The organism is Kitasatospora sp. NPDC059160 (assembly GCF_042755465.1).
In the GTDB taxonomy this organism is placed as follows: domain Bacteria; phylum Actinomycetota; class Actinomycetes; order Streptomycetales; family Streptomycetaceae; genus Kitasatospora.
The window spans coordinates 1-56457 of record NZ_JBHZCN010000024.1 but is presented as its reverse complement, the minus strand read 5'-3'; the positions used below and the strand labels follow the sequence as shown (position 1 = coordinate 56457).

General features: G+C 73.9%; 46 protein-coding genes and 2 pseudogenes (1 of these 48 only partly in view). 25 read left to right on the top strand and 23 right to left on the bottom strand.

The annotated features are described in order from the left end of the window. On the bottom strand, positions 1–361 hold the 5' portion of the coding sequence (locus ACFXOZ_RS12920) for a hypothetical protein (RefSeq protein WP_380589928.1). It extends 617 nt beyond the left edge of the window; 361 of the gene's 978 nt are visible here — the first part of the coding sequence; its start codon is at positions 359–361; its stop codon lies off the left edge, out of view. 550 nt (positions 362–911) lie between these two features. Here ACFXOZ_RS12920 and ACFXOZ_RS12915 point away from each other — a divergent pair. Beyond that, positions 912–1288: pseudogene (locus ACFXOZ_RS12915) on the top strand (GntR family transcriptional regulator); the annotation flags it as partial. Between the two features lie 219 nt (positions 1289–1507). On the opposite strand, the gene ACFXOZ_RS12910 reads toward ACFXOZ_RS12915, so the two are convergent. Continuing rightward, positions 1508–2935, bottom strand: a complete 1428-nt coding sequence (locus ACFXOZ_RS12910; RefSeq protein WP_380589925.1) for a serine/threonine-protein kinase — start codon at positions 2933–2935, stop codon at positions 1508–1510. A 538-nt stretch (positions 2936–3473) separates the two neighbouring features. Between ACFXOZ_RS12910 and ACFXOZ_RS12905 the strand changes: the two genes are divergently transcribed. Both ACFXOZ_RS12905 and ACFXOZ_RS12900 read left to right on the top strand, forming a co-directional pair. Beyond that, positions 3474–4643: an exonuclease SbcCD subunit D gene (locus ACFXOZ_RS12905; RefSeq protein ID WP_380521068.1), complete on the top strand. Its 1170-nt coding sequence runs from the start codon at positions 3474–3476 to the stop codon at positions 4641–4643. Further along, entirely contained in the window at positions 4640–7684 is a 3045-nt protein-coding gene (locus tag ACFXOZ_RS12900; protein ID WP_380589922.1) for an AAA family ATPase, read from the top strand. The genes ACFXOZ_RS12905 and ACFXOZ_RS12900 overlap by 4 nt, the downstream gene beginning before the upstream one ends. Positions 7685–7795: 111 nt before the next feature. Here the strand turns inward: ACFXOZ_RS12900 and ACFXOZ_RS12895 are convergent, their stop codons facing one another. Further along, complete coding sequence (locus ACFXOZ_RS12895; RefSeq protein WP_380589919.1) at positions 7796–8029, bottom strand: hypothetical protein; 234 nt, start codon at positions 8027–8029, stop codon at positions 7796–7798. A 70-nt stretch (positions 8030–8099) separates the two neighbouring features. On the opposite strand from ACFXOZ_RS12895, the gene ACFXOZ_RS12890 reads away from it, so the two are divergent. Continuing rightward, positions 8100–8705 (top strand): DUF1990 family protein, encoded by a 606-nt coding sequence (locus tag ACFXOZ_RS12890; protein WP_380521063.1) that lies wholly within the window; start codon positions 8100–8102, stop codon positions 8703–8705. Between the two features lie 85 nt (positions 8706–8790). On the opposite strand, the gene ACFXOZ_RS12885 is transcribed toward ACFXOZ_RS12890, so the two are convergent. Beyond that, entirely contained in the window at positions 8791–9246 is a 456-nt protein-coding gene (locus ACFXOZ_RS12885; protein WP_380521061.1) for a YjbQ family protein, read from the bottom strand. A 204-nt stretch (positions 9247–9450) separates the two neighbouring features. Then, complete coding sequence (locus ACFXOZ_RS12880) at positions 9451–9720, bottom strand: hypothetical protein (protein WP_375891376.1); 270 nt, start codon at positions 9718–9720, stop codon at positions 9451–9453. Positions 9721–10528: 808 nt separating this feature from the next. Here ACFXOZ_RS12880 and ACFXOZ_RS12875 point away from each other — a divergent pair. After that, positions 10529–12760: a CDP-glycerol glycerophosphotransferase family protein gene (locus ACFXOZ_RS12875; RefSeq protein WP_380589916.1), complete on the top strand. Its 2232-nt coding sequence runs from the start codon at positions 10529–10531 to the stop codon at positions 12758–12760. A 92-nt stretch (positions 12761–12852) separates the two neighbouring features. Here the strand turns inward: ACFXOZ_RS12875 and ACFXOZ_RS12870 are convergent, their stop codons facing one another. Next, the gene (locus ACFXOZ_RS12870) at positions 12853–13065 is read right to left on the bottom strand and encodes an EF-hand domain-containing protein (RefSeq protein ID WP_375891373.1); all 213 of its coding nucleotides are present in this window, start codon (positions 13063–13065) and stop codon (positions 12853–12855) included. A gap of 176 nt (positions 13066–13241) precedes the next feature. On the opposite strand from ACFXOZ_RS12870, the gene ACFXOZ_RS12865 reads away from it, so the two are divergent. Further along, positions 13242–13910: a lysophospholipid acyltransferase family protein gene (locus ACFXOZ_RS12865; protein ID WP_375891371.1), complete on the top strand. Its 669-nt coding sequence runs from the start codon at positions 13242–13244 to the stop codon at positions 13908–13910. Positions 13911–14022: 112 nt separating this feature from the next. On the opposite strand, the gene ACFXOZ_RS12860 is transcribed toward ACFXOZ_RS12865, so the two are convergent. Together ACFXOZ_RS12860 and ACFXOZ_RS12855 are read right to left on the bottom strand one after the other, a co-directional pair. Continuing rightward, positions 14023–15855, bottom strand: coding sequence for an ABC transporter ATP-binding protein (locus ACFXOZ_RS12860; protein ID WP_375891370.1), 1833 nt, complete (start codon positions 15853–15855; stop codon positions 14023–14025). 219 nt (positions 15856–16074) lie between these two features. After that, positions 16075–16848 (bottom strand): SDR family NAD(P)-dependent oxidoreductase, encoded by a 774-nt coding sequence (locus ACFXOZ_RS12855; protein WP_380404085.1) that lies wholly within the window; start codon positions 16846–16848, stop codon positions 16075–16077. Positions 16849–17002: 154 nt separating this feature from the next. Here ACFXOZ_RS12855 and ACFXOZ_RS12850 point away from each other — a divergent pair, with 154 nt between their 5' ends. The 4 genes from ACFXOZ_RS12850 to ACFXOZ_RS12835 all read left to right on the top strand — a co-directional run bounded on the left by ACFXOZ_RS12850 (position 17003) and on the right by ACFXOZ_RS12835 (position 19992). Continuing rightward, positions 17003–17203 (top strand): hypothetical protein, encoded by a 201-nt coding sequence (locus tag ACFXOZ_RS12850; protein ID WP_375891366.1) that lies wholly within the window; start codon positions 17003–17005, stop codon positions 17201–17203. Between the two features lie 91 nt (positions 17204–17294). Beyond that, positions 17295–18029 carry a hypothetical protein gene (locus ACFXOZ_RS12845; protein ID WP_380521052.1) on the top strand — a complete coding sequence of 245 codons (735 nt, stop codon included), beginning with the start codon at positions 17295–17297 and terminating at the stop codon, positions 18027–18029. Beyond that, positions 18026–18958, top strand: a complete 933-nt coding sequence (locus tag ACFXOZ_RS12840; RefSeq protein ID WP_375891362.1) for a DUF6895 family protein — start codon at positions 18026–18028, stop codon at positions 18956–18958. Before ACFXOZ_RS12845 ends, ACFXOZ_RS12840 begins: the two co-directional genes overlap by 4 nt. Next, a complete protein-coding gene (locus tag ACFXOZ_RS12835) occupies positions 18955–19992 on the top strand; it encodes a serine hydrolase domain-containing protein (RefSeq protein WP_380589911.1) in 1038 nt (345 codons plus the stop codon). The genes ACFXOZ_RS12840 and ACFXOZ_RS12835 overlap by 4 nt, the downstream gene beginning before the upstream one ends. Here ACFXOZ_RS12835 and ACFXOZ_RS12830 read toward each other — a convergent pair. Next, positions 19989–20669, bottom strand: a complete 681-nt coding sequence (locus ACFXOZ_RS12830; protein WP_380521046.1) for a LysE family translocator — start codon at positions 20667–20669, stop codon at positions 19989–19991. The two genes, ACFXOZ_RS12835 and ACFXOZ_RS12830, sit on opposite strands and share 4 nt — an antisense overlap. Before the next feature lie 100 nt (positions 20670–20769). Between ACFXOZ_RS12830 and ACFXOZ_RS12825 the strand changes: the two genes are divergently transcribed. Beyond that, positions 20770–22116, top strand: coding sequence for a PLP-dependent aminotransferase family protein (locus ACFXOZ_RS12825; protein ID WP_380589908.1), 1347 nt, complete (start codon positions 20770–20772; stop codon positions 22114–22116). 93 nt (positions 22117–22209) lie between these two features. Here ACFXOZ_RS12825 and ACFXOZ_RS12820 read toward each other — a convergent pair whose 3' ends face one another. The 3 genes from ACFXOZ_RS12820 to ACFXOZ_RS12810 are packed head-to-tail and all read right to left on the bottom strand — an operon-like array spanning position 22210 to position 25732. After that, entirely contained in the window at positions 22210–23121 is a 912-nt protein-coding gene (locus tag ACFXOZ_RS12820) for an SDR family oxidoreductase (protein ID WP_380589905.1), read from the bottom strand. Then, the gene (locus ACFXOZ_RS12815; protein WP_380589902.1) at positions 23118–24149 is read right to left on the bottom strand and encodes an alpha/beta fold hydrolase; all 1032 of its coding nucleotides are present in this window, start codon (positions 24147–24149) and stop codon (positions 23118–23120) included. Before ACFXOZ_RS12815 ends, ACFXOZ_RS12820 begins: the two co-directional genes overlap by 4 nt. Beyond that, on the bottom strand, positions 24146–25732 hold the full coding sequence (locus tag ACFXOZ_RS12810; protein WP_380589899.1) for a flavin-containing monooxygenase: 1587 nt from the start codon (positions 25730–25732) through the stop codon (positions 24146–24148). The genes ACFXOZ_RS12815 and ACFXOZ_RS12810 overlap by 4 nt, the downstream gene beginning before the upstream one ends. A 225-nt stretch (positions 25733–25957) precedes the next feature. On the opposite strand from ACFXOZ_RS12810, the gene ACFXOZ_RS12805 reads away from it, so the two are divergent. Beyond that, positions 25958–26746, top strand: a complete 789-nt coding sequence (locus ACFXOZ_RS12805; protein WP_380589896.1) for a MerR family transcriptional regulator — start codon at positions 25958–25960, stop codon at positions 26744–26746. A gap of 58 nt (positions 26747–26804) precedes the next feature. Continuing rightward, complete coding sequence (locus tag ACFXOZ_RS12800) at positions 26805–27800, top strand: ABC transporter substrate-binding protein (RefSeq protein ID WP_380589893.1); 996 nt, start codon at positions 26805–26807, stop codon at positions 27798–27800. Between the two features lie 379 nt (positions 27801–28179). Here ACFXOZ_RS12800 and ACFXOZ_RS12795 read toward each other — a convergent pair whose 3' ends face one another. From ACFXOZ_RS12795 to ACFXOZ_RS12770, 6 genes and pseudogenes are all read right to left on the bottom strand, one after another. Then, positions 28180–29775, bottom strand: a complete 1596-nt coding sequence (locus ACFXOZ_RS12795; protein ID WP_380589995.1) for a M4 family metallopeptidase — start codon at positions 29773–29775, stop codon at positions 28180–28182. Between the two features lie 553 nt (positions 29776–30328). Continuing rightward, positions 30329–30670: a glutaredoxin domain-containing protein gene (locus tag ACFXOZ_RS12790; protein WP_380589890.1), complete on the bottom strand. Its 342-nt coding sequence runs from the start codon at positions 30668–30670 to the stop codon at positions 30329–30331. After that, entirely contained in the window at positions 30667–32748 is a 2082-nt protein-coding gene (locus tag ACFXOZ_RS12785; RefSeq protein WP_380589887.1) for a serine/threonine-protein kinase, read from the bottom strand. The genes ACFXOZ_RS12790 and ACFXOZ_RS12785 overlap by 4 nt, the downstream gene beginning before the upstream one ends. A gap of 112 nt (positions 32749–32860) precedes the next feature. Beyond that, a pseudogene (locus ACFXOZ_RS12780) lies at positions 32861–33511 on the bottom strand (alpha/beta fold hydrolase); the annotation flags it as partial. 63 nt (positions 33512–33574) lie between these two features. Then, complete coding sequence (locus tag ACFXOZ_RS12775; RefSeq protein ID WP_380589884.1) at positions 33575–33895, bottom strand: hypothetical protein; 321 nt, start codon at positions 33893–33895, stop codon at positions 33575–33577. Positions 33896–34012: 117 nt separating this feature from the next. Further along, complete coding sequence (locus ACFXOZ_RS12770; protein ID WP_380589881.1) at positions 34013–34774, bottom strand: dienelactone hydrolase family protein; 762 nt, start codon at positions 34772–34774, stop codon at positions 34013–34015. A 119-nt stretch (positions 34775–34893) separates the two neighbouring features. Between ACFXOZ_RS12770 and ACFXOZ_RS12765 the strand changes: the two genes are divergently transcribed. Next, positions 34894–35208: a DUF6191 domain-containing protein gene (locus tag ACFXOZ_RS12765; RefSeq protein ID WP_380589878.1), complete on the top strand. Its 315-nt coding sequence runs from the start codon at positions 34894–34896 to the stop codon at positions 35206–35208. Between the two features lie 48 nt (positions 35209–35256). Here the strand turns inward: ACFXOZ_RS12765 and ACFXOZ_RS12760 are convergent, their stop codons facing one another. Continuing rightward, complete coding sequence (locus tag ACFXOZ_RS12760) at positions 35257–36231, bottom strand: iron-sulfur protein (RefSeq protein WP_380589875.1); 975 nt, start codon at positions 36229–36231, stop codon at positions 35257–35259. A gap of 232 nt (positions 36232–36463) precedes the next feature. On the opposite strand from ACFXOZ_RS12760, the gene ACFXOZ_RS12755 reads away from it, so the two are divergent. The 10 genes from ACFXOZ_RS12755 (at position 36464) to ACFXOZ_RS12710 (ending at position 48816) form a co-directional block, all read left to right on the top strand. Further along, a complete protein-coding gene (locus ACFXOZ_RS12755) occupies positions 36464–37429 on the top strand; it encodes a FecCD family ABC transporter permease (protein WP_375891472.1) in 966 nt (321 codons plus the stop codon). A gap of 82 nt (positions 37430–37511) precedes the next feature. After that, on the top strand, positions 37512–38546 hold the full coding sequence (locus tag ACFXOZ_RS12750) for a FecCD family ABC transporter permease (RefSeq protein ID WP_380589872.1): 1035 nt from the start codon (positions 37512–37514) through the stop codon (positions 38544–38546). Then, complete coding sequence (locus tag ACFXOZ_RS12745; RefSeq protein ID WP_380589869.1) at positions 38546–39391, top strand: ABC transporter ATP-binding protein; 846 nt, start codon at positions 38546–38548, stop codon at positions 39389–39391. Before ACFXOZ_RS12750 ends, ACFXOZ_RS12745 begins: the two co-directional genes overlap by 1 nt. Positions 39392–39454: 63 nt before the next feature. Next, positions 39455–40456 carry an ABC transporter substrate-binding protein gene (locus tag ACFXOZ_RS12740; RefSeq protein ID WP_375891333.1) on the top strand — a complete coding sequence of 334 codons (1002 nt, stop codon included), beginning with the start codon at positions 39455–39457 and terminating at the stop codon, positions 40454–40456. A gap of 154 nt (positions 40457–40610) precedes the next feature. Beyond that, positions 40611–41810: an acetyl-CoA carboxylase biotin carboxylase subunit family protein gene (locus ACFXOZ_RS12735; RefSeq protein ID WP_380589865.1), complete on the top strand. Its 1200-nt coding sequence runs from the start codon at positions 40611–40613 to the stop codon at positions 41808–41810. After that, the gene (locus tag ACFXOZ_RS12730; RefSeq protein WP_380589862.1) at positions 41807–43591 is read left to right on the top strand and encodes an IucA/IucC family protein; all 1785 of its coding nucleotides are present in this window, start codon (positions 41807–41809) and stop codon (positions 43589–43591) included. Before ACFXOZ_RS12735 ends, ACFXOZ_RS12730 begins: the two co-directional genes overlap by 4 nt. Continuing rightward, the gene (locus ACFXOZ_RS12725) at positions 43588–44802 is read left to right on the top strand and encodes an MFS transporter (protein WP_380589859.1); all 1215 of its coding nucleotides are present in this window, start codon (positions 43588–43590) and stop codon (positions 44800–44802) included. Before ACFXOZ_RS12730 ends, ACFXOZ_RS12725 begins: the two co-directional genes overlap by 4 nt. Then, positions 44799–46577 (top strand): IucA/IucC family protein, encoded by a 1779-nt coding sequence (locus tag ACFXOZ_RS12720; protein ID WP_380589857.1) that lies wholly within the window; start codon positions 44799–44801, stop codon positions 46575–46577. The genes ACFXOZ_RS12725 and ACFXOZ_RS12720 overlap by 4 nt, the downstream gene beginning before the upstream one ends. Further along, on the top strand, positions 46574–47806 hold the full coding sequence (locus ACFXOZ_RS12715) for a type III PLP-dependent enzyme (protein WP_380589854.1): 1233 nt from the start codon (positions 46574–46576) through the stop codon (positions 47804–47806). Before ACFXOZ_RS12720 ends, ACFXOZ_RS12715 begins: the two co-directional genes overlap by 4 nt. Before the next feature lie 212 nt (positions 47807–48018). Further along, on the top strand, positions 48019–48816 hold the full coding sequence (locus tag ACFXOZ_RS12710; protein ID WP_375890758.1) for an inositol monophosphatase family protein: 798 nt from the start codon (positions 48019–48021) through the stop codon (positions 48814–48816). A 132-nt stretch (positions 48817–48948) separates the two neighbouring features. Here the strand turns inward: ACFXOZ_RS12710 and ACFXOZ_RS12705 are convergent, their stop codons facing one another. From ACFXOZ_RS12705 to ACFXOZ_RS12690, 4 genes are all read right to left on the bottom strand, one after another. After that, the gene (locus tag ACFXOZ_RS12705) at positions 48949–50433 is read right to left on the bottom strand and encodes a pyridoxal phosphate-dependent decarboxylase family protein (RefSeq protein ID WP_375890760.1); all 1485 of its coding nucleotides are present in this window, start codon (positions 50431–50433) and stop codon (positions 48949–48951) included. A 32-nt stretch (positions 50434–50465) separates the two neighbouring features. Continuing rightward, positions 50466–51968, bottom strand: a complete 1503-nt coding sequence (locus ACFXOZ_RS12700; RefSeq protein ID WP_380589852.1) for a diaminobutyrate--2-oxoglutarate transaminase — start codon at positions 51966–51968, stop codon at positions 50466–50468. Positions 51969–52181: 213 nt separating this feature from the next. Further along, the gene (locus ACFXOZ_RS12695; protein ID WP_375890561.1) at positions 52182–52925 is read right to left on the bottom strand and encodes a response regulator; all 744 of its coding nucleotides are present in this window, start codon (positions 52923–52925) and stop codon (positions 52182–52184) included. Continuing rightward, the gene (locus ACFXOZ_RS12690) at positions 52922–54679 is read right to left on the bottom strand and encodes an ATP-binding protein (RefSeq protein ID WP_380521001.1); all 1758 of its coding nucleotides are present in this window, start codon (positions 54677–54679) and stop codon (positions 52922–52924) included. Before ACFXOZ_RS12690 ends, ACFXOZ_RS12695 begins: the two co-directional genes overlap by 4 nt. A 208-nt stretch (positions 54680–54887) precedes the next feature. On the opposite strand from ACFXOZ_RS12690, the gene ACFXOZ_RS12685 reads away from it, so the two are divergent. Continuing rightward, positions 54888–56282, top strand: coding sequence for a cation:dicarboxylate symporter family transporter (locus tag ACFXOZ_RS12685; protein WP_375890565.1), 1395 nt, complete (start codon positions 54888–54890; stop codon positions 56280–56282). The last annotated feature ends 175 nt before the right edge of the window (positions 56283–56457 follow it).

Below are 56457 nucleotides of genomic sequence, written 5' to 3'. Positions count from 1 at the left end.
GCACGTCGAGCAGCGCCGCACAGCCGACGGACATCCGCACCCGCGCCCGGTGGTCGTCCAGCAGCACCGGGAGGAGGTCGGCCATCGGCTCCCCCGCGTAGACGAAGGGCTCCCCGGCGAGCTCCGGATCCCCCGCGTACGCGACCCGGGCGGCTGACGCCCGGGGGTCGAGGCCGAGCGCGGCGCAGTAGTCCTCGAAGTCACCCGCCTCCAGGACGCGCAGGTGCACCTCCAGCCCCTGCTGGTACAGGCCCCTGAGCTGCTCCTCCGCCCGCACCAGGTACTCCCGGTGCCCGAGCGCGCCGAACAGCCCGTACTCGGCCAGCACGGCGAAGTCCTCCGCCTCGACGGCCAGCGCCACCGCCACCGGCTGGGGCGGCGCCCCGCGGGCCCGGCCGTCGCGCCGCCCCCGCGCCCCGGCTCCCCCGGCCCCGACGGCCCGCGCACCCGGCGGTCGCCCCGCGCCCGGCGGCGCGGCCCCACCGGGCCCACCCGCCGACGGCCGCCCGAACCCGGGGCCGGCCCCACTCCCGGGCCCGCTCCCGGGCCCGCTCCCGGGCCCGGATGCGTTCCCGGGCCCGGACCCCGGCCTCCGCCCGCCGGACAGCAGCGCCCCCGGCGCCCGCAGCAGCCGCTTCCGCACCACCACGACGCCCAACACCTCGTACACCGACTCCCTCATGGTCATGGTCTCCTCCTGTCCCGTCGGCCTCCGACCCCCGGATCCGCCGACGCCACGGAACATACACAGAGCCACTGACAATCCACCCCGAGTAATCGAACACCGGCGCCCGAGGCTCCCCAGAGGAGCAACATTTGCCCCCAAGGCCATCCACCGCAGCCCGCCAAGGGGCAAACATGAGCCCCTCGTCGACCCCCCGCCCACCGTCCACCCGCCACTCGCCCACCGCCCGCCCTCGGCTCGCCCAGCGGACAACCCCCCGTGGCCACTGAGCAGGCCGGGATTGTCAGCGCAGCGACTGAGGTCGAGCCCGGTGGAAGGCGAGACCAGTCGTGTCACTGCGGCCGAACTGGTGGTTCCCCCGCTGTACGTCCAGGACATCTTCAACCTGGCCCCTGGCGACCAGCTTGTCCGGCGGGAGTACATCGCAGGCCGGGGGAAGACCCGAACCATGCTGGCAGTCGCCTGGTCCCGGCTCACTTCGCCGCCGTGGTCCCCGACCTGCTGTCGACCGCGCCCGGCAAGAACGCGGGGCTCACGGCAAAGGTGCTCGAGGCCTCCGGTCGGACGATCACGCATGCCCGGGACCAGCAAATGAGAGAACCGCCCCGGCCAAGTAGGCCGGGGCGGTTTGCTTTGCTTCGAGCGTTCTGAGGAGCGCGAGGAACGGGTTCCCGGAGGCAACCGGCTCAGGCCGGGGATCGGGCACTGGAGCCGGGGGCGTGGTCTTGGCGGGGCGGTAGGAGTCCATGCGGACGACCGTGGCCGGGCGCCGACATGCGGCAGCAGTTCGGAGGAGTCCCCACCTGGCGCCTCCTCGGCGCGCTAGTTCCCCTCATCTCCGCATGCCTTCAAAACCTCCGACCGCGCCCGGCTCGCCTGACCATCCCCAGCGTCTTGGGCATACCAATTTCTCAATAGGCTGTCTTCATATGTCTCAAGCCGGGATTTTATGTCATAGTCAAGCTCTGGGAGATCTAGAGCATCTTTCGCCTGATTGATGATCTGCTGTCGATTTTGATATGTAGTATAGCCATTCGGCTCATACTTGACGAGCGCGCTCTTCATCCACCCGCAGGCCGTGTTGTTCACTAATTTCGGAAGGCCCCAGGATATTGCGCCAACCATAACTACGGCCCCCATTGCTACGACTACTGCATCGCGGGCCTTCTTTGCCGTGAGACCACCCGATCGTTCGGTTGCACTGCTCGCGCCATCTTGGCCTTCGGAGTTGCTTTGCCGCTGTTCCAGTGGCCCGCGTGTGTTGACAGCGGGCACCGGCGTGGCAGGTGATGGCCTGTTGAGCAGTAATTTCTCAACCTGCTGTTGCCGCTCAAGCTCTATGGCTGCTCTCAAGTAGGCTTGGCTATCCTTCTTCGGCAGCAGGACCTTGTGCTCAGTCTGCGGCCCACCGGGGTTCTCCGAGCGAGAAGGTCCGGCAAGGAAGACCAATGCTGTTGAAATGCCGAGCCGCTGTTCGGGCTTCTTCTCAAGTAGCAGACGGACGACTGTTCTAAGCGGGTCACGGGCCTTCACGAGCGGTGGAGGCTCATCCATCAGCACTGCGGACATGGATGCCATTGACGTCTCCCTCCTGAACGGGGAGATTCCTTCAATGGCTTGGAAGAGCGTGGCTCCGAGGGAGAAGAGGTCGCTGACCGGCATGTCGACCCGTCCCCGGATTCGCTCGGGCGCCATGTACTCCGGGGAGCCAATGACTGTCCCCGACGCAGTCAGCACCGTGTCGTTCTCGTGCCGGGCGATCCCGAAGTCGGTGAGAAGGATTCTTCCGTCGGAGGCCATCATGACGTTGGCCGGTTTGACGTCGCGGTGGAAGATACCGGCGCGGTGAGCGGCGTCAAGGGCTTCCAGGAGTGCCCTGGCAACCTTGAGCGCCGTGTCACGGGGCAACGGGCCACGCTGCCTGACGTATTCGTCCAACGAGCAGCCGTTGACCAGTTGCATCACGATCCACGGGCGGCCGGCATCCACGACGACTTCGTGAACGGTCACGATGTTGGGGTGATCGCGGAGCTTGGCGGCACTTCGGGCCTCACGCGCGGCGCGCTTGAGGCGCTCGTTGTACTCCTCCTCGAACTGCGCGGGTGGGAGCCAGATCTCCTTGATCGCTATGTCTACGTCAAGGTGCTCGTCGTGAGCCTTCCAAACCCGTCCGAAGCCACCCGACCCCAGGCTGGAGACCAGCCGGTACTTCCCCCCGACGAGCTGGCCAGGGCTTGCCTCGTGAGCCATCGTGTCCCCCGGGCTCTCGCACCAACGAGCAGTCGGGTTCGAGCGTACGCAGTGTGTACATGACGGGACCAGACATCGGCGGAACTCGATCGAGATCGAAATGCAGTCGCCCATGCGGCCCTGCACATGGGGATCGTGGCAGGGATCATCGTCCTCTTCGAGCCGGACCAGGCCCAGGCGGAGAGCCCGGCGGGCGAAGAGCGGGCCGTGCTCCTGGTGCACGCCCTCGGGGTACGGTGATGAGCCGTGGACGGCTCACTACCTCCGGCACTTCTTCGCCTCCGGTGCCATCGCGGGTGGGGTGTCCCCCCTGGAGGTCTCCCGTTGGCTCGGGCACTCCACGATCCGGATCACCGCCGACATCTACGGCCGCCTCTCCCCTGATGCGCGAGAGAGACTGAGGACCGTGATGGACGAGGCTCTGTCGGTGGGTCCTGTGATACTCGGTACTGACCAGGCACTGGCCGCGTGACCCGTGCTGACTCGGTGCTGACCCGGAGGACATCAAAGTGGCAAACGTGCAGGTAGGAGCGCTGTAGTGAGACTGCTGCATACCTCCGACTGGCATCTCGGGCGCTCGTTCCACCGGGAGAGCCTGCACGACGCCCAGCGCGCCTTCCTGGACCACCTCGTGGAGGTGGTCCGGTCCGAGGGCGTGGACGCCGTGCTGGTCGCCGGGGACGTGTACGACCGGGCGCTGCCCAGCCTGGACGCGGTCGCGCTGTTCGACGACGTGCTGCACCGGCTGGCGGAGCTCGGGGTCCCGACGGTCTTCATCAGCGGCAACCACGACTCGGCCCGCCGCCTCGGCGTCGGCGCCGGCCTGATCGGGCGCGCCGGGATCCACCTGCGGACGGACCCGGGCGCGTGCGCCGAGCCCGTCCTGCTGGCGGACGAGCACGGCCCGGTGGCGGTGTACGGGCTGCCCTACCTGGAGCCGACGCTGGTCCGCGAGCGCTTCGGCCTGGCCAAGGGCGGGCACGCGGCGGTGCTCGGCGCGGCGATGGAGCAGGTCCGCGCCGACCTGTCGGCCCGCCCGGAGGGGACGCGGGCGGTGGTGCTCGCGCACGCCTTCGTCACCGGCGGAGCACCGAGCGACAGCGAGCGGGACATCGCCGTCGGCGGGGTCGCCGCCGTCCCCGCCTCGGTGTTCGACGGGGTGCACTACGCCGCGCTCGGCCACCTCCACGGCTGCCAGACCCTCGCCCCCCACCTGCGGTACAGCGGCTCCCCGCTCGCCTACTCCTTCTCCGAGGCGCGCCAGCGCAAGACCATGTGGCTGGTCGACCTCGCCGCCGACGGCGCGGTGACGGCCGAGCGGGTCGACTGCCCCCGACCGCGCGCCCTCGCCGCCCTGCGCGGCACCCTCGCCGAGCTGCTCACCGACGAGAGGTACACCGAGGACGAGCAGTCCTGGGTGCAGGCCACGCTCACCGACGCCGCCCGCCCGGGCGAGCCGATGGAGCAGCTGCGCCGCCGCTTCCCGCACACCCTCCAGCTGCTGTTCGACCCCGAGGACGGCGGCACCGAGCCGGCCCGGTCGTACGCCTCCCGGGTCAGCGGCCGGGAGGACCTGGAGATCGCCGAGGGCTTCCTGCGGCACGTCCGCCCCGGGGCCGAGCCGGAGCCGGACGAGCTCGGCTGGCTGCGCGAGGGCTTCGAGCACGTCCGCACGGACGCCGACCGGAAGGCGGACCTGCCCCGATGAGGCTGCACCGGCTCACCGTCACCGCCTTCGGCCCGTTCGCGGGCAGCGAGACGGTGGACTTCGACGCGCTCGCCGCCGGCGGGCTGTTCCTGCTGCGCGGGGCGACGGGCGCGGGCAAGAGCAGCGTGCTGGACGCGGTCTGCTTCGCGCTGTACGGCGAGACGCCCAACGCCCGCCGGGCCAACCGGCTGCGCAGCGACCACGCCGACCCCGGACAGCTGACCCAGGTCGAGCTGGAGCTGACGCTGGGCGGGCGCCGGCTGCGGATCACCCGGCTGCCCGAGCAGCGCCGGCCGAAGAAGGTCGGCACCGGCACCACCGTCGAGCGGCCGCAGACCCTGCTGCGCGCGTGGGCCGCCGACGCGGGCGACGGCGCCCCCGGCTGGCAGCCGGTCAGCAAGTCGCACCAGGAGGCCGGGGAAGAGATCCACCGGCTGATCGGCATGAGCCGGGAACAGTTCTGCCAGGTGGTGCTGCTGCCGCAGGGCGACTTCGCCCGCTTCCTCAAGGGGGACTCCGAGGAGCGCGGCAAGCTGCTGCGCCGCCTCTTCGACACCGAGCGCTACGGACACGTCGAGGCCTGGCTCGCCGACCGGCGCCGCACCCAGGAGACGGCCGTCCAGGCCGGACGCCGACGCCTGCGGGACCTCGCCAGCAAGGCCGAGCAGGCCGCCGGCCCCGGGGCCGAACCCGCCGGGGCGTGGGTGCCGGCCGAGGACGGCGACGCCGACCTCGCCCCCGGGCTGCTCGGCTGGGCCGCGATCCTGCGCGGCGGCGCGGCCGAGCAGCTCACCGTCGCCGAGGCCGCCCTCGCGGGGGCCGAGGCCGCGCACCGGGCCGCCCAGCACGGGCGCGAAGGCGCCGAGGAGCTCGCCGCCCGCCAGCGCCGGCACCGGGAGGCACTGGCCGAGGCCGACCGGCTGGCCGCCTTCGAACCGGCCGCGGCGCGGGACCGGCAGCGGCTCGCGGCCGCCCAGGAGGCGGTCGGCGTGGAATCCGCGCTGCGCCTGCGGGAGAGCGCGGCCGAGGCGCTCGGCCGGGCCCGGGAGACGGAGCAGCGGCGCCGGGAGGCGCTGGCCCGTACCGGGATCGCGGAGCACGTCCCGGCCGGGGCCGGGGCCGGTGCCGCCGAGCTGGCCGACGCGGAACTGCGGCTGCGCGCCGAGGTGGTCCGGCTGGAGACGGCCCGGGCGGAGGAGCGGCGTTGCGCCGAACTCGGCCGCGAGCAGCTCGCCCTGGCCGCGGAGCGGCGCGGCGCCGAGGAGCGGGCCGAGGAGGCCGAGGACTGGCTGGCCGAGTTCGACGGCGAGCTGGGCCGCCTGGAGGAGCAGCAGGAACGGGCCCGGACGGCGGGCGTCCGGGTCGAGCAACTGGACGGCCGGCGCGCCGAGTCGACCACCCGCCTGGCCGCGGCCCGGGAGCGGGACGGCCTGCGGGTGGAGATCGCGGCGGCCGAGCCGAGGGTCGCCGAGCTGCGCACGGCCGCGCTGGACGCCCGTGAGTTCGGCCTGGACCTGCGGGACCGCCGACTGGCCGGCATGGCCGCCGAGTTGGCCGAGCAGCTCCGCTCGGGCGAGGCCTGCCGGGTCTGCGGCTCGGCCGAGCACCCGGCGCCCGCCGAGGCCGCCGACGGCGGCCGGGTGAGCGCCGAGGACGAGGAGCGGGCCGGTCGGGCGCAGGCCGCCGCCGAGCGGGCCTGGGGCGAGGCCGACCAGGCGCTGACCGCGCTGCGGGTGCGCGAGGCGACGGCCGCCGGTGCGGCCGGCCCCGAGGCAGCGGAGGTGCTCGCGCGCTCGCTCGCCGAGCTGGAGCGGGAGCACCGCGCCGCGCTGCACGAGGCGGAGGCGCTCGGCCGGGTCGGCCGGGAGATCGCCCGGCTGTCGCAGGACCGCACCCGTCGGCTGGACGAGCTGAACGAGGCCAAGGAGCGCGCCGCCGTCCTCACCGACCGGCTGCAGGCCCTGGCGGACGACCAGCGGGCGCTGAGCGCCAGGGTGTCGGCCGCGCGCGGCGCGGCCGCCTCGGTCGCCGACCGGGCCGCGACGCTGGGCCGGCTCGCCGAGGCGGTCGCCGCGGTGGCCGGGGCCGCGCGGGCGGCGTCGGAGGCGCGGGAGCGGCTCGACGCGGCCGAGGAGGAACTCGGCAAGGCCGCCGCGGCGGCGGGCTTCCCGGATGCCGGGGCCGCGCTCGCCGTCCTACTGCCCCGGGAGGAGCGGGAGCGGCTGGAGGCCCGGCTGGAGCGGCACCGCGCGGAGTCCGCCGCCGTCCGGCACGAGTTGGCGCTGCCCGAACTGGCCGAGGCCGCCGCCCGTCCGCCGGTCGACCTGCCCGCCGCCGCGGCCGCGCTGAGCGCCGCCACCGACCGCCTCGGCCGGGCGCACGCCGCCCGGTCGGCCGCCCGGGAGCGCTGCGCGGCACTCGCCGAGATCGGGGACCGGCTGGGCGAGCTGGCCGCCGAGCTGGCCCCGACCCTGGAGCGGTACGGGCGGATCAACCGGCTGGCCGCGCTGGCCGCCGGCACCTCCACCGAGAACCGGCTGCGGATGCGGCTGGAGTCGTACGTGCTCGCGGCCCGGCTGGAGCAGGTCGCGGCGGCGGCCAGCGACCGGCTGGTCCGGATGTCCGGCGGCCGCTACACCCTGGTCCACAGTGACGACCGCGGCACCGGCAACAAGCGCTCCGGACTGGCCCTGCGGGTCGTCGACGCCTGGACGGGCACCGAGCGGGACACCGCCACCCTCTCCGGCGGCGAGAGCTTCTTCGCCTCGCTCTCCCTCGCCCTCGGCCTGGCCGACGTGGTCACCGACGAGGCCGGCGGGATGCCGCTGGACACGCTCTTCATCGACGAGGGCTTCGGCACCTTGGACGAACAGTCCCTGGAGGAGGTGATGGACGTCCTCGACGGCCTGCGCGAGCGGGACCGCGCCGTCGGCATCGTCAGCCACGTCGCCGACCTGCGCAGCCGCATCCCGGCCCAGCTCCTGGTCCGCAAGGGCCGCCACGGCTCCACCCTCGCCCTGGCCGGCCGGGAGGACGCCTGACGCCCACCCCGCCCTACACGCCCAAAACGCCCGCCCCGCCCTACACGCCCAAAACGCCCGCCCCGCCCGACACGCCCAAAACGCCCGCCCCGCCCGACACGCCCAGCCCGCTCAGCCCGAACAGGCGATCCGCTGGGCCTGCTGCCAGGCACAGGTCGGGCACAGGGTGCTGCCCGGCTGGTCGGCGGGCAGCACCGTCGGCTCACCGCACAGCACGCAGTCGGCCCGCGGTCCCTCCGCCCCCGGGTCCTCCCGCAGCGCCGCCTCCGTCGCCCCCACCGGCACCGGCCCACAGGCCGCCGCGTCCCCGCCCACCACGGCGCCGTCCGTCCTGCTCTCACTCATGCCGCCTTCCTACTCCCCGCCCCCACCCCGCCGCAAGGCGGGCCTGCGGCCCGGGGCTAGCGTGGCCGGCATGGTTGGCACAAGCGGCACAGTCGGCACGGTCGGCACGGTTCGTGGGTCCGGGGGTCTGCGGCGGCAGTTGCGGGAGGCCCGGGCGGGCGGGCCGACGTACGCGGAGGTGGGGGCGACCCGGGGTGGGCCGTTGCCGGAGGGGTACGCGCACCTGCGCCGACGGGTGCACCTGGGGCGGGGGCCGGAGGTGCTGGAGCGGGCCGGGCGGTACGTGCTCGGGTGGGGCAGCCAGCTGGGGACCGGGTTCGCGGTGTACCCGGGCGGGCCGGTCCGGGACGGGGCCACCGTGCTGCTGCGGCTGAGCCTGCCGGGCAGCCGGTGGCCGAGGCTGGTGATCCCCTGCCGGGTGGTGTGGACGGTGGCCGGGCCGGACCGGATCGGGTTCGCGTACGGGACGCTGCCGGGGCATCCGGAGTGCGGGGAGGAGTCGTTCCTGGTGTCGATGGACGCCGACGGCGAGGTGTGGTTCGAGGTGGCCGCGTTCTCCCGGCTGTCCGCCTGGTACGCCCGGCTGGGCCGGCCGGTCGCTCTGCTCTGCCAGTACCTGGCGATCGAGCGCTACCTCGCGGCCGTGGCCGGCCACGTCGCGAGGCTCGACCCGTAGCTCAGCGGGTCGTCCGGCCCGTGGTCCCACCCGTAGCTCAGCGCGTAGTCCGGCCCGCAGCCCGGCTCGCAGACCGGCCCGTCACTCAGCCGAGGAAGGACAGCCGCACGGTGCGGCGCGGGTTGTCGCCGTTGGTGTCGATCAGCACCACGGACTGCCAGACGCCGAGGGCCAGTTGGCCGCCGAGCACCGGAAGGGTGGCGTGCGGGGCGACCAGGCCGGGCACCACGTGGTCCCGTCCGTGGCCGGGGCTGCCGTGCCGGTGGCGCCAGCGGTCGTCCGCGGGGAGCAGCGCGCGCAGGGTGGCGAGGAAGTCGTCGTCGCTGCCCGAGCCGGTCTCCAGGACGGCGATCCCGGCGGTGGCGTGCGGGACGAAGACGTTGAGCAGCCCGTCCCGCCCGGCGGCCCGCTCGTCGAGGAACGCGGCGCAGCGGTCGGTGATGTCCAGCGCGACCTCGCGGTTGCCGGTGGTGATCTCCAGGGTGGTGGTCTGGAAGGACCCGGTCGCCCCGGCTGACGTGGAGTGGTTGTTGTCCGCCATGGCGCCATCCTGGCCCAGGTCGACCGGTCGGGCGTACTGCCTCGCCGACTGCCCACGCGGGGGCGGCGGCCTCGCGTAGGGTGAAAGGTTCAGACCAATTTGGCGGTCCCGTCTCCGGATACGCCGACGACCCGACGGGCCGGTGGTCCGTCGGGTCGTTCGTGAGCCGGTCCCGGGCCGAGGCCGCGGGCCTGCTCCAGGGTCTCAGCCGCGCCCGCCGAAGAGGCTGCGGCGCAGCCGGCGCAGCGGCGCCAGCAGCGAGACCCGGGTGTGGCGACGGCGGGCCGCCGCCGGGGTGTCGGCGCCGCGCGGCGTCAGCTCCCTTATCAACCCGAGCGCCTCGGCGGTGTCCACCGCCGGGAGCGCGGGCGCGCCGAGCACGGCCAGGTGTCGCTCGATCCGGCGGCCGGTCGCGCCGACACCGCACTGGACCGCCGGCACACGGGGCCGAGTCCGCACTTGCATGTGTTCCATCAGTTTTCCCACCCCTACGAGGCGCCAGGGCCGTGAGGCGAAGACTATCCGTGAGGGACGGCCTTCGCGCAACCGTCCTCGGTGTTGTGCCACCGTACCGTGCGGCGTCAACTGACGATGCACCAGGGGCAGCTCGGGCGGTCACGACTAGGCATCAATGATGGTGCACGACCCGCCATTCGTCACCAGGGCCAGGAGGCGCGGCCCCGGCGTCCGTCCGCGCGGTGCACGCCGCGCGCAGGCGGGTGCGGGCGGGCCCGAGCCGGCGTACGACAGGCACTCCCGCGGCGCCGACTGCGACCTCGACTGCGGCGTCGACGAATCGCCCCCATATAGGGGACAGTCGCGAGGTCGACAAAACGATCACCAGCGGGTGGTCGACCGCACGCAAGCCGATTCATGAAGTGAACACATACGAGGGATTGACTCGCGTCGATCCTCCAAGCAGTATCTGAGGCACGCACCGGTGCCCGCACCGCACGCAGGTGCGTGTTCGAGTCGTGAAGCGACTCGATCGAACTCCGGCTCCTGCGGGCCACTGCCCGGTCACCTCGACGCTGCGGTGACCAGGCCCGTACGGTGCCCGGACCGGCGGCCGGCCGTAGAGGGTCGGCCCGGCCGCCACCAGACTGCCGGTGCCACCCCGTTCCGGGGCCAGGCACCGGCGGTCCCGGACCGGTGATCACCCCCGCTCCGACCCCCGGCGCCGGCCTCCGCGCCACCTGGTCCCGCCCGACCACCGCCCCCGTCCCGTCCCGGGCGGACGTCCCCGCAGGTCGCACCGCGTGGATCGGTAGACTCGGCCAGCGTGTCCCTCCTCCTCAGCATCGTGCTCCCGGTCCACGGCGTGGAGCGGTACCTGCCGCGCTGCCTCGACTCGATCCTCGGCGAGACCCCCGCCGCCGAGACCCGCTTCGAGGTCATCGCGGTCGACGACCTCTCCCCCGACGGCTCCGGCGCGATCCTGGACGCCTACGCCGCCCGCGACCCCCGGCTGCGCGTGATGCACCTCACCGAGAACCAGGGCCTCGGCGGCGCCCGGACCGCCGCCCTGCCGCAGGCGCGCGGCGAGTACGTCTGGTTCGTGGACAGCGACGACTGGCTGCCCGAGCGGACGGTCGGCGTGATCCTGGACGAGCTGACGCAGGAGCGCCGCCGCGAGGCGCCCGCCGACGTCCTGCTCACCGACTTCACCCACGTCTACCCGGACGGCGGGAGCGAGCCCAACCCCTGGCGGCACGTGCTGGTCGGCTCCCCGCTGGTCGAGGGCTGCACGGTGGCCGAGCACCCGGCGCTGTTCCAGACCGTGATGTCGGTGTGGAACAAGGTGTTCCGCCGCGCGTTCCTGGAGGGCCTCGGGGTCTCCTTCGGTCGCGGCTACTACGAGGACATCTCGGTCACCTACCCCGCGCTGCTGGCCGCCGGGCGGCTGCGCTACCTCGACCGCCCCTGCTACAACTACCGGCGCGGCCGGGACGGCGCGATCACCGCCACCGCCTCCCCCAAGCACGCCGACGTGTTCGCCCAGTACGACGCCATCTTCGCCTTCCTGGACCGGTGCGAGCGCCCGGACGGCCCCGGACGGCCCGTCCCGCCGGCGCTGCGCACCCTGGTCTTCGACCGGACCGTCCGGCAGGCGCTGAACGTCTACGACACCCCCGGACTGGTCCCGGTCGACCGGCGCCGGGACTACTTCCACCGGGTCGCCGCGCACTTCGAGCGCCACCGCCCGGCCGACTACCGCTTCCCCGGCGGGGTGCGCGGCGTGCAGTACCGGCTGGCCTCGCGCGGCGCCCGGATCGCGTACGCCGAGCTGCGCCGCACCGGCCGGCTGCCGCGCGAACTCAAGCGCGGGGCACGGGCGGTGGCCCCCGCGGTGAAGAAGGGCGTGCGCAGCGGCGCCCGGTTCACGGCGTACAACGCGTTCCGCCGCCTGCCGCTGGACGAGCACCTGGCGGTCTACGCCGCGTACTGGCACCGGGGTTACGCGTGCAGCCCGGCGGCGATCTACGAGAAGGCGAAGGAACTCGCCCCGCAGATCCGCGGCGTGTGGGTGGTGGAGAACCGCCGGCAGGCCGACGCGATGCCGCCCGGCGTCCCGTACGTGATCGTCAACACCCCGGCGTACCTCAAGGCGATGGCGACCGCGAAGTACTTCGTGAACAACGTCAACTTCCCGCGCACGATGGCGAAGCGGCCGGGCACGGTGCACGTCCAGACCCAGCACGGCACCCCGCTCAAGGCGATGGGGATGGACCTGCGGGGCCGCCCCGAGGCCGCCGCCGAGGGGATGGACTTCGACCGGCTCCAGGAGGCCGTCGACCGCTGGGACTTCCTGGTCTCCTCCAACCCGCACACCAGCGAGCACTTCGCCCGGGCCTTCCCGGGCCGCTACGAGATGCTGGACACCGGCTACCCGCGCAACGACCGGCTGGCCAACTCCACCCCGGGGGAGGTCCTGGCCATGCGCGAGCGGCTGGGGCTGCGGCCCGGCACCACGTCGGTGCTGTACGCGCCGACCCACCGCGGCGGCAAGGGCGGCTACGTGCCGCTGCTGGACGTGGCGGAGCTGGCGCGGGCGCTGGGCCCGCGGTTCACGCTGCTGGTGCGCACCCACTACTTCCACGCCGACGGCCCGGGCGACCTGACGGCCGGTGAGGACGCGGCGGAGATCGTGGACGTGTCGGCGCACCCGGTGGTCGAGGACCTCTACCTGGCGGCGGACGCGCTGGTGACGGACTACTCGTCGATGATGTTCGACTACGCGGTGCTGGACCGACCGGTCGTCATATTCGCTCCGGACTGGGAGGAGTACCAGCGCGAACGCGGCGTGTACTTCGACCTGTTCGCGCAGCCGCCGGGCGCGGTCACGGTCGACGCGGCGGGGCTGGCGCGGGCGCTGCGCGCGGGCGACCCGGAGCCGGGTGCGCGCAAGCGGTTCCGGGAGAGGTTCTGCGTCTGGGACGACGGCGGGGCGGCGGAGCGGGTGGTGCGCCGGGTGTTCCCGGTGGCTCCGGCGGCTCCGACGGACAGGCCGTAGGGCGGGCGGCAGGACGGGCGGGAGGACGAACGACGGGGCCTGCGGACGGGGCCGGTGCCGCCGGTACGGCGACCGGCCCCGTCCGTGCGGGCTCAGCGCTGGCGGGCGGCCAGGAACTCCTCGAAGTCCAGGTAGCCCTGGTGACGGGTGTCCATCGCGTGGATCAGCGCCTCGGCCATCGAGATGGTGACGCTGTGGTCGCCCATCTCGTTGGCGGCCAGCGCGTACTCGGCCGGGGTGATCTTGCCGTCGCCGTTCTTGTCGAAACGGTCGAACATCTCCTTGATGGCCGCGACGCTCTCCATCGTTCCTCCTGGGTACTGCAAATTCTTGCTCGGTTCGGACGGCCGTACCCTACCCGGCCGTGGTGTTCGCCACGGTCGGCGGGAGTGGACGGGCTCCCGGGTGGGTGTCGTAGTCTGCGGGTCTGATTGCTGGCCCGGACTCCTCCGGGGCGGTCGTTCGTCCAGGGAGGGAACCCGTGCTCGACCTCGCCACCAGGCTGGTGCTGAAACCCGTTTCACGCGGGATCTGGCGTCCGGCCATCGAGGGCATCGAGAACGTGCCGCGCAAGGGCGGGGTGATCCTGGCCAGCAACCACCTGTCGTTCATCGACAGCGTGGTGATCCCGCTCACCGCCCCGCGCCGGGTCCACTTCCTCGCCAAGGCCGAGTACTTCACCGGCACCGGGCTCAAGGGCCGGCTCTCCAAGGGCTTCTTCGAGTCGATCGGCGCGGTTCCGGTCGAGCGCGGCACCTACCGCTCGGCCCAGGCCTCGCTGGAGTCGGCGCTGGAGATCCTGGAGGACGGCAAGGCCTTCGGCATCTACCCGGAGGGCACCCGGTCGCTGGACGGCCGGCTCTACCGGGGCAAGACGGGGGTCGCCTGGCTCGCGCTGACCGCGGGCGTCCCGGTCGTCCCGGTGGCCCTGGAGGGCCCGGAGCAGATCCTTCCGGTGGGCAAGCGGCTGCCGCGGATCAAGAAGGTGACCGTCCGCTTCGGCGAACCGCTGCACTTCGACGAGTTGCACGGGCAGGCCCGTTCGCTGAAGGCCCGTCGCCAGGTGACCGACGAGGTGATGGCGGCGATCCAGCGGCTCTCCGGCCAGGAGGTCGCGGACGGGTACAACGAGGTGCCGAAGGCGGCCTGAGCGCCGCGTCTCCGGCCTCCTGGCGTTCCGCGCGACCGGTACGAACGCGTGACCGGCGATCCGCGCGGCCGGAACGACCACCCGCGACCGGTGATCCGCGCGACCGGTACGACTACGCGTGACCGAGGGCGGCGTCCGACAGGGACGCCGCCTCCGGCGTCTCCCGGCGCAGCAGCGCCGCGTACCGTCCGTCCCGTTCCACCAGCTCCTCGTGGGTGCCGAGTTCGACCACCCGGCCGCGGTCCAGGACGGCGATCTGGTCGGCGGAGCGGACGGTGGAGAGCCGGTGCGCGATGGTGATGGTGGTCCGGCCGGCGGCCAGGGTGTCCACGGCCTGCTGGACGGCGTGTTCGGTGCGGTTGTCGAGCGCGCTGGTGGCCTCGTCCAGGATCAGCACGGGCGGGTTGCGCAGGATGGTGCGGGCGAGCGCGAGGCGCTGCTTCTCGCCGCCGGAGAAGCGGTAGCCGCGTTCGCCGACCAGGGTGTCGTAGCCGTCCGGGAGGGCGGAGATGGTGTCGTGGATCTGCGCGGCCCGGGCGGCCTCGACCAGTTCGGCGTCGCTGGCGCCCGGCTTGGCGAAGCGCAGGTTCTCGGCGACCGAGGCGTGGAAGAGGTAGGTCTCCTGGGAGACCACGCCGACCGCGCGGGCCAGGGTGTCGAAGGACAGCTCGCGCACGTCCACGCCGTCCAGGGTGACCCGGCCGCCGGTGACGTCGTACAGCCGCGGCACCAGGTAGCTGAGGGTGGTCTTGCCCGAGCCGGTCTCGCCGACGACGGCAAGGGACGTCCCGGCCGGGACCTTGAGCTCGACGCCGTCCAGGGTGGGACGCTCCTGCTCGGGGTCGTACCGGAAGTCGACGGCCTCGAAGCGGACCTCGCCGCGGATGTCGGCCAGGGTGACCGGGTGCGGCGGTTCGGCGATCTCCACCGGCAGGTCGAGGTACTCGAAGATGCGCTGGAAGAGCGCGAGCGAGGTCTGCACGTCCACGCCGGTGGAGAGCAGGCTGACGGTCGGGCGGAACAGGCCCTGCTGGAGGGTGACGAAGGCGACCAGGGTGCCGACCGAGACGATCGGCGCCCCGGCGGCGGAGGTCAGTCCGGCCGCCCAGTAGATCAGCGCGGGCATGGCGGCCATCACGATCATGATGGTGTTCATCCGCCAGCGCCCGGCCATGCTGGAGCGCACCTCCAGGTCGGCGAGCTGGTCGGACTGCTCGGTGAACTCCCGGGCCAGCGAGTCGGAGCGGCCCATGGTGCGGCCGAGCAGGATGCCGCTGACCGACAGTGACTCCTGGACCGCCGAGCTCATCGCGGCCAGCTGCTTCTGCCGCTCGGTGGTGATCTTCTTGCGCTCCTGGCCGACCCGGCGGCTGATCCAGACGAACAGCGGGAGCAGCACCAGCGAGATGACGGTCAGCCGCCAGTCGAGGGCGACCATGGCGACGATCGAGGCGATCACGGCGGTGAGGTTGGAGACCAGGCTGGTCGCGGTGGAGGTCACCGTGGACTGCATGCCGCCGATGTCGTTGGCGATCCGGGACTGCACCTCGCCGGTGCGGGTGCGGGTGAAGAAGGCCAGCGACTGCCGTTGCAGGTGGCCGTAGACGGAGGTGCGCAGGTCGTGCATGACGCGCTGGCCGACGGTGGTGGAGATCAGCGTCTGCAGCACGTTGAAGACGCTGTTCACCACGGCGGTGAGGATCATCCCGAGCGCGAGCAGGCTGAGCAGCCCGGTGCGGCCCTGCGGGATGGCGGTGTCCAGCACGGCCTTGAGCAGGAACGGCGAGACGACGGACACCACGGCGGAGGCGGCGACCAGCAGCCCCACCGTGGTGAGCCGGCCCCGGTAGGGGCGGAAGAGCGCGATGATGCGGCGCCACTGGGCCGGCGGGCGGGGGTCGCCCTCGGCGCGTTCGGGCGGGGTCCAGTTGATGGCGGGCCTCAAGTACGGGCCTCCCTGGGTCGGGCGCGCCGGGGTGCGGGCGCGGACGGGGGTGCGGCGGCCGGACGGACACCAGCATAGCGAGAGTAGCTCATAGTTAGGCAAGCTAATAGTGAGGGTGGCTCTATTCCCTCGCGCCGGATCCACTCCCGCCGGATCCCCTCCCACTGGATTCCCTCGCGCTGGAGCTGTCCCCGCCCGGCCGACCGGCCGCCGCGCGCGTCAGTTCGTCCGGTACGTGCGCGCCGCCTTCGAGGACAGCCCGCCGAGCTTGCCGGACGGCAGCACCCGGGCGAGCGCCACGGCCAGCTTGTAGCGCTTGCCCGGCACGGACACCGAGCGACCGCGGGCGAGGTCACGCATCGCCTCGTCCACCACCCGCTCGGCCGAGAGCCAGGACCAGGCGGGGATGTTGCCCGTGCCCATGCCCGCCCGCTGGTGGAACTCGGTCCGGGTGAAGCCCGGGCAGAGCGCCATCATCCGCACGCCCGTCCCGCCGAGGTCGCGCAGCACGCCCTGGGTGAAGCTGACCACCCAGGCCTTGCTCGCCCCGTACGTGCCGCGCGGCAGGAAGGCCGCCACCGAGGCGACGTTCACGATCGCGCCCCGGCCGCGCTCGCGCATCCCCGGCAGGGCGGCCGTGGTCAGCCGCAGGATCGCCTCGACGTGCACCTTGAGCATGTCCAGCTCGTCCTGGAGCGGGACGGTCCCGAAGGCGCCCTTGTTGCCGAAGCCGGCGTTGTTGACCAGGAGGTCCACCGGGCGGGCGGCGTCCGCGAGCCGGGCCTCGACGGCGGCGATGCCCTCGTCGGTGGCGAGGTCGGCGGTCAGCACCTCCGTCTCCGCGCCGTACTTGAGCTGCAGGTTCGCGCTCGCGCGCTCCAGGCGCTCGGTGTCGCGGGCCACCAGGACGAGGCGGTATCCGCTGCGGGCGAGCCGGCGCGCGAACGCGGCTCCGATGCCGGCGGTCGCGCCGGTGATCAAGGCTGTGGTCATGCCCAGACCGTACCGACTCACCGCAGCCGCGCCCACACCCAGGGCAACGTCCCAGCTCAGCGGGCTGCGGATGCAGGCACCGGATCGTGCTCGTAGTGTCGGACAGGGGCATCGCCCGACCGGGTGATGAAAACCAGACGAGGAGGCACATCTGATGCTTACTCAGTTCCGGACCGAAACCGCTTCGGCGTCACGCAGCGCGACGCTCGCCGAGGCCGAAACACTCGCGAGCCTGATGGTGGAGGACGAGGCCGTCGTGTCCGACGCGCCCACGTACTCGCCCGAGGCCGCCGGTGTCCTGCTGGCGCTGATCCTGCTGTCGCCGAAGCAGCCCAAGGAGAAGCCGACCCGGTGAGCCCCGGGCGGCCCGACCGCCGGGCCGGTTCGCCACGGCGGACCGGCCCACTCCGTACCGGGACCCAGCGCCCGCAAGGGAGGCACCACCGATGCCGTTCGCCGAGACGCCGCTGCGCGACACCTACGCCGCCGCCGTGGAACAGGTGGCGGGCCGGACCCTCGACGCCCTCCGCAACGGAGACGGCGCCGCCGCGATCGTGGACCCGGACACCGCCGCCACGCGCCCGCTGCTGGCTGCGGTACGCGTGCTCGGAGCGGACCTGTTCGCCCCGCAGCTGTTCACCGGAACCGAACCGGACGGCCCCACCGCGGCCCTCCTGTCCGAAGGACGACGCGCCTTCCCGGCACCCGCGCCGGCCTCGCCCGAGGCGGAACTGGTGATCGGGTGGCAGGACTGGGCGGCCGGCCAACTGCTCGCCCGCACGCCGTACGGGACCGCCGGAGCACAACCGGCCCCGCTCCCCGACCCGGCCGCCATGGGCTGGCAGGCCTGGTCGGTGCGGATGGCACAGCTGTCCGCGCTCGCGCTGCCGGGCCTCGACGGTCCGGTGCACGAGACGGCCCGGACGAACACGTCGGCGCTCGCCCGCGGCACCGTCCGCGCCATGCTGCGCCGCGACCTCACCACCGCCGCCCGACTCACCCGCTGGCTCGCCCGGGCCGCCGCCGACGGCCACCCGTCGCGGCTGGAACTCGAACCCGTCCTGGAGCGGATCCGGCTGGCCGGCGACGGCAGCGCCCGCACCGGACTGGAGCTGGAAGCCGCCCGCCGACTGCTCCTGCGCTCCCGGCCGCCGACCGCCGAAGGGAACCGGGTACCGTGACCGACACCCTCGTCCTCGCCACCGCCCAACGGCTCGCCTCCCGCGCGCTGGGCTGGCTGCACACCTCCCACCGCAACGGCCTGGGCCGGATCCCCGACGACATCGTCATCGACCTCGCCGACCCCAACGACGTCTACAAGCCGCTGGGCGAAGTCGCCCTGGCCGCCTCGCTCGTACTGCGCGACGGCGTCACCGGGCCCGCCGACAGCCGGGCCGCGCAGGAACTGCTCGACCACGCCTGGGCGCAGTTGCGCGAGGGCGACCTGCTCTACGAGCGGCAGCTGCGCCACCTGACCATGACCGACCCGCTGGAGACCTACGCCCACTTCGCCCGGGCCGGGTACCGCCACCCCGCGCTGGAGGAACTCCTCGACTCGCTCAGCCGGTTGCGGTCCGTGCACGCCGCCGAGGTCCAGCCCAACCGGCGGCTCGCCGTGGCCAACGCCCGACGGATCGTCGGGCTCGGCCACCGGCCGGACTGGTCCGCCCTGGCCGCCGGCACCTGGCTCGGCGCGACCCCCGAGCCCTGGACCGTCAACTGGATGACCGGCTACCAGGTCACCCACACCGTGTTCCACCTCACCGACTGGGGCGCCCGCCCGGACGGCCTGCCCGCACCGATGCGCGACTACCTGCGCGACTGGCTGCCGGTCTGGCTCGACATCTGGGCGGAGATCGGACAGTGGGACCTGGTGGCCGAACTCCTCGTCGTCGACGCGTGCATCGGCGAACCGGCCACCGGGCGGCAGGGCTGGGAGGCGCTGGCCACCGTCCAACGCGAGGACGGACTGCTCCCCCGCGACACCGACCCCGTCGACGAGGACCCCGAGCGGGCGTTCCGCGACCACGAGCACACCGCCGTCGTCGCGGTGGTCGCCGGGGACATCACGCTCGCCCGGGCGCTCGGCGCGACCACGGCGGCCGGGTGAACCCGGCCCCCGGACTCGACCCGCTGGTCGCCCGGGCGGTGCGGGCGGCCGGGCCGTACGCCACCGCCGTCACCGTCGCCGTCGCACGAGGGGGCGCGGAGGAGATCCGGTGCCACGGACGGCTCGGGCACCGGCCGACCGCGCCGCCGTGCACCCCGGACACCGTCTTCGAACTCGGCTCGGTGACCAAGACCTTCACCGCGCTGCTGCTGGCCGACCTGGCCGTACGCGGTGAACTCGCCCTGGACGACCCGGTGGAGAACCGGCTGCCGCCCCACTGGCGCCCGGCGCGCGTCCGTTCCACCGAACCGATCCGCCTGCTGCACCTGGCCACCCACACCTCCGGCCTGCCCCGCCTACCGCCGGGGCTGCTCGCGAGCGCCGCGCCGGCCTGGTCCAGCAACCCCTACGCCGCGTACGGCGACGAGCAGTTGAGGGACGGACTGGCCCGAACCACCGTACGCGGGACGCCGGGCAGCCGGTACGGGTACTCCAACTACGGGGTCGCGCTCCTCGGCCGGGCCCTGGCCGAGACCGCCGCGATGCCGTACGGGGAGCTGCTCGCCGAACGGATCTGCCGACCGCTGGGGCTGCGCTCCACGGGCTGCTCGCCGGACACACCGGGGCAGGCGGTCGGACACCGGCGCGGGCGGGCGCTGCCGCCCTGGCGGATCCCCGGCCTCCCGGGCGCCGGCGCGGTACGGGCGAGCGGGGCCGACCTGATGCGCTATCTGCGGCTCCATCTCGACGGCTCGGACGGCGAGTTGGGGGCAGCGGCGCGGGACGTCCAGCGCTTGAGACTGCGGCTGCCGCACTCGACCGACCGGCTCGGCCTGGTCTGGATGCACCGGCAGTCGGGCGGGCGGGACCTCTACTTCCACTCCGGCGGCACCCGGGGGTTCACCGCCTTCGTCGGCTTCGCGCCGCAGGGACCGGCCGCCGTCGCCGCGCTGGCCAACACCGCGCCCGCGCTCAACGGACGGTTCGTACAGGCGGGGTACGAGCTGCTGCGGGCCGCCGCCCGGGCTGGCTAGACGGCCACCGCCTTGGCCCGGTCGGCGGCGATGTGCACCGCCAGACCGGCGAGCACCGTGCCCATCACGTACCGCTGGACGCGCAGCCAGGCCGGGCGGCGGCCCAGGAAGCCCGCGATGCCGCCCGCGGTCATCGCGATCAGGCCGTTCACGGTGACCGCGATCACGATCTGGACCAGGCCCAGCACCAGGCTCTGCAGGGCGACGTGGCCGCGCTCGGGCGCCACGAACTGGGGCAGCAGCGAGATGTACACGATGGCGATCTTGGGATTGAGCAGGCAGGTCAGGAAGCCCATCGCGAACAGGCGGCGCGGCGGGTCCGGCGGCAGCTGCTGCGGGGCGAAGACCGCCGCACCGCCGGGCTTGACCGCCTTCCAGGCCAGCCAGAGCAGATAGCCGGCGCCGGCCAGCTTGATCCCGGTGTAGAGGGCGGGGACGACCGAGAAGACCGCGGCCACTCCGGCCGTCACCGCGACCAGGTAGACCAGGAAACCGGTCGCGACGCCCGTCAGCGAGACCAGTCCGGCCCGGCGGCCCTGGGATATCGAGCGGGACACCAGGTAGATCATGTTCGGTCCCGGCGACAGCACCATGCCCAGCGCCACGGCGGCGATGCCGAGCACGGCGTGGCCGTCCACGGCGGATGTCAACGTGTCCCACGCATCCAGCTCGTCCATGCGAGGAGGCTAGGGCGCGGAGCCGCCTCGATGCAATGATGGCTTTGCACTCGGTGCAATGAGCCCCCGGCCTCCCGGGGCGCGAAGGAGTGGGGGACCGATGGACGACTACCGGCTGATCGCGGACGAGGTCGCCGCCGACATCATGACCGGACGGCTACGGCCCGGCGGGCAGCTGCCCACCCAGCGGGCCTTCGCCCGCCGCCGGGGCATCGCCGCCTCGACCGCCGGCCGGGTCTACCGCGAACTCGCCCGGCGCGGGCTGACCGTCGGCGAGGTCGGCCGGGGCACCTTCGTCCGGGCCGGGCGCGGTACGGCGGCCGACGACGGGCGGATCCCGCTCGCCGAACCGGCCGACGCGCCGATCGACCTGGAGCTCAACTACCCCACCGTGCCCGGGCAGTCCGAACTGCTGGCCGCCGCACTGGCGCCGCTGCTGCGGGCGGACGCGCTCGGCGAGGCGCTGCGGCCGGTCGGCGCGGCGGGGACGGCGGCCGCCCGGCGGGCCTTCGCGGACCTGCTGTCGACGGATGCGGGCGGCTGGGGCGCCGACCCCGGGGAGCTGCTGTTCGCGGGCAACGGGCGGCAGGCGGTCGCGGGGGCGCTCGCCGCGCTGGTGCCGCCCGGGCGGCGACTGGGGGTCGAGGCGCTGACCTACCCGGTGGTCAAGGCCGTGGCCGGGCAGCTGGGCATCCGGCTGGTGCCGCTCGCGGTCGACGAGCACGGGCTGCGGCCCGACGCCCTGGCGGCGGCCCACCGCGCGGCGCCGCTCAGCGCGGTGTACGTCCAGCCCCGGCTGCACAACCCGCTCGGCACCAGCCTGCCGCCCGAGCGGGCGGCGGCCCTGGCCGGGGAACTGCGCCGACTGGACCTGCCGGTGGTCGAGGACGCGATCTGGTCCTTCCTACGGCCCGGGTCGGCTCCGCTCGCCGCGCTGGCGCCCGAGCGGACGGTGCTGGTCGACAGCCTCTCCAAGCGGCTCGCCCCCGGACTGACCACCGGGGTCGCGGTCGTCCCGGACGCGCTGCGCGAGCGGGTCGCGGGGGCGCTGCGGGCCGGCGGGTGGACGCCGAACGGCTTCGCACTGGAGGCGGCGGTGCGCTGGATCGGGGACGGGACACCGACCGCGGTGGCGGCGGCGAAGCGGGCGGACGCGACCGCCCGGCAGACGCTGGCCCGGGAGGTGCTCGCCGGACAGCGGCTGCGGGCGGACCGGTGCTCGTACTACCTGTGGTGGGAGCTGCCGGGGGCCTGGCGGGCGGAGACCTTCGTCGCCGCGGCCGCCCGGGCGGGCATCTCGGTCACACCCGCGGCCGCCTTCGCGGTGGACCCGCGGAGCACGCCGTCCGCGGTACGGGTGGGGCTGGCCTCGCCGCCGTTGCCGGTGCTGGGGTGGGCGCTGGGGGTGCTGGCGGGGATCGCGGGGGCGGGTGAGGGTGGCGGGTGACAACTGACAGATGACAGATTTCGAAAGTTGTTATCCGTCATCTGTTATCCGTCATCTGTTATCCGTCATCTGTCAGTTGTCAGCTGTTCGCTGTCAGCCGTCAGTCCCCCGCCCCGTCCGCTCCCTCCGCACCGCGGTGTCAGCCGCGCCGCCGGCCCCGACCGCGCGCAGGCGGGAGGCGGCGGTGGCCGCGAGCTGCGGGGCGAGCTTGGCGACGTCGCGGGAGCCGACCACGGCGATCAGGCTCGGCAGCAGCCAGCGCACCGGCTGCATCCCGCGCAGCCACGCCTGGGCGTACACATGGGCCGAGCGCCGGGCGATCCCGGCGACGATCCGGTCCACGGCCGGCTCCAGCGGGTACGTCTTGTTGGCCGGCCACGGCAGCCGGCTGCGCATCTGCTTGAGCACGGCGTCCTCGTCGGCACCGCGCACCATGTCGGTGTCGGTCCAACTCAGGTACCCCACACCGACCTTGACGCCCTGGTAGGCGACCTCGGCGCGGATCGAGTGGGCGAAGGCCTCCACCCCGGACTTGCTGGCGCAGTAGGCGCTCATCAGCGGTGCGGGCGTGAGCGCGGCGAGCGAGGCGATCTGCAGCAGGTAGCCGCGGCTCTCGGTGAGGACCGGCAGGAAGGCCCGCGCGGTGGCGACGCTGCCGAGCAGATTGACCTCGATCACCCGGCTGAACGCCCGGTGGTCGCTGTCGGCGAGCGGTCCGCCGATCGCGATCCCGGCGTTGGCGACCACGGTGTCGATCCGCCCGTAGTGCTCCTTGATCCGCTCGGCGGTGTCAGCAAGCGCCTCCAGATCGGTGACGTCCACCTCCCACGCCGTGGCTGCGGCGCCGCACTGCGCCGCGACGGCCTTCAACTCCTCGGGTTCCAGCCCCAGTAGCGCGACCTTGGCCCCGCGCCGGGCCAGCTTCCGGGCCAGCGACGCGCCGACTCCACGGGCGGCCCCGGTGACCACCACGACCTGCGCGGACAGCGGCGGAATGGCATTCATGCGACGGTGGTCCTCTCGACGGCGGGATCGACGGCGGGATCGACGGCGGGGTCGACGGCGGGAGCAGGGTCGACGGCAGGAGCGGGGGCGGGGACGGAAGCGGTCCCGGTGGGTGCACCCGCCAGGTGGGCGGAGGCCATCCGGTGGATCTCGGCCGCGACCTCCGCCGGACGCTCCAGCGGCGCCATGTGACCGACCCCGGGCAGCAGCAACAGCCCCTGCGGGTCGGCGAGTTCGGCGACCATCCGGTGGGCGTGCACCGGCGGGGTGAGCCGGTCCGCGGTGCCCGCCACCACGGCGGTGGGGGCGGTGATCCGGCCGAGCCCGGCCCGTACGTCCAGCCGGTCGAGCACTCCGGCCCAGTGGTAGCGGACCGCGGCCGGGCAGGCGTGCACGATCCGGGCCGTCGCCTCGACCTGCCCGGCAGGTGAACCCGGCCCCATGGTCGCGTACTTGAGCGCGGCCCGACTCACTCCCGAGACCGGCCCGAGCGGCATCCGGGAGCGCAGCAGCTGCCGGTGCAGGAAGCGCCGCAGACGCGGGGCGCGCAGGCCGTCCGGCAGGACGGTGAGTTCGGCGACCAGGTCGGCCGGGCCGGTGGAGATCAGGACGTTCGCGGCGGTGCGCTCGGCGACCTCGGGGCGGCCGCCGGCGGCCATGATGGTCATGCCCCCCATGCTGTGCCCGGCCAGCACGGCCCGCTCCCCCGCCGGGACGGTCCGCGCGAGCACGGCGGCCAGGTCCTCGGCGAGTGCCCGGGTGGAGTAGCGGGCCCGGCTGGGCGGGATCTCGCTCTGCCCGTGGCCGCGCTGGTCGTAGGCCACCAGCCGGTAGCGGTCGGAGAGTTCGCGGATCACCGGGGCCCAGAAGGCGGTCGAGCAGGTCCAGCCGTGGGACAGCACCACGGTGGGAGCGCCGGGTTGGCCGTGCACCTCGACGTGCAGTCGGATGCCGTCCGCCGATCGGATGCTCAACTCCTCGACGGGCGTGGGCTGGACGTACTCGGCGGGGAGCTGGACGGTGCTCACGCGGTGGCCTCCTGGGCGGCGGTGGAAGCGGCGGAACGGGTGGTCCTCGGCCCGGTGCGCATGATCAGCTCGTACTCGCCCAGGTCGACCTTGCGGGTGGCGCGGCGGAAGGAGGTCGTGGAACCGGGCCAGAGCACGGTGTTCTTGCCGCTCGGGTCCAGGTACCAGCTGCGGCAGCCGCCGGTGGTCCAGACGGTGCGGTCCATCCGGTGCTGGAGTTCCAGGTTCCACTGCCGCTGGGCCCGGACGGTGGGCTGCATGGCGGCGGCGCCCACCGTGTCGAGCGTGGTCAACGCGTCGATCATGTAGTTCAGTTGGGACTCGATCATGAGGATCATCGAGCTGTTGCCGAGGCCGGTGTTGGGGCCGATCACGAAGAAGAGGTTCGGGAAGCCGTGCACGGCCGAGCCGCGCAGCGCCTCCATCCCGTCCTTCCACTCCTCGGCCAGGCTGGTCCCGTTCGCGCCGAACACCCGGGCTCCGACGGGCATGTCGGTGACGTGGAAGCCGGTGCCGAAGACGATGGCGTCGACCTCGTGCTCGCTGCCGTCGGCGGCCACCAGGGTGGAGCCGCGCAGTTCGCGCAGGCCGGAGGAGACGACCTCGGTGTTGGCCGCGGCGAGCGCCGGGTAGTAGGTGTTGCTGAGCAGGATGCGCTTGCAGCCGATCCGGTAGTCCGGGGTGAGCCTGGCGCGCAGCGCCGGGTCCGCGACGCCCTGGGCGATGTGGCGTTCGGCGAGCTGCTGGACGACGCGCAGCAGCCCGGGGCGGCGCACGAAGGCGTCGACCTGCATCTCGCGGAGCGCGAACAGGGTGCCGCGGCGGATCTTGGCGGTGACCGGCAGCCGGCCGTGCAGCCATTTCTCCAGCTGGCTGATCTCGCGGTCGCGGCGCGGCAGGACCCAGGCGGGGGTGCGCTGGAAGACGGTCAGCTTGCCGACCTTCGGCTGGATCGACGGGATGATCTGGGCGGCGGAGGCGCCGGTGCCGACCATCGCCACCCGCTTGCCGGCCAGGTCGAAGTCGTGGTCCCAGCGGGAGGAGTGGAAGACCTTGCCGGGGAAGGCGCTCAGGCCGGGCAGGTCGGGGATCTGCGGGTCGGCGAGCGGTCCGGCGGCGGAGACGACGGCGTCGGCGGTCCACTGGCCGGCCGCGGTGGTGATCCGCCAGCGGGTCTGCTCGGCCTCCCAACGGGCCTCCAGCACCTCGGCGTTGAAGCGCAGGTGGGGGCGTATCCCGAAGACGGTGGCGACCTTCTCCAGGTAGGCGCGGATGTCGGGCTGGCCGGAGAAGCTGCGCGGCCAGTCGGGGTTGGGCGCGAAGGAGAAGGAGTAGAGGTGCGAGGGCACGTCGCAGGCGCAGCCGGGGTAGCTGTTGTCGCGCCAGGTGCCGCCGACCGAGTCCGCGCGCTCCAGGACGACGAAGTCGGTGATGCCGGCGCGGCGCAGTCGGACGGCCGCGCCGAGGCCGCCGAAGCCGGAGCCGATCACGGCCACCCGCACGTGCGGTACGGCCTCCGTCGCGGCGCCGGGGTCGGGCGCCGGGGTCGCGCCGGGGCGGGGGCGCTTGCTGCTGGATGCCATGCGGCCTCCTCCTGAGGGTGGGGCGGTGGTCTTCACGCTCTTCCGGGGGCGGCGCCCTCGGAAACCTCCGGGGCCGTGCCCCGGAACCCTGCCAATCGCGCCAGTAATCACTGGCATGGTTGGCAGGATAGTCCTTGCTGACACCGGATGGAAGAAGCACGACGGCCCGGATCCACCGGAAGTCCCCGGACTTCCCCCAGGGCCCGCCGCCGACGTGACGGACCTATGCTGATCGCCGTGGACAAGGTCAGAGCTGCTGCGGGCGACAGAAAACGCGAGTACCGGGTGGAGGAACTGGCCGAAGCGGCCGGGATCACCACCCGCACCCTGCGCTTCTACCGTGAGCGCAAGCTGCTCCCACCACCCCGCAAGGAGGGCCGGATCGCCTGGTACGGCGAGGAGCACCTGACCCGGCTGCGGATGATCGGCGAACTGCTCGACCGCGGCCACACCCTGGGCGGGATCGCCGAACTGATCGGCGCCGGCGAGAGCGGGCGGGACGTCGCCGAGCTGATCGGGCTCGAAGCCGCGATCGTCGCCCCCTGGTCGGACGAGACCCCGGTGCGCCTGGAGTGGGAGGAGCTCAAAGCCGCCTTCGGGGACCAGCTCACCGAGGAGAACACCGCCGAATCGATCGCCCAGGGCTACATCACCGTCGAGGAGGACGGGATCACCCACGTCAGCCGCCGGCTGATGGACGCCACCACCGAGCTGGTCGCCGAGGGCGTACCGCTCTCGGCCGTCCTGGACGCCAGCCGGCGCACCCGGGAGCACGTCGACGCCATCGCCGAGATCTTCATCGACGTGGTCAGCGACCACCTGCTCAGCGTGCTCTCCGCCGACACCCCGCTGGCGCCGGGCGAGGCGGCCCGGCTCACCGAACGCATCCTGCGGGTACGGCCGCTCGCCCGCACCGTCGCCGACGCGCAGTTCACCCTCGCGATGGACCGCCGGGTGCGGGCCGAGTACGCCGAACTGCTGCGCCAGCGACGGGAGTACGACTCCGAGGCGTAGCGGGTCGGCTGGGCGGGCAGGGATTTCCGCGCCCCGTCAGTCCGTTGAGGAGCCGCCGATGCCCCGCACCCTCGGCCGTCGAACCCCCGACCGCCGAACTCTCAGTCGCCGCACGGCACTCGGCCTCGCCGCCGGGCTCGCCCCGGGCCTCGCGCTCGCCGCCTGCGGGGCCGACTCCCCCACGCCGGGCGGCGGTCCGACCGGCTCCGGCGGCACCCGTACCGTCCAGCACGCGCGCGGCACGAGCACCGTACCGGACCGGGCCGCGCGGGTGGTGGCCCTGGACACCGACGCCCTCGACTCGGTGGTCACCCTCGGGCTGAGCCCGGTCGGCGCCACCACCGTCAGCGAGGGCGCGCCCTTCCCCGGGTACCTCCCCGCCGAGCGGCTGGCCGGGACGAAGGCGGTCGGCGCGATCGGCCAGCCCAACCTGGAGGCGATCGCGGCGCTGCGGCCGGACCTCATCCTCAGCAACCAGGTCCGCGACGACAAGCGGTACGACCAGCTCTCCAGGATCGCTCCGACCGTACTGTCCAGGACCACCGGCCCGACCTGGAAGGAGAACGTCCAGCTGCACGCTGAGGCGATGGGGCGCGCGACCGAGGCCGAGACGGCGGACGCGGCGTACCGGACCAAGGTCCGGGACCTCGTGACCGCACTGGGCGGGCCGGCCAAGGCAGCGGCCACCCGGGTCGAGATGGCCCGCTTCCTGGCCGGCGCGCCCACCCGGCTCTACCTCGACGACACCTTCGTCGGCTCGCTGTTCAAGGACCTCGGGCTCGGCCGCCCGGCCAACCAGGGCAAGCCGGGGTTCTCACTGGAGATCAGCCCCGAGCAGGTGGACCAGGCGGCGGCCGACGTCATCTTCTACTCGGTGTACGGGGACGCGGCGAAGTCCGACCGGGCCCGGATCACCGAGGGAGCGCTGTGGAAGAACATCGACGCCGTCCGCACCGGCCGGGTGTACCAGGTGGACGACAGCCTCTGGATGCTCGGCATCGGCTACACCGGAGCCGGGCTGATCCTGGACCAGATCCGCAAGGACCTGGCGTGACGGCCGGCGGGTGGGGACGGACGGCCGGCGACTGACAGATCACGGCGAACAGATCACAGCAAACAGATAACAGATGACAGATTTCAACATCTGTTATCTGACATCCGTTATCTGTTCGCTGTCGCCTGTCGCCTGTCGTCTGTCGTCTGTCGCCCGTCAGCCGTCCGACGCACCCGACGCCAGAACCCGAACCCGGGCCCCGCAGCGCCACCCCGCAGCGCCGCCACGCACGCACGACGGCGGGGGCGACGGTGGTCCGCACACCGTCGCCCCCGCCGCCCGACCCGGCCGTTCGGCACCCACAGTCCGACCGGGACCTGCTCGGACGCGCCCCGGGTCGGGCCTGCCCAACTCAGGCCCGACCCGGTTCAGGCCCGAGTCAGTTGACGTTGACCGCGGTCCAGGTGGCCGCGACCGCGTTGTACTCGGCGCTGTTGGCGCCGTACAGGTCCGACGCCGCGCTCAGGGTGGCCACACGGGCGCCCGCGTAGTCGGTCGTCGAGGTGAAGTACGCGGTCAGCGCCTTGTACCAGATCTGCGCGGCCTTGTCCCGGCCGATGCCGGCGAGCGAGGAGCCGTCCGCCGTCGGGCTGTTGTAGTTGAACCCGTTGATCGTCTTCGCGCCGCTGCCCTCGGACAGCAAGTAGAAGAAGTGGTTGGCCACGCCGGACGAGAAGTGCACGTCCAGGTTGCCGACGTTGGCGTCCCAGTAGTCGGCCGAGTTGCCGTCCTGACTCGGCTGGTCCATGTAGCGCAGCGGCTTGCCGTCGCCGTTGATGTTGATGAGCTCGCCGATCTGGTAGTTCGGCGGGTTGGCGGGCAGGTTGGCGTACCACTCCACCATGGTGCCCATGATGTCGGAGGTGGCCTCGTTGAGGCCGCCGGACTCTCCCGAGTAGTTCAGGTTGGCGGTCGCCGCGGTGACGCCGTGGCTCATCTCGTGGCCGGCCACGTCGAGTTCGGTGAGCGGGGCGCTGTTGTTGTTGCCGTCGCCGTACGACATGCAGAAGCAGTCGTCGCTCCAGAACGCGTTGACGTAGTTGGAGCCGTAGTGGACCCGGCTGAGGGCGCCGACGCCGTCGTTGCGGATGCCGTTGCGGCCGAAGGTGTTCTTGTAGAAGTCCCAGGTGGTGGCGGCGCCGAACTGGGCGTCCACGGCGGCGGATTCGCGGCTGTTGTTGGTGCCGTCGCCGAAGCTGTTGCTCGGGTTGGCGAACAGCGACCCGCTGCCCGACTCGCTGTTGCTCATGTCCGTGGTGGACTGGCCGCCGCGGCTGGTGTCCTTGAGCTCGAACTGCGAGCCGTTCTGGTTGGTGTTGAGGGAGACCTGGCCGACGAAGATGCCGTTGCCGGTGCCGGTGGCGGTCTCGATCTTCTCGTGGGTGGAGAGGACCTTGCCGTCGGCCGCGTCGGTGACCAGGATCTGGGCGCTCGGGGTGCCGTCGGCGCGCACGCCCTCGACGGTGGTCCGGTAGGCCAGGCGCGGGTTGCCGTCGGTGGCCCAGACGACCAGCTCGGCCTTGCCGACCTGGTGGACGCCGGTGATCGGGGCCTGGTCGGCGTCGATGGTCTGGCCGATGGTGGCCTTGACCGTGCCGGCGGCCTGGTCGGCGGCCTTGTCCGCGGGGATCTTCGGGGTCAGGCTCGGCAGCGCGATCCGGGCGGAGACGGCCTTGTCGACCGACTTCACGCCACCGTCGGACTTCTGGTGGACGACCAGGTCGCCACCGATCACCGGAAGGCCAGCGTAGGTGCGCTCGAAGCGCAGGTGCTTGGTGCCGTCCTGGTCGACGACGGCGTCCTTGGCCACCAGCTTCTCCTGGCCGCCGAGGCCGAGCACCTGGGCGAGCGGGGTGGACTGACCCTGGGCCACGGCGAGCACGGCCGCGTGCTGGGAGGCGGCCTGCGCCTGCAGCGACGGGGCCGCGGGGGCGGCCTGGGCGGTGGTGGCCACCTGGATGACACCGGTCAGCATGGCCGTGGCCGAGAGCACGGCGACAGCAGCGAGCTTACGCTTCAACGTAAGAGTCCTTCCGGGAAACCGCGTCTGGGCGCGGTCGCACCACGCTCCGGGGGCCGGGGTCGGCACCTGTGGGGCGGAGCGGGCGCTGACGTGCAGGAACCCCGTGCGGTCGAGCGGCTTGCCACCGAGGGGTGGGGGTGGGGGCTACCGCTGGGGGGTGACCAGAAGCATGACAATCCAACAGATGAATTGACAGGTCTGCATCAGTGATTGGCCAGGTCCCGCCAGTTGGTAAAGGGATTCAAAAGGCGGTCAAACCGGGGCAATGCGAGCGGCCTTGCAGGGGGTTCCGATCCGAACCAGGCCCGACCGCCTGCGCCGACAGCGGATCGGTCACCGACCACCGGCCGGGGTGTCAATACCGATGACCGGCCGATCGGCTTTTACATCCTTGTAGAAGTTTCCATACACACCCTTGACGCCCCATTGGCGAGGTCCCGCCATCGAACGCCCTTGCCCGCCGGGGCGACGGCCTGATAGGACCGGCGCCCCGGTGACCGGCCGCCTACGCGCCGTACTCCCGTGCGGCGGCCAGCAGTTGGCGCAACGAGGGGTTCACCATCGGACGGCCGGCCACCCGCACCGTCGGCACGGTCTCGTTGCCGTCCGCGACCGAGCGCACGTAGGCGGCCGCGTCCGGGTCCTTCCAGATGTTGACCCGGGTGAAGCGGCGGCTGTACCGCAGGCGGGTGAAGAGCAGCCCGAACCGCAGCTTCATGCAGTAGGTGCACAAGGGGCGCCAGTAGAGCACCACTTCACCGCTCCCGGCCACCCCGTCCGTCGCCGAACCGTCCGTCGCCGCGCCGCTCGTTGCACCGCTCGCCGCGCCGCTCGTTGCGTCCGTCACTGCAGCCTCCACTCCTGCGCCGTGTTCCCGGGTGTGCACGCGACCATGGTGAGCTCGTTGCCGGGGCCGTTGTCCGTCATGCACGACTGGTTCTGGTAGTCGCCCAGCGTGTACGAGCCCGGGGTGCTGCCGTTGCGGACCGTCCACCGGGTCAGGAAGCTGTAGCCGTTGCTCAGCACGACCTTTCCGTCCATGGTCTGGACGAGCTGGGGGCCGCCGTTGTTGCAGGCGTTGAACAGGATCCAGTTGCCCGGGTCGGTGGCGCGCACCCAGCCGTACTGCGAGGCGCCGCCGAGGACGATCGGGTTGTCGCCGTTGAGGTTGTCGCTGCGCATCCCGATCGGGCGGCCGTCCTTGACGCTGACGATGGTGCTCCAACTGCTGCCGCCGCAGGACGCGGGGCGGCCGGCCGCCGGCGGGGCGGGCGGGTTCCCACCCGCCGACGAACCGCCCGAACCACCTGAACCTCCCGAACTGCCCGAGCCGCCTGAACCGCCGCCCTGGGAGGCCGGGTTGCCGGGCTTGGACGGCGGCTGGTCCGCCGCCGTCCCCCCGCCGGCGGGCTGGCCCCCCGAAGCCCCGCCGGCGGCCGCGCCGCCACCGGGATTCGAGCCGCCGCGCCCCTGGGCGGCGCCGCTTCCGCCGCCGCCCTGGGCCGGTACGGGTACGGGCAGTTGGGTGCCGGGCGGCGCCCCGCCGACGGTGGCCTGCTGGTCGGCGCTCGGGGCGGCCGACGGGGTGTCGGTCGGTGACGGCGTGACGGGTCCGGAGGTGGTTGCGGCCGGGGTGGTGGCGGCCGGGGCCGCCGGGACCGTCACCACCACGGTGGGCTGGGCGGCGGGCGGCACGGCCGCGTCGGACCGGCCGGGGCCGCGGTCGACCAGCAGCACCGTCGCCGTGCCCATCGAGATCACGATCGGGACGACCACCGGGAGCAGCAGGGTACGGCGCGAGCGGCGTCGGCCCGGCTCGGTCTCCGCCTGCGGGTCCGTCCGCACCAACTGCTCCGGAGCGGCTGGTGCGGCGCCGACAGCGGCCCCCGCCGGGACGACGGCGGCGCCGCCGCTCGGAGCACCGGTCGGGGAAGCGGGCGCGGCACCGGCTTCGGGAACTGCCCCAGGTGAGGCCCCAGGTGCGGCCCCGGCCCCAACAGCGGCCGCCGCGGCCGCACCGCCCGCCGGGGCCGCACCGGCGTCCGCCCGGAGGTCGACCGTCCCGCTGTCCGCAGCCTTCCGGGCCGCCCCCGGCAGCCCGATCGCCACCCGGGCCGCCGCCGCCATCCCGGCGGCGCTCTCGAAGCGGTCCTCGGGCTGCTTGGCCAGCGCGGTGGCGATCAGCGCCCGGACCGCCGCCGGGAAGGTCTCCGGCAACTCCGGTACCGGCTGGTTGACGTGCTTGAGCGCGACCTGCAGCGGCCCCTCGCCCTGGTACGGCACACGCCCGACGAGCAGCTCGTAGCCGACCACGCCGATCGAGTACAGGTCGGAGGCCGGGCCGGTGGTCTCCCCCGAGGCCTGCTCGGGGGACATGTAGGCCGCGGTGCCGATGACCGCGTACGGCGCGGTGAGCTTGGTGCTGGCGACGGCCCGGGCGATGCCGAAGTCGGTGATCACCACCCCGCCGTCCTCGCGCACCATCAGGTTGGAGGGCTTGAGGTCACGGTGCACGATCCCCCGCCGGTGGGCGGCGTGCAGCGCGTCCAGGGCGTCGGCGAGCAGGCGCAGCGCCCGCTCGGCGCTCATCGGACCGTCGTCCTCGAGTACCCGGTCCAGCGGCCGGCCCTCGATCAGGTCCATCACGATGTAGGCGCAGTGGGCGTCGTCGCCGTCCCCGCCGCTCTCCCCGTAGTCGTGCACGCCCACGATGCCGGGGTGGTCGACCGCGGCGACCAGCTGGGCCTCACGGCGGAACCGCTGGAGGCCGGTGCCGTCCTCGAACAGGTCCGCGCGGAGGATCTTCACGGCGACCGGCCGGGCCAGCACCCCGTCCTCGGCCCGCCAGACCGACCCCATCCCCCCGCCGCCGACCTTCTCGACCAGCGTGTACCGCCCGCCGAGCACGGTGCCCGCGCTACTCATCTCCCCTGCCCCCAGGTGTCATGACCCTCCCCGCCGGGTCGTCGGCACACAGTGTGCCAGAGCGTGCCGCGGGCCCAGCAGCCGCTGTGAGGAGGGGGATTGCCCCCGGAAGTCAGGCCTTCCGGGCGATTCGGACCTGCCGGGACACGGCCCGGACGGCCTCGGCGACCACCCCCGGCCGGTCCTGGTGGACGGCGTGCCCGGCCCCGGGCACCACCAGGTGGACGCCGAGGGCGGCACCGGCCGTGATCCGCGCCTGCGCGGCGGTGAAGCGGGCCCGCAGCCCTCGGGGCAGCCCCAGCGTCGCGCTCAGCACGATGACCGGCACCTCGGGTGACGGCCCGGCGGCCCGGAGACGGCGCAGCTGCCCGGTCTCCCGGTTCGACAGCCGGCTCTCGGCCCGTACGGCCCGCCGCTGGTGGGGGTGGGCGAGGACGGCCGCCTCGGCCCGGTCCGCCGCGTTGCCCGGGCCCGGCGCATCCCCCGGCCCCGGCGCATCCCTCGGCCCCAACCCGGCGGGCGCCCGCGCCGCCCGGAGCAGCCCGATCTGCAGCAGCAGCGACTCGATCACGCTGATCGCGCGCGGTCGGAAGTCCTCGTGCGCCGGATCGATCAGGACCAGTCCGGCGACCAGTTCCGGCCGCTCCCGGGCCAGGAGTTGAGCCAGTTGCCCGCCCCAGCTGTGCCCGACCAGCACCACCGGCCCGGCGTCCAGGTGCCGGACCGGCGCGGCCAGGTCCGCGACCTGCGCGGCCAGGGTCGGGGCCGGGGAGCGGTCGGGTTAGCTGGCGCCGAGCCCGGCCCGGTCGTACGCCACGACCCTGGCTCACCCGGCGAGTTCGGGCAGCAGCGGGGCCCAGGTGAGCGAGCTGGTGCCCATCCCGGTGACCAGGACGACCGGCACGACCGGCACTACCGGCACACCGCCACCCGGCCCGGAGCCCGACCCCGGACCGTCGCCCGGCTCCGGCACCGGCACCGCGCCGGGCCCTGCCTCCAGCCAGCGCAACGCCCGTCCGCCACGGTCGAGTTCACCCCGTCGCACACCGCCGGGCAGGTGCTCGGCCAGTGCCTCGGCGATGGCCTGCTGAACTCCGGTCAGGGCCGGTGCCCGGCCGGCCGGCACACCCCACCTGCTGGTTGCCACTTCCGCCCCCCCGGCCGGCCGTCACGACGGAGCCACCCTACGTCGCTCCGTCCACGACCGGCCGGGGGCCCTGGGGTGCCTGGGGCACCTGGGGTGCCTGGGCGGCGAACCGGGGCGCTACGCCGACAGGTTGCGCTTCAACAGGTCGAACAGTGCCGACCAGTGCCGGGCGTCACCGCCCGCGTCGTACCGGGTGGTGTCAGCCTGGGTGTAGCCGTGCCCGGCGCCCTCGTACACCTCCGCCCGGTGGCGGACCCCGGCGGCGGTGAGCGCCTCGTCGAGGCGGGCGATCTGCTCGGGCGGCATCGACACGTCCTGGTCGGCGTGGCCGAAGTACAGCTCCGCGGTGATGCGTTCGGCGCGCAGGTGCGGGCTGCCCGGGCGGTCGGTGGCGAGGTGGCCGCCGTGGAAGCCGCCGACCGCGGCGATCCGGTCCGGGTGGCTGACGGCGGCGCTCAGGGCCAGGTAGGCGCCGAGGCAGTAGCCGGTGACGCCGATCGGACCGTCCTGGACCAGCGGGGACTCCTCGAACCAGGCCAGGAAGGCGCCCGCGTCGCGCGCGGCCGTCTCCGGGTCCCTGGCGGCGAGGAGCAGCGGGCCGAGCTGGGCGAAGATCTCGTCGCACTGCTCGATGTCGATCATCTCGGGCAGTTCCACCAGCGGTGCGCGGCCGCTGCGGTAGTACAGGTTGGGGACGAGGACGGTGTACCCGGCCTCGGCGATCCGGTCGGCCATGGCCTTCAGGTGGGGCCGTAGCCCGAAGGCGTCCTGGTAGAGCAGCACGCCGGGGTGGGGCAGGCCGTCATCGGGGTGGGTGAGATAGGCGTCGGCGGCGCCGTCTGCTGCCGGAATGTCCACGAGGGTTCCGCGCACAGTCATGGGTGAGAGCTCTCCTTAGGGTCGCGGGCAGCGTAACCGCTGCGGGCCCGGAACCGGGAACGCTCATGTCGGGACGACACGTTGGGCCTGACATGGGGCTGGTCGTGGGAGTGGCGTGCGTGGCCTTGGCCGCGGTCGGGCTGGTGCTACTGGCGAGTTGGCAGGTGTGGTCCGAGTCCTCGCCGCGTCGTCGTGAGCGCACGCCTGGGGCCGGTGGTGGCGGCGGTGGCGGTGGCGGCGTGCTGGGCGAGATGCACGCGCTGTTCAGTCCGGGCAAGCGGATCCAGGTCGAGCAGCGCCGGGAGCAGACCTCCCGCCGGGACGACACCCTGGCCGGAGCCCCGCCGCACTTCGGGGTCGACCTGGACCGTGGCGTGGCGGTGCTGCGCCGGCCGGACGGCGCCAAAGGCCCCGGCACCGGCACCGAGCGTTAGGGCGGGCGCGGGCCGGGCAGGGGCGGGGCGCGTTCCGTGGACCGTCCGTCAGAACCGGCGGATCCGCTCCTCGTCCGTGGTGCGCGGGCAGGTCAGACAGGCGAGCGCCTCGGGCCCGACGGCGTAGTAGAGGCAGCAGCCGAGCCGGGTGCGGGTGTGGTGGTCCTGGCCGTCCGGCGTGCGCAGCCGGCGGAAGTCGGCGGCTCCGGGCAGCGGCAGGGTGCCGCCGGGCAGCAGGGCCGCGGCGGCGACGACGGCGGCGTCCTCCCCGGCCGTGACACCCCCAGCCGTAGCGCTCCCGGCCGTAGTACCCCCGGCCGCGTCGTCCTGCGCGTCGAGCATCCGGCCGAGGTACCAGACGGCGGAGGCGAGGTCGTCGGTCACCATGCCCCAGAGCGCGCGGTCGCGGCGCCGGGTCGGTCCGGCGAACGCGGCGAGCACCGGTTCGAGGTGGGCCACCACGGCGGCCCGTAGTTCGGCGCGCAGTTCGTCGTCGCCGGGGAGGGTGACGTGCCCGCGCGGGCGCAGGGCGAGGTCGCCGGTCGGGGCGTGCAGCCAGAGGTCGGCGGGGTCGACGGCGGGGACGCGCCGGGCGAGGCGCCAGGGGCCGGCGACGAGCAGGCAGACGGACCAGGCGTAGTGGTGGAGCAGTCGGGAGGCGGTGACGTGCGGGCGGGGCGCGCGGCCGTGTTCGGCGGCGATCCGCTCCTCCGCCCCGGCCAGGACGGCGGCCAGGGCCCGTTCGTCGGCGGCGAGTCGGGCGCCCGAGTACCAGCCGTCGGCGGCCGAGGGGTCGGGTTCGGCGGGGTCGAGCAGGTGCAGCCGGAGCGCGGGGCAGAGGTCGCGCAGCCGCCGGTAGTCGCCGGTGAGGGCGGCCAGGGCGGTCGGGTCGGCCAGCTCCGTCCGGTCCGTCCGGTCGGCCAGGCCGCTCAGGGCGGTCGACCGGTCCCCGGGGCGAACGGGCCGGGAGTCGACCGGCCGGGAGCAGGCGGGTGCGACGGGCAGGGGTGTTCCGGGGACCATCCGCACTCCCGAGTTCGACTCCGAGTGATCGTTAAGGTGAGGCTCACCTTACAATGCCTCAAAGGGTGCACCGACCACCGAGCTGCGCACCCCGGTGTGATGTACGACCATCGGCACGATCTTGACGAATTTAGGCAAACCTAACCTAAGATGTCGACTCGTGCTGAGAACCGACCCACCCGCCACCACAGCCCCGGCGACGCCCCGTCCCGCGGCGGCGCTCCAGCGGCCGCTGCTGCTGGTCGCCGGTGTGGCCGCACTCGTGCTGTGCGCCGCCCTGAGCCTCGCGCTGGGCTCCCGCGCCATCCCGCTGTCCACCGTCGTCGACGCCCTCACCGGCGCCGCCCACGGCGGGGACGCCGACGTGGTGACGGGCCTTCGGGTTCCGCGCACGCTCATCGGCCTGGCCGTCGGAGCCGCGCTCGGCGTCGCCGGGGCGGTCGCCCAGGGCGTCACCCGCAACCCGCTGGCCTCCCCGGTCACCCTCGGCATCAACGCCGGCGCGAGCCTCGCCGTGGTCGCCGCGATCTACGCGCTGGACCTCTCCCGCCCCTCCCAGTACGTCTGGTTCGCCTTCGCCGGGGCGGCCGTCGCCGCCGTCTCCGCCTACGGCATGTCCCGGCGCGGCGGGGACCTCGACCCGATCCGGCTCGCGCTCGGCGGCACCGTGCTCACCGTGGTGCTCACCTCCTGGACCTCCGCGCTGATGCTGGCCAGTCACCGCACCCTGGACGAGGCCCGGTTCTGGCTGGCCGGCTCGATCGCCGGACGCCACCTGGACACCCTCACCCCGGTGCTGCCGTTCCTGGCGCTCGGCCTGGTGGCCGCCTTCGCGATCTCCCCCGCGCTCAACGCGCTGGCCCTGGGCGACGAGACCGCCCAGGCACTGGGCGTGCCGGTGGCGCGGATCCGGGTGGTCGGCGGCCTGGCCGTCGTCCTGCTCGCGGGCAGTGCGGTCGCCGTCTCCGGACCGGTGGCGTTCATCGGACTGGCCGCGCCGCACCTGGTCCGCGCCCTCCTCGGCAACGACCACCGCTGGCTGCTGCCCGGCTGCCTGATCACCGGCCCGCTGCTGCTGCTCGCCGCCGACGTGCTCGGCCGGCTCGTGGTGCAGCCCTCCGAGATCGAGGTCGGCATCGTCACCGCCTTCCTCGGCGCGCCGCTGCTCGCGGTGCTGGCCCGGAAGGTGGCCAAGTGAACGACCGGAACCAGCGAACCGTCAAGAGGTGCACCGTGCGTGGCGTGAGCGGGACGACCGCCGGCCGGAACGGGGTGGGCGCATGAGCTCGCCCGCCGTCCAGATGGGCGCGATCGCGCGCCGCCGGGCCCGTACCGCCGCCTGGTCGCTGCTGGCCGTCGCCCTGCTGGTGGTGCTCACCGGCATCGCGCTCGGCACCGGCCAGGTGAACATCTCCGCCTGGGACGCGCTGCGCGCCCTGTTCGGCCAGGGCCAGTCCGGCGACGTCCTGGTGGTACAGCAGTTCCGGGCGCCGCGCGTGGTGTCCGCGCTGATCGCGGGAGCCGGGCTGGCGATGGCCGGCTCGATGCTGCAGCGGCTGTTCCGCAACCCGCTGGCCGCCCCCGACACCATCGGCATCACCGGCGGCGCCTCCTTCGGCGCGGTGCTGATGCTCGCCACCGGCGCCTCGCAGCAGCTGATCCCGCTGGCCGCGGTCGGCGGCGGGCTGCTCGCCGCGCTGCTGCTCGGCGGCCTGGCCTGGCGCTCCAGGATGGCCGTGACCCGGCTGGTGCTGGTCGGCCTGGCGGTCCAGCAGGGCCTGGCCGCCGCCGTGAACCTGATGATCGTACGGTTCCCGGCCGAACTGGCCTCCTCCGCCATGCAGTGGACCACCGGCTCGCTGTACGGGCGCAACTGGACCGAGGTGTGGATCGGCGGCACCGCCATCGCCCTCACCGCCGGGGCCCTCGTGCTCTGCCAGCGGCGGGTCGCCGTCCTCGACCTCGGCGACGACTCGGCCGGCGGCCTCGGCCTCGACCCCGCCCGGGACCGGCTCTGGCTGCTGCTGCTCACCATCACCCTCGCCTCGCTGGCCGCCGCCCTCACCGGACCGGTCGCCTTCGTCGCCCTCGCCGTCCCCCACCTGGTCCGGCTGCTCGCCGGGCCGCCCACCCCCGGCACCCTCGGCCTCACCGCGCTCACCGGCGCCGTGCTGCTGCTCGCGGCCGACCTCCTCGTGCTGCACGTGATCCCCGTCCACGGCCTGCCGGTCGGTGCCGTCACCGCCACCCTCGGCGCGCCCTGGCTCCTGGTGCTGATGATCCGCCAGGGCCGGCTTCCCCAGAGGAGCAGCTGATGACCTCCCTCCCGGCCCCCACGACCGCCAACCGGCTCGCCGCCCACGGCCTCGGACTGCGCTACGGCGACCGGACCATCGTCGACGGCCTCGACCTCGAACTCCCCGGCGGCGCCGTCACCGCGATCGTCGGACCGAACGCCTGCGGCAAGTCGACCCTGCTGCGCGGCCTCGTCCGGCTGCTCGACCCGGCCGCCGGCACGGTCACCCTCGACGGCGCCGACATCCACCGGATGCCCGCCCGCACCCTCGCCAAGCGGATGGGCCTGCTGCCGCAGCAGCCCGTCACGCCGGAGGCGGTCACCGTCGAGGCGCTGGTACGGCTCGGACGCTACCCGCACCAGCGGATGCTCAGCCCGTGGTCCAAGGCCGACCAGGCCGCGGTCGAGGAGGCGCTGGAGCGCACCGGGACCGCCGAACTGCGCGACCGGCAGGTCGACCGGCTCTCCGGGGGGCAGCGCCAGCGGGTCTGGATCGCGCTCGCGCTCGCCCAGGAGACCGACCTGCTGCTGCTCGACGAGCCGACCACCTTCCTCGACCTGCGGCACCAGCTCGACGTGCTCGACCTGGTCGCCGACCTGCACACCGAGGCCGGACGCACCGTCGTCATGGTGCTGCACGACCTCGGGCAGGCCGCGCGGTACGCCGACCACCTGGTGGTGCTCAAGGACGGGCGGCTCGCCGCGGCCGGTCCGCCCGCCGAGGTCCTGACGGCCGAACTGGTCGAGGCCGTCTTCGGCGTGCCGTGCCGGGTGGTGCCCGACCCGGAGACCGGCACTCCGCTGGTCGTGCCGCGGGCCCGGGTACGCACTGCCGCCGTGTCCGCCGCGTCGGCCACCGTCTGACCTCCTCCTCCCGTCCCCCCCTTCTCTTCCGCCTCCCCGTTCGACCCGATCCAAGGAACTCCGATGAACCGCCGACTCCCCGTCGCCGTCCTCGCCGTCACGCTGTCCGCCACGCTCCTCGCCGCCTGCGGCAGCAACGGGGACGGTGCCAAGTCCGGCGGTGACTCCGGCTCCTCCGCCGCCGCCTCGGCCGGCACCGCCGCCGGCTTCCCGCGCTCCGTCAAGCACGCCGCCGGGACCGCCCAGATCAAGTCCCAGCCCAAGCGCGTCGTGGTGCTGGACAGCGGTGAGCTGGACGACGTCACGCTGCTCGGCATCACGCCGGTCGGCGCGGTGTCCCCGCACATGAAGACCGAGGGCGGGTTCCCGAACTACCTCAAGGACAAGATCAAGGACACCAAGGACGTCGGCCCGATGAACGAGCCGAACCTGGAGCTGATCGCCTCCCTCAAGCCCGACCTGATCCTCTCCTCCAAGGTCCGGCACGCCAAGGTGTACGACCAGCTGAACGCGATCGCGCCGACCGTGCTGGCCGAGACCACCGGCTTCCCGTGGAAGGAGAACCTGGCGCTGTACGCCCAGGCCCTCGGCAAGGAGGACGAGGCGAAGAAGGCGCTGGCCGACTACGAGGAGCGGGCGCACAAGCTGGGCGAGGCGATCAAGGCCAAGTACAACGGGACGATGCCGACCGCCTCGGTGGTCCGCTTCGTGGCCGGGCCGACCCGCCTGTACGCGAAGGCCTCGTACAGCGGCGTGGTGCTCAAGGACGTCGGCCTGACCCGCCCGGCCCCGCAGGACGTGGACAAGAACATCATCGAGGTCAGCGCCGAGCAGGTCAGCCAGGCCGACGCCGACCTGGTGTTCGTCACCACTGCCGACGACCCGTCCAAGACCAAGGAGAGCGAGGTCCAGCAGACCCCGGTCTGGCAGGGCCTGAACGCCGTCAAGAACAACAAGGTCTTCACCGTGCCGGACGAGACCTGGATGTCCGGCATCGGCGTCCAGGCCGCGGACGCGATGCTCGTCGACATCGCCAAGGCGGCGGGCGTGGACGCGCCCAAGTAGTCGTCGCGCCACAACGAACAGCTGACGGCGAACAGATTTCAGAATTCAACTTTCAGAGTTCATCTTTCAGACGACAGATAACAGATGACAGATTTCGAACTCTGTCATCTGTTCGCCGTCCTTCGTCCGCCCCCACGCCCCGAGGACCATCCCCATGCGGCTCTACCTGCTCGCCCTCAACCCCACCGACTCGGTCACCCGCGGCTTCCTGCCCGCCGCCGCCCGGCTCGGACTCGACGTCACCGTCCTCACCGACCACGTCGAGGCCCACCAACGCGCGTACGCCAGAGCGGAGTTCGCCTGCGAGGTGGTGGAGTGCGACGTCCAGGACTTCCGCGAGGTCATCGGCCTGATATCCCAGCACCACACCCCGGCCGCGGTGTTCAGCAACAGCGACCACCTGCAGACCCAGACCGCCCTGGTCGCCGAGTACTTCGGCCTGGCCGGCAAGGACTGGAAGGCCGCCCTGCGGGCCAAGAACAAGGGCGAGCTGCGCCGCCACCTCGCCGAGCGCGGCCTGGACGCGGTGGAGTCCGCCGAGCTGGCACCCGGGCAGGACCCGAGCGGCCTCACCCCCTCGTTCCCGTGCATCGTCAAGCCGCGCGAGGGCGTCGCCAGCGAGGACGTCACCCTGGTCGCCGACACCGCCGAACTCGCCCTGCGGGTCGAGGAGATCCAGCAGCGCCGCCCCGGCGCCACCCTGGTGGTCGAGGAGTTCCTGGCCGGCGAGCTGTGCACCCTGGAGACCCTGGGCGACGGCCGGACCAGGCGCGTCCTCGGCGGCTTCCGCACCCGGCTCTCCCCGCCGCCGGACTTCATCGAAGAGGTGCTGACCTTCACCCCGGCGCACCCCCACCCGGTGGTCGATCAGGTGCTCGCCCAGCTCGACGCCCTCGGGGTCGGACTCGGCGCCTGCCACACCGAGTTCGTCCTCCAGTCGGACGGCCGCGCCCGCATCATCGAGGTCAACTACCGCGCCATCGGCGACCAGTGCGACCTGATGCTCGCCGAGATCCTCGGGATCCCCTACTTCGAGCTGGTGCTGCGCGCCCACCTCGGCGAGGAGCTGCCCGCCGACCTGGGAGCCCGCGGCGACCGGCGGGCCCGCCACGAGCGGGTCTGCGCCGAGCAGCCCGGCACCCTGACCGCCGCCCCCGAGCCGCACTTCGAGCGACGGGCCGACGGGGTCACGCTGTCCTACCTGCCGGTGCGCGAGCTCGGCGCCCGGCACGAGCTCTACCGCACCAACCGCGACTACCTGGGCATCGTCTGGGCGGTCGGTCCGGACCAGGATGCGGTGGACGGCGCGGTCGCGGAGTTCATCGCCGCCAACCGCTGGGAGATCACCTCATGAACCCGGCCGATCATCCCGCCCCCACCGCAACGGCCCCCGCCGCTTCGACCCTCGCCGGGCCGACCCCCACCGCAACGGCCCCCACCGCAACGGCTCCCGCCGCTTCGACCCCGGCCGAGCAGCTCACCCTGCGGGTGCTGTCCGCCCTGCTGCGGGAGGACGTGCTCGGCCTGCGCACCCGGGGCACCCTGGAGCAGCGCCCCGACGGACCCTGGCTGAGCGACGGCTCGCTCGCCCTGCCGGTCGCCCCCGACGGCTTCCAGGCCGACCACGCCGCCCGACTGCCGGAGCTGGAGGTCGACGGCGCCCGGCTCACCGAACTGACCGCCGTCCTGGCCCTGCTGGCGGAGCGGGCCGATCCGCTGGACCGCCCCGGCCACCTGGCCTTCGCCGAGGAGTGCCGGCAGACCCTCGCCACCATGGAGCTGCACGACCGGGTGCGGCCCGAGGTGCAGGCCGAACTCGCCGAGCGCTACGGCAAGGACGTGGCGGACTGGGCCGGCCCGCGCGCCGCGCTCGGCTTCGAGGCCCTCGCCGCCTTCCTGGACCACCCGGTTTACCCGACCGCGCGGGGCCGCTCCGGCCTGAGCGAGGCCCAACTCCGCTCCTACGCGCCGGAGTTCCACCCGAGCTTCGAGCTGCGCTGGCTCGCCGTCCCGGCCGGCCGGCTGACCGTGCACGGCGACGGTCCGCTGCCCGCCTGGTGGCCGAGCGCCGAACAGCTGGGCGTACCGCGCGAGTTCGCCACCGTTCCGGTCCATCCGCTCACCGCGGACGAGGACTTCACCCGGATCGCGCCGGGCGCGGTGCTCGCCCCCGAGCCGTACCTCGAAGTGCTCCCCACGCTGTCCATGCGCACCGTCGCCGTGGCCGCCGACCCGTCCTGCCACCTCAAACTGCCGCTCGCCACCGCCACCCTGGGCCTGCGCAACCGCCGCACCATCAAGCCGGTCACCCTGGTCAACGGCGCGGTCGGACAGCGCCTGGTGGAGGCCGTGGCCGCCCGCGAACCGCGCTTCGCCGGGCGGATCCTGCACGCCGACGAACAGCACTACGCCCACGCCGAGGACGAGCTGCTGGCCGTCCTGCTGCGCCGCTACCCGGAGGGCCTGGACGACGCCGTCAGCGTCCCGCTGGCCGCCCTGCTCGCCGAGGCGCCCGACGGCCGGCTGGTGATCGACCACCTGACCGACCGCTTCCACCACGGCTCCGTCCCCGCGCTGTACGAGGAGTTGCTGCGGCTGCTGGTCGACTGGCAGACCACCCTGTTCGGCCACGGCATCGCCCTGGAGTCGCACCAGCAGAACACCTCGCTGGTCCTCGACGGGACCGGCCTGCGGCTGCTCTACAAGGACAACGACGGCCCCCGGGTCAACACCGCCCGGGCGGTCCGCTCCCCGGTCCGCGAACTGGCCGCCCTGGTGGCCGAGTTCCGTGATCCGCGAATCCTCGGCGAGCAGGACCGCGCACTCACCGACCTGTTCACCACCATCACCGGCCACCTGTGCACCGCCTCGCTCGCCTTCGGCCTGGCCGCGCACGGCCGGGTACCGCTGGCGCGGAGCCTGGAGCTGCTGCGCACCGTCCTCGGCGAGGCGGTCGACCGGCTGGGACCGGCCGGGCAACCGCTGCGCACCGACCTGCTGGAGGCCGAACGGCTGCCGGTCAAGGCCATGGTGAGCGCCGGGTCGCTGCTCAGCAAGGAGCGCAGCGGCGCAGCGGACATCAACAAGCACTACACCAACGGACCCAACTACCTCCTGTCCGGGGACCGTTCGTGACGACCGTCGAACCCCTGTCGCGGCCGACCGAGGCCGCGGGGCTGGACCGGCGCCAGGTGCACGCGGTGGCGGCCTGCTACTTCGTCGCCTCCTTCGCCGCCCTCGGTCTGCCGCCGTACCTCACCGAGATCCTCCCCACCCTCGGGGACCACAGCGGCCACTGGGCCGGTCTGCTGTACGTCGTGCCGACCGTCTTCACCGCCCTCGGCGCCCCGCTGTGGGGCCGGCTGGCCGACCACTTCGGCCAGAAGCGGCTGCTGTTGCGCGCCCAACTCGGCCTCGCCGTCTCCTTCCTGCTCGCCGGAGCCGCCGACAGCCTGCCGGCGTTCACCGCCGCGCTGGTGCTCCAGGGCCTCCTCGGCGGCACCTTCTCCGCCACCAACGGCTACCTCGCCGCGGCCCTGGACGGCTCCCGGCTGTCCAAGGCGCTGACCCTGATGCAGGGCAGTGCCCGGGCCGCCCTGGTGGCGGCGCCGATCCTGGTGGGCGCACTGTCGCCGTGGATCGACCCGCACCGGCAGTACCTGGTGATGGCGGTGCTGCCGCTGACCGCCGCGGCACTGCTCAACTCCCTGCCGGAGCCGGTCCGTCCGACCGTCGCGCCGGCGGGCCGCGCCGCCGCCGCAACCGCCGCGACCGCCGCGACCGGCCCGGCCGACCCGCCCGGCTCCCTCCGGCTGCTCTACACCTTCGAGTTCGCCTTCGTCTTCGCCACCATCATCTCCTTCCCGTACCTGATCACCCTGGTCCAGCAGCGGCTGCCGGGGGCCGGGGGCACCGTCGCGGGCCTGCTGTTCGCGCTGCCGCACCTGGTCTACCTGGTCGCTGCCGGCCGGGTGCACGCCGCCGTCGAGGCACGCCCGCGCAGCGGACTGGCCCTGGGCTTCGCCCTGGTGGCCGTCGGACTGGTCGGCCACGCCCCGGCCCACTCACTGCTCACCTTCGCCCTCACCCGGGCCGTGCTCGGACTCGGCATGACCTTCGGCCTGGTCTGCCTCGCCGTCCTCGCCGCCGAAGCCGCCCGCGGCCGCGCGCCGGGCCGGATGTTCGGCACCCGCGAAACCGTCTCCAAGTGCGGTGCCGTCGCCGCCGGACTGGCCGCCGCGCTCGCCAACGGCAGCGGCGGACCGGCCGCCCCGGTCGTCACCGGCACCGTCGCCGCACTGGCCGCCGCCCTGCTCGCCCTCCTGACCCGTAGGAGTCCCCGATGACCGCCCGGCCCACCACCCTCCCCGCCACTCTCCCAGCCACGCCGTCGACCACGCCGTCGGCCACGGACCCCGCCGAACTGCCCGGCGCGGACGCGGCGGTGGCCCACACCCTGCTCAACTGCCTGCTGCGCGAGGTGTCCGCCCCCGAGCACCAGACCGCCGTCGACGACGGGCACCTGCTGCTGCGCCTGCCCCGCCGCGGCACCCTGCTGCGGGTCGCCCTGCGCCGCACCTCGCTGCTCGGGGCGCACCGGTTCACCGGCCCCGTGCACGAGGAAACCCCCGAAGGGTGGCGCGATTTGGGCTGGCGCGAGCTCGCCGGGTACGCCCAGGAGGAGCTGGAACTGCGCACCGGCACGGTGAACGAGGAGTTCCTCGACCAGGTGGCCTCCAGCCACCAGGGCGTCGGCGCGGGCCTGGCCGACCGGCCGGCCGCCGAGGCGGACCGCTACCTGGAGTCCGAGCAGGCCCTGCTGTTCGGCCACCGCTTCCACCCGGCCCCCAAGTCCCGCTCCGCCGCCCGGGGGGACTGGCGCCACTACGCGCCCGAGTCCCGCGCGGCCTTCCCGCTGCGCCACCTGGCCGTGCGCGCCGAGCTGCTGGCCGAGGAGTCCCTGGACCGGGACGCGAGCGCCGTCCTGGACGGCCTCGGTGAGGTGCCGGACGGCTACCGGCTGCTGCCCGCCCACCCCTGGCAGTACCAACTCATCGGCGACCACCCGCTGTTGCGCGCCGCCCTGGCCCGCGGCGACGTCCTGGACCTCGGCCCGCGCGGCGAGCACTTCGCCGCCACCGCCTCGGTGCGCACCCTGTACGGCGCGGACGCCTTCCTCAAGTTCAGCCTCAACGTCCGGATCACCAACTGCCTGCGCAAGAACGCCGCCTACGAGCTCACCGGCGCCGTCCGGCTCACCCGTCTGCTGGACCCGGTGCTGACCGACCTGGCCGGGCGCTTCCCGGACGCGGCGATGCTGCGCGAACCCGCCTTCCGCACCCTCGCCCTCCCCGGCGCCGACGGCCACCCCGACCGGGCCCTGTTCGAGGGCTTCGGCCTGATCCTGCGCGAGGGCTTCGGCGGCCTGCTGCGGCCCGGCGTCACCCCGCTGCTCGCCGGCGCCGTCGCCGACGAGCACCCGACCAGCTCGGCCCACATCTCCCGGCTGCTGGAGTCGAGTTCGGGCGGGGCGGCCGCGCTCGACTGGTGGCGCGACTACCTGCGACTGCTCCTCCCGCCGGTGCTGGCGGCCTACTTCGACCACGGCGTAGTGCTGGAGCCGCACCTGCAGAACGTGCTCATCGGCGTGGACGCGGACGGCCGGCCGACCCAGGTGCTCTTCCGCGACCTGGAGGGCACCAAGCTCGTCCCCGAGCAGAACGCCGAACTGCTGGCCGCGCTGCCGCCCGAGGTGGCCGGCCCGATGACCTACGACGCCGAGCGCGGCTGGGACCGGGTGGTCTACTGCCTGCTGGTCAACCACGTCGCCGAACTGCTCGCCGCCCTCGCCGACCGCCACCCCGAGCTGGAGGGCGCGCTCTGGCAGGCCGTCCGGGACGCCCTGGAGGAGTACGCGGCCGCCCACGGCCGCCCGCCGCGGCTGCGGGCCCTGCTGGCCGGTGTCCCGCTGCCCGCCAAGGCCAACCTGCTCACCCGCTGGGAGCGCAAGGCCGACCGGGAGGCCGGGTACGTCCGGCTGCCCTCCCCGCTGGCCGGCTCGGTGCTCGCCGAGGCCGCCCGCATGACCGCCCACCTTCCGACCGGGAGCGCCGTCCGATGAGCCAGACCCCCACCACCGGCGCCCCGGTGAGCGACGCCGTCCACCGCCACGTCGCCTCCCTCGCGCCCGACCAACTGCCCGCCTACGTCTACGACCTGGCCGCCCTGCGGGAGCACGCCGCCGCCGTCCGGGCCGCACTGCCCGAGCGGGTCGAGCTGTACTACGCCGCCAAGGCCAACCCGGACGCGCCGCTGCTGACCGCGCTGCGCGACGCCGTCGACGGCTACGAGGTCTCCAGCGGCGGGGAGTTGGCGCACGTACGGGCCGCCGTCCCGGACGCGCCGCTGGCCTTCGGCGGGCCGGGCAAGACCCCCGCCGAGATCCTCGCGGCGGTGGACGCCGGAGTGCACCGCTGGCACGTCGAGAGCGAGCAGGAACTGCACCGGCTCGCCGCCGTCCTGGCGGAGCGCCCGGCGGCCGTCGTGGACGTCCTGCTGCGGGTGAACCTGCCGGTGGTCACCGAGGCCCTGGACGCGGTGCCGCTGGCGATGGGTGGACGGCCGACCCCGTTCGGGCTCGACCCCGACCAGGCCGAGGAGTGCGCCCGGCTGCTCACCGACGGCGGCCCGCTCGGGCGCCGGCTGCGGCTGCGCGGGGTGCACGCCCACCTGGCCAGCGGGCTGGCGGCGGACGAGCAGCTGGCGGTCGCCGAGCAGATCGTCACCTGGTCGGCCGAACTGGCCGAGCGGCACGGCTTCCCGCTCGCCGAGGTCAACGTCGGCGGCGGGATGGCGGTGGACTACGACGACCCGGCACGGCGCTTCGACTGGACGGCCTTCGGCGAGGGCCTGGCCAAGGTGCTCGACGCCCACCCCGGGCTGACCCTGCGGATCGAGCCCGGGCGGGCGCTGACCGCCTACTGCGGCTGGTACGCGACCGAGGTGCTGGACGTGAAGCGCAGCCACGGCGAGGACTTCGCGGTGGTCCGCGGCGGCACCCACCACCTGCGCACCCCGGCCACCCGCGGGCACTCCCAGCCCTTCGCGGTGCTCCCGGTGGACGCCTGGCCGCATCCCTGGCCGCGCCCCGCCGTCACCACCGGCCGGGCCACCCTGGCCGGGCAGCTGTGCACCCCGAAGGACGTCCTGGCCCGGGCGGCGGACGGCGCGGCGGGCCTGCGGACGGCGGACCGGGTGCTGTTCGCGATGGCGGGCGCGTACGGGTGGAACATCTCGCACCACGAGTTCCTGATGCACCCGCGGCCCGGGTTCCACTACCTGGGCGACTGACCCGCGGCCGGTCGGAGGCCGGCCGGCGACCGAAGCCGAACCGCCGGGGAACCGGCGGACAACCAACGGATAACAGATGACAGATTTCGAAATCTGTCATCTGTTATCCGTCATCTGTTCCCCGTTCTCCGTCCGCCGCCACCCGCCGGCCGACACCCGCTCCACCCACTCGTGGGAGAGTGGTAACCGGCGAAGGGAGCGCGAACGTGCTGATGGACAAGGTGGCGGAGATACTCGCCGAGGCGTCGGCCGAGGCGGTGGAGCCGCGCTTCCGGGCGCTGACCGCCGGCGAGGTGATGGAGAAGGCGCCCGGCGAGGTCGTGACCGTCGCCGACCGCGAGGCCGAGGCGATCATCGCCCGCCGCCTGCACGAACTGCTGCCCGTCCCGGTGGTCGGCGAGGAGGCGGTGTCCGCCGACCCGGCGCTCGCCCTGGCCATCCACGACGAGCCCGCCGTCTGGCTGGTCGACCCGGTGGACGGCACCGCCAACTTCGTCGCGGGCCGCCCCGACTACGCCGTGATGTGCTCCCTGGTCCGCAGCGGCCTGACCGTCGCCTCGTGGATCTGGCAGCCCGCCACCGCGACCGCCTACCGGGCCGAACTGGGCTCCGGCGCCTGGCGGGACGGCGAACGCCTCACCCGCCGCCCGGCGCCCGCCGACGCCGGGAAGCTGACCGGCATCCTGAAGAGCCGCTTCCTCGACCCGGCCGACCGGCACCGCCTGGAGTCCCACTGCGCGGCCTTCGGCGAGATCTCCCCCGGCCGCAGCGCCGCCGGGATGGAGTACCCCGACGTCGTCGAGGGCCGGACCGACTTCATCTTCTACTGGCGGACCCTCCCTTGGGACCACGCCCCGGGTTCACTGCTGCTCTCCGAGGCCGGCGGCGTCTCGGCCCGCATGGACGGCGCCCCGTACCGCCCCGAGGCCCCCGGCTGCGAGGACGGCCTGCTGGTCGCCGCCGACCCCGACACCTGGGAACTCACCCGCGGCATCCTCCTGAACGGCTGACCGCACCGGACCCGACCCCAGCCCGCCCGGACCCCCCGTCCGCCCCGCCCCGCCCCGGCCCGGTCACCGCCCGCCCGCCCACCCGCGACGGCGACAGCGACGGCAACAGCGACGGCGACAGCGACGGCGCCGCTACCCCGCCCGCTCCCCGGCGACCTTGCGCCCCGCGCCGACCACCTCCCGCAGCAGCGCCCCCACCTCACCCGCCGTCGTGTGGGGGTTGAGCAGCGTGAGTTTCAGCCGCACCCGCCCGGGCCCGTCCCCCGGCAGTTCGGTCCGCCCGACCACCGCCCGTCCGGTGCGCAGCAGCAGCCGGCGCAGTTGCCCGTTCAGCTCGTCCACGGCGGCCTCGTCCGTCATCCCGGGCGGCCGGTAGCGGAAGAGCAGCGCGGTGAGGACGGGCTCGGCGTGCAGTTCGAGCGAGGGTTCGGCCCGGACGGCGTCCGCGGCCGCCAACGCCAGGTCGTGGCAGGCGTCCACGAGCCGGCCGAGGCCTTCCCGGCCGAGGGTGCGCAGCGTGACGGCGAGCTTGAAGGCGTCGGCCCGCCGGGTGGTGCGCAGCGAGCGGCCGAGCAGGCTGGGGTAGCCGGCCTGCTCGTCGTCCACGGGGTTGAGGTACTCGGCGCGCCGGGCCAGCGAGACGTAGGTCTCGGCCCGGCGGACCAGGAAGACCCCGGCGGCCGCGGGCTGCCAGCCGAGCTTGTGCCAGTCCAGGGAGACCGAGTCGGCGCGGGCGATGCCGTCGAGCAGCGGGGCGAGCCGGTCGGAGAGCAGCGCGCCGCCGCCGTACGCGGCGTCGACGTGCAGCCAGGCGCCGTAGCGGCCGGCCAGGTCGGCGGCGGCGTGCAGCGGGTCGATGGCGCCGGTGTCGGTGGTGCCGGCGGTGGCGACGACGGCGATCGGGGTGCGTCCGGCCCAGCTGGCCTCGGCCAGGGCGCGTTCCAACTCCTCGGGGGGCATGCGCAGTCGGCGGTCGACGGGGACGGCGAGGACGGAGCGTTCGCCGAGTCCGAGCAGGGCGGCCGCGCGCTGGACGGAGAAGTGGGCGGCCTCGGAGGCGAGGATGCAGGGCCGGGCGCCGGCCGGGATGCCGTCCAGCTCGACGATGCCGTCGAGCTTCTGGTCCCGTGCCAGCATCAGGCCCATCAGGTTGGACTCGGTGCCGCCGGAGGTGAGCACCCCGGCCGCGCGGCGCGGGTCGTAGCCGACCAGGGTGGCGAGTTCGGCGAGCAGGGCGGTTTCCAGGGCGGTCGCGGCCGGGGCCTGGTCCCAGGAGTCCTGGGAGGGGTTGAGCACGCTGACCGCGAGGTCGGCGGCGGCCGCGACGGCGAGCGGCGGGCAGTGCAGGTGGGCGGCGCAGGCCGGGTCGGCGGGGTCGGCGGCGCCGTAGGCGAGCAGTTCGGTGAGCCGGGCGAGCGCGCCGCGTCCGCGGGCGCCGGCGAGGCCGTCCGCGACCAGGGCGGCGATCTCGGCCGGGCTGCCGGCGGGCAGTGGCCCGGAGCGCAGCGCGGTGCCGGTGTCGAGGGCGTCGAGGACGGTGGCCAGCAGCGGGCCGAGGGCACCGGGCCCGGCGGCGCCGCCCGCGAGGGCGTCCGGATCGCCACCCCCGCCGGGCAGTTCGGGCGGTACCGCCCCGGGGTCGGCGGCGGTCACGCCCCACCCCGCGCCGTCGAAGCCGAAGCCTGAACCCGAGCCGCTCCCGCGCCCGAGCCCGAACCCGATCCCGAAGCCGTGGCCTGAGCCGTGGCCGGAGCCTGGGCCGCCGAGGCCGCCGAGGCCGCCGCGATCGCCTCCGCCAGCCGCTCCAGCACGGCCGCGACCTGCTCGTCGGTGATGGTCAGCGGCGGCAGCAGCCGCAGCACCGCGTCGTGCCGCCCGCCGAGTTCGACGATCAGCCCGCGGGCCAGGCAGGCCTCGCGGACCCGTACGGCGAGCGCCGGATCGGCCGGGCGGGCACCGCAGGCGTCGGGGTCGGCGCCGGGGTCGACCAGTTCGACCCCGATCATCAGCCCGCGCCCGCGCACGTCGCCGATCGCGGGCAGTTCGGCGGCGAGTTCACGCAGCCGGGCGGTGATCCGCTCGCCCGCCACGGCGGCCCGCTCGGCCAGTCCGTGCGCGGCGACGTACCGCAGGGTGGCGGCGCCGGCGGCCATCGCGAGGGTGTTGCCGCGGAAGGTGCCGGTGTGGGCGCCGGGCCGCCAGCCGTCGTAGTCCTCGCGGTAGACGACCACGGCGAGCGGCAGGCTGCCGCCGATGGCCTTGGAGAGCACCATCGCGTCCGGGAGGATGCCGCTGTGTTCGACGGCCCACATCGCGCCGGTGCGTCCGACGCCGGTCTGCACCTCGTCCACGATCAGGGGGATGCCGCGCTCGGCGGTGATCCGGCGCATCTCGCGCAGCCAGCCGTCGGGGGCGGGCACGACCCCGCCCTCGCCCTGGACGGCCTCCAGGACCATCGCGGCGGGCGGCACCACACCGCCGGAGGGGTCGTCGAGCAGCCGCTCGACGTAGGTGGCGCCGAGTTCGGCGCCCGCCTCGCCGCCGACCCCGAACGGGCAGCGGTAGCCGTACGGGTAGGGCAGCCGGACGACCTCGCCGCCGCCGGGCAGCGGTTCCTTGACGGCGACGTTGCCGGTGAGCGCGAGGGCGCCGGCCGTCATGCCGTGGTAGGCGCCGGTGAAGGCGAGGGCGCCGGAGCGCCCGGTGGCGGTCTGCATCAGCTTGAGGGCGGCTTCGACGGCGTCCGTCCCGGCCGGCCCGCAGAAGTGCACCCGGGCGCGGGAGGCGAACTCGGGGGGCAGGCTCTCGAACAGCGCGCTGGTGAAGTCGTCCTTCTCGGCGGTGGCCAGGTCGAGCAGGTGCAGCGGGGCGCCGCTGTCGAGGGTGCGGCGGATCGCCTCCAGCACCACCGGGTGGTTGTGCCCGAGGGCGAGCGTCCCGGCGCCGGAGAGGCAGTCCAGGTAGCGGCGGCCGTCGGCGCCTTCGACGGTCATGCCGTGGGCCCGGACCGGGACGATCGGGAAGGACCGGGCGTACGTCCGGGCGGCGGACTCGCGGACGCGCTGGCGGCGCAGGATGGCTTCGCCGGCGGGCGGGGCCGCGGCGGCGGTGGCCCCGGAGGCGGCCTGGGCGGGTACGGCGGCGAGCGACAAGGCGAACCCCCAGAAGAAGTTAGGTAAGCCTAACTTTATCGCCCGTGACCTGCCGGAATGCCGCGGGGGCACCCAGAACCACCCGAGTGAGTGAACCTCCCCCGACAGCGCCCGCGGCTCCCCCGTCCGGCCCAACGAACGAGGGCACCGAAAGGTCACGGGCGGCAGCGCCCCATCCGTGCCCGCCACCAACCCCCCATCAACGCCCCGCCGTCACCGCCCCTTCCAGCGGTAGCAGAGCTCCGGCCGCCCCACGCTCCCGTACTGCGGCTCGCGCACCGCCCGCCCGGTGTCCACCAGGTGCTCCAGGTACCGCCGCGCGGTGATCCGGGACACCCCGGCAGCGGTACCGGCGGCCGCCGCCGACAGGCCGGTCGAGGCCTCCCGCAGCACCGAGGCCACGGTGTCCAGGGTCGGCGCGCTCAGCCCCTTCGGCAGCGAGTTGCGCTCGGGCGTGCGGAGCAGGGCGAACGCCTGGTCGACCTCGTCCTGTCCGGTCGCCTCGCCGGTGCGCCCGAGGCTGTCCCGGTAACGGGCGTAGCGCTCCAGCCGGTCGTGCAGCGCCGCCGCGCTGAACGGTTTCAGCAGGTACTGCACGACCCCCGCCGAGACCGCCTGGCGCACCATGGCGAGGTCACGGGCCGAGGTGACCGCGATGACGTCGGTGGCGTGCCCGGCCGCGCGCAGGGTGCGGCACAGCTGGAGGCCGTGGCCGTCCGGCAGGTAGAGGTCGAGCAGGGTGAGGTCGACGGGCGTCCCGGCGGCGCGGGCCCGCTCCAGGAAGCGCAGCGCGTCGGCGCAGCTGTGAACGGTGCCGACGGCGCGGAAGCCGGGCTCGCGCTCGACGTACAGGGTGTGCGCGGCGGCGGCCACCGGGTCGTCCTCCACGACCAGGACGGAGATCCCGCTCGGGGCGGCGCCGCTCACGCCGGAGCCGTCCACACCTCCGCCGCTCACGCCGACACCCCGCCCTGCTCCAGCTCCCGCACCCGGCCGCCGGTCAGCGGCAGCCGTACGGTGAGCACCGCGCCGCGCTCGCGCCCGACCTCGACGGTGCCGCCGTTGCGCCGGGCGGCCTGGGCGACCAGTGCCAGACCCAGGCCGTGCCCGTGGCCGTCCTGCTTGGTGCTCCAGCCGCGCCGGAACACGTCCTCGACGGCGGCCGGGTCGATGCCCGCACCGGTGTCGGCGACCCGCAGCAGCAGACAGGCGCCCCCGCCGCCCACGCCGAGCACCCCGCCGTCGACCGCACCGCCATCGCCCCCATCGCCACCAACCCCATCGCCCGCATCGCCGTCGATCCGCGCGGTGACGGTGACCTCCGGCGGGCCCGGGCTCTGCGCGGCCCCGGCGATGGCGGCGTCCACCGCGTTGTCGATCAGGTTGCCGAGGACGGTGATCAGGTCCCGGGCGGAGAGCCCGGGCGGGAGCACCCCGTCGTCGATCCGGCTGTCCTCGGTGAGGGTCAACTCCACGCCCCGTTCGGCCGCCTGGGCCGCCTTGCCGAGCAGCAGCGCGGCCAGTACCGGCTCGCCGACCGCGGCGACCACCCGGTCGGTGAGCTGCTGGGCGAGGGCGAGCTCGGCGGTCGCGAACTCCACCGCCTGCTCGTGGCGGCCGAGTTCGATCAGCGAGACGACGGCGTGCAGCCGGTTGGCGGCCTCGTGCGCCTGCGCCCCGAGCGCCTCGGTGAAGCCGCGTACGGAGTCCAACTCTCCACTCAGCGACTGCAGTTCGGTGTGGTCGCGGAGGGTCACCACCCGGCCGAGACCGGTGCCGATGGTGGAGGTGTTGAGCACCACGACCCGCTCGGCGGTCAGGTGCACCTCGTCCCGGACCGGCTCCTCGCCGAGCACGGCGGCCACCAGGGCCTCCGGCAGCCCCAGCTCCGCCACCGGGCGCCCGTCCAACTCGCCTTCCAGTCCGAGAAGTTCGCGAGCGGCATCGTTGCACAGCACCACCCGGTGGGCCCGGTCGAGCAGGATCAGCCCCTCCCGCACCGACCTCAGGGTCGCCTGGTGGTACTCGTAGAGATGGCTGAGCTCGTCCGGCCGCATGCCGTGAGTGTGCCGCCGCAGCCGGGAGTTGGCGAGGTAGGTGCCCGCCCCTCCGAGCGCCAGCGCGGCCACCGCGACCCCGACCAGGGCGAGCAGCGGTCCGCTCAGCTGCGCGGAGATGGACTCCAGCGTCAGCCCCACGCTGACCAGCGCGATCACCCGGTGCTGGTCGTCCCACACCGGGGTGACCACCCGGACGGAGGGGCCGAGCGTGCCGGTGTAGGTCTCGCTGCGGGTCTGCCCGGCCAGCGCCCAGTCGATGTGCCCGAGGTAGCGCTTGCCGATCTGCTCGGGCAGCGGGTGGGTCCAGCGCACCCCTTCGGTGTCCATGACGGTGATGAAGGAGACCCCGACGTCCTGGCGCACCTGCTCGACGTACGGCTGGAGCACCGCGGTCGGGTCCGGCCCGGCGACGGCGGAGCGCACGGACGGGGAGTCGGCGACGGCGTGGGCCACCGAGGTGACCTCGCGGCGGGCCGCGTCCTCGGTGCGCTCGGCGGTGAACAGGTACGCCAGCACCGCGCCGCCCGCCACCACGGCGGCGACGATGACCACCTGGACGACGAAGAGCTGCCCGGCCAGGCTGCGGACCAGCCGGCGCGGCAGCGGGAGCCAGCGGCGACGCGAGCGGGTGGGGGCGGTGCTCACGGACATGCCTGCCAGTGTGCACCACGGCCCCGCACACTCCCGGGCCCCGGGCACCCCGCGCCCGAGTACTGCCCGGCCCCGAGCGACACCCCGGCCGTTCCCGTCCCTCCGTGAACTCTATGAACGCAAACGTGACCTCCGTCACTCCAGGGCCCCATAGTCGGATCGGCCCACCACCCGGGGCCGCCAGGACTGCAGGGCGAAGGAGCCGCAGATGTCGACCACCGAGACCGCCACGGCGGGGGGACCCAGACGCAAGGACCGGACCCACTACCTCTACCTCGCCGTGATCGCCGCAGTGGTCGCGGGCGTGGTGGTCGGACTGGCCGCCCCCGGCTTCGCCGTCGAGTTGAAGCCGATCGGCACCGGGTTCGTCAACCTGATCAAGATGATGATCAGTCCAGTGATCTTCTGCACCATCGTGCTGGGCATCGGCTCGGTCACCAAGGCCGCGAAGGTCGGCAAGGTCGGCGGCCTCGCCATCGGCTACTTCCTCGCCATGTCGACCGTCGCCCTGGCCATCGGCATGGTCGTCGGCAACCTGCTGGAGCCCGGCGGCGGCCTGCACCTGACCGCCGCGCTCGCCAAGTCCGGCCACGCCCAGGCGGCCGCCGGCGGCGCCCAGTCGACCACCGACTTCCTGCTCGGGATGATCCCCGACACCCTGTTCTCGGCCCTCACCCAGGGCAAGGTGCTGCAGACCCTGCTGGTCGCACTGCTGGCCGGCTTCGCCCTGCAGGCCCTCGGACCGGTCGGCGCACCGGTGCTGCGCGGCGTCGAGCACCTGCAGCGGCTGGTGTTCCGGATCATGTCGATGATCATGTGGGTCGCGCCGATCGGTGCCTTCGGGGCGATGGCGGCGGTGGTCGGGGCGACCGGCGTCGACGCGCTGAAGAGCCTCGCCGTGATCATGATCGGCTTCTACGTCACCTGCGCGCTGTTCGTCGTCGTGGTGCTCGGGACCCTGCTGCGCCTGGTCGCCGGGGTCAACGTGTTCGCGCTGCTCAGGTACCTCGGCCGCGAGTTCCTGCTGATCCTCTCGACCTCCTCCTCCGAGAGCGCGCTGCCCCGCCTGATCGCCAAGATGGAGCACCTGGGCGTCAGCCGCCCGGTCGTCGGCATCACCGTGCCGACCGGCTACAGCTTCAACCTCGACGGCACCGCGATCTACCTCACCATGTCCTCGATCTTCATCTCCGAGGCGATGGACAAGCCGATGTCGATCGGCGAGCAGCTCTCGCTGCTGGTCTTCATGGTGATCGCCAGCAAGGGCGCGGCCGGGGTCACCGGCGCCGGGCTGGCCACCCTCGCGGGCGGCCTGCAGTCGCACAAGCCCGCACTGGTGGACGGGGTCGGCCTGATCGTCGGCATCGACCGGTTCATGTCGGAGGCCCGCGCCCTCACCAACTTCGCGGGCAACGCCGTCGCGACCGTGCTGATCGGGCACTGGACCGGCGAACTGGACGCCGAGCGCGCCCGCCGCGTCCTGGACGGCCGGCTGCCGTTCGACGAGCTGACCCTGGTCGACGGCCACGGCGGCGCCGCCCCCGAGCCGGAGGCCGTCCCCGCGGTGCCCGCGACGGCGGCCACGACGGCGGCCACCGTCTGAGCGCTCCCACGACTCCCCCGGTCCGGCGCCAGCACCTCCCCCGGAAACGGCGCCGGGCCGGGGGGCTTCCCGTTCCCGGCGCCGCGCCGGACCGGGGGGGGGGGGGGGGGGGCGCGGGGGTCCCCCCGGTCACCCGGGCAGGACTACTGCGAGCCGCTGTCCGCCCCTGCCACCC

What these genes read in the sequence shown, in the direction of transcription:
- ACFXOZ_RS12910 (WP_380589925.1), bottom strand. Translation starts at nt 2,935, where the DNA reads ATGGCTCACGAGGCAAGCCCTGGCCAGCTCGTCGGGGGGAAGTACCGG.
- ACFXOZ_RS12900 (WP_380589922.1), top strand. Translation starts at nt 4,640, where the DNA reads ATGAGGCTGCACCGGCTCACCGTCACCGCCTTCGGCCCGTTCGCGGGC.
- ACFXOZ_RS12895 (WP_380589919.1), bottom strand. Translation starts at nt 8,029, where the DNA reads ATGAGTGAGAGCAGGACGGACGGCGCCGTGGTGGGCGGGGACGCGGCG.
- ACFXOZ_RS12890 (WP_380521063.1), top strand. Translation starts at nt 8,100, where the DNA reads ATGGTTGGCACAAGCGGCACAGTCGGCACGGTCGGCACGGTTCGTGGG.
- ACFXOZ_RS12885 (WP_380521061.1), bottom strand. Translation starts at nt 9,246, where the DNA reads ATGGCGGACAACAACCACTCCACGTCAGCCGGGGCGACCGGGTCCTTC.
- ACFXOZ_RS12880 (WP_375891376.1), bottom strand. Translation starts at nt 9,720, where the DNA reads ATGGAACACATGCAAGTGCGGACTCGGCCCCGTGTGCCGGCGGTCCAG.
- ACFXOZ_RS12870 (WP_375891373.1), bottom strand. Translation starts at nt 13,065, where the DNA reads ATGGAGAGCGTCGCGGCCATCAAGGAGATGTTCGACCGTTTCGACAAG.
- ACFXOZ_RS12855 (WP_380404085.1), bottom strand. Translation starts at nt 16,848, where the DNA reads ATGACCACAGCCTTGATCACCGGCGCGACCGCCGGCATCGGAGCCGCG.
- ACFXOZ_RS12850 (WP_375891366.1), top strand. Translation starts at nt 17,003, where the DNA reads ATGCTTACTCAGTTCCGGACCGAAACCGCTTCGGCGTCACGCAGCGCG.
- ACFXOZ_RS12845 (WP_380521052.1), top strand. Translation starts at nt 17,295, where the DNA reads ATGCCGTTCGCCGAGACGCCGCTGCGCGACACCTACGCCGCCGCCGTG.
- ACFXOZ_RS12830 (WP_380521046.1), bottom strand. Translation starts at nt 20,669, where the DNA reads ATGGACGAGCTGGATGCGTGGGACACGTTGACATCCGCCGTGGACGGC.
- ACFXOZ_RS12825 (WP_380589908.1), top strand. Translation starts at nt 20,770, where the DNA reads ATGGACGACTACCGGCTGATCGCGGACGAGGTCGCCGCCGACATCATG.
- ACFXOZ_RS12820 (WP_380589905.1), bottom strand. Translation starts at nt 23,121, where the DNA reads ATGAATGCCATTCCGCCGCTGTCCGCGCAGGTCGTGGTGGTCACCGGG.
- ACFXOZ_RS12810 (WP_380589899.1), bottom strand. Translation starts at nt 25,732, where the DNA reads ATGGCATCCAGCAGCAAGCGCCCCCGCCCCGGCGCGACCCCGGCGCCC.
- ACFXOZ_RS12805 (WP_380589896.1), top strand. Translation starts at nt 25,958, where the DNA reads ATGCTGATCGCCGTGGACAAGGTCAGAGCTGCTGCGGGCGACAGAAAA.
- ACFXOZ_RS12800 (WP_380589893.1), top strand. Translation starts at nt 26,805, where the DNA reads ATGCCCCGCACCCTCGGCCGTCGAACCCCCGACCGCCGAACTCTCAGT.
- ACFXOZ_RS12795 (WP_380589995.1), bottom strand. Translation starts at nt 29,775, where the DNA reads ATGCTGACCGGTGTCATCCAGGTGGCCACCACCGCCCAGGCCGCCCCC.
- ACFXOZ_RS12785 (WP_380589887.1), bottom strand. Translation starts at nt 32,748, where the DNA reads ATGAGTAGCGCGGGCACCGTGCTCGGCGGGCGGTACACGCTGGTCGAG.
- ACFXOZ_RS12770 (WP_380589881.1), bottom strand. Translation starts at nt 34,774, where the DNA reads ATGACTGTGCGCGGAACCCTCGTGGACATTCCGGCAGCAGACGGCGCC.
- ACFXOZ_RS12760 (WP_380589875.1), bottom strand. Translation starts at nt 36,231, where the DNA reads ATGGTCCCCGGAACACCCCTGCCCGTCGCACCCGCCTGCTCCCGGCCG.
- ACFXOZ_RS12750 (WP_380589872.1), top strand. Translation starts at nt 37,512, where the DNA reads ATGAGCTCGCCCGCCGTCCAGATGGGCGCGATCGCGCGCCGCCGGGCC.
- ACFXOZ_RS12745 (WP_380589869.1), top strand. Translation starts at nt 38,546, where the DNA reads ATGACCTCCCTCCCGGCCCCCACGACCGCCAACCGGCTCGCCGCCCAC.
- ACFXOZ_RS12740 (WP_375891333.1), top strand. Translation starts at nt 39,455, where the DNA reads ATGAACCGCCGACTCCCCGTCGCCGTCCTCGCCGTCACGCTGTCCGCC.
- ACFXOZ_RS12735 (WP_380589865.1), top strand. Translation starts at nt 40,611, where the DNA reads ATGCGGCTCTACCTGCTCGCCCTCAACCCCACCGACTCGGTCACCCGC.
- ACFXOZ_RS12730 (WP_380589862.1), top strand. Translation starts at nt 41,807, where the DNA reads ATGAACCCGGCCGATCATCCCGCCCCCACCGCAACGGCCCCCGCCGCT.
- ACFXOZ_RS12720 (WP_380589857.1), top strand. Translation starts at nt 44,799, where the DNA reads ATGACCGCCCGGCCCACCACCCTCCCCGCCACTCTCCCAGCCACGCCG.
- ACFXOZ_RS12715 (WP_380589854.1), top strand. Translation starts at nt 46,574, where the DNA reads ATGAGCCAGACCCCCACCACCGGCGCCCCGGTGAGCGACGCCGTCCAC.
- ACFXOZ_RS12710 (WP_375890758.1), top strand. Translation starts at nt 48,019, where the DNA reads ATGGACAAGGTGGCGGAGATACTCGCCGAGGCGTCGGCCGAGGCGGTG.
- ACFXOZ_RS12690 (WP_380521001.1), bottom strand. Translation starts at nt 54,679, where the DNA reads ATGTCCGTGAGCACCGCCCCCACCCGCTCGCGTCGCCGCTGGCTCCCG.
- ACFXOZ_RS12685 (WP_375890565.1), top strand. Translation starts at nt 54,888, where the DNA reads ATGTCGACCACCGAGACCGCCACGGCGGGGGGACCCAGACGCAAGGAC.